Here is a 57,671-nt window from a genome sequence, read left to right as displayed (position 1 = left end):
TACACCATGGGCGCGTATCCGCAGGCCGAGGAGGAGTTCAGAACCGCGGTGCGGTTCGATCCCGGCATGGCGGACGGCTGGCTCGGACTGCACGCGCTGCGCATCGACACCACCACGGCGCTGCTGCGCATGTACCGCCACCGCGAGCGTTTCGGCGAACAGCGCTCCCGCCATCGCCGCACACTCAACTCCTGGTACTGGCTGGGCTGGTGGGTCCAGCCGGTGCTGGAGAGCCCCCGCGATCTGCTGCTCGCGCACGCCTCGCACTGGCTGGACGGCCGCCATGTGCCGGAGCTGGACCGGGCCCTGGCCGGGCTGCCCCCGGTCGACACGGACCCGCAGGTGCGGTTCCTGCACGCCTGCCGTTCCTATCTCGTCAAGGACTGGGACCAGCTCGTCCGCAACACCGAGCAGCTCGTCGACGATCCGATGCTCGGCATCGAGGCCGGACTCTTCGGCGGCATGGCGCGGGTGCGCATGGAGATGTACGGGCAGGCCGAACCGCTCCTCTCGGCCGCCCTGATGCGCTGCCGCAGCGAGCAGCCGCAGCGCAAGGAGCTGCGCTACTGGCTGGCGAGGGCCCACGAGGGGACGGGGCGCAGCGCCGCCGCCCTGCCGCTCTACCGTGCGGTGCACCGCGTCGATCCGGCCTTCATGGACACCTCCGCCCGGCTCGCGGCGATCTCCGAGGGCGACGGGTACGACGAATCGGCGGATCTGGCCTCCGTGTCACTGACCGGGTTCGGCGCGGACGCCACGGGTGCGGAGCCCCAGCCGGAGGCCGACTCCCCGCTCGGCACCGACCTCGTGGAGGGCAGGGAACCGTGGCCGGACGCGGAACCGGTGGCCGCCGCACCACCGCCGGTCGAGGGCGTACGGCGCAGGACCGCGGGAGCGCCGAGGGCGACCGCGTTCCCCGCCGGGCCCAGTGATCCCGTACTGCTGGCCCGCGCGCTGGCGGAACTGGAGCGCATGGTCGGCCTGGAACCGGTCAAGCGCCAGGTCAAGGCCCTGTCGGCGCAGCTGAACATGGCGCGGCTGCGGGCCGAGCAGGGGCTGCCCGTCCAGCCCCCGAAACGCCACTTCGTCTTCTCCGGCCCCTCCGGCACCGGCAAGACCACGGTGGCCCGCATTCTGGGCCGGGTCTTCTACGCGCTCGGGCTGCTCGGCGGCGACCATCTGGTCGAGGCCCAACGGGCCGACCTGGTAGGGGAGTTCCTGGGGCAGACGGCGGTCAAGGCCAATGAGCTGATCGACTCGGCGCTCGGCGGGGTGCTCTTCGTGGACGAGGCGTACAGCCTGTCCAACTCGGGCTACAGCAAGGGCGACGCGTACGGCGACGAGGCGCTCCAGGTTCTCCTGAAGCGGGCCGAGGACAACCGGGACCATCTCGTCGTCATCCTCGCGGGCTATCCGGAGGGCATGGACCGGCTGCTCGCCACCAATCCCGGGCTCTCCTCCCGCTTCACCAGCCGGGTGGACTTCCCGAGCTACCGCCCCCTGGAGCTCACCGCGATCGGCGGGGTGCTGGCCGCCGAGAACGGCGATGTGTGGGACGAGGAGTCGGTGGACGAGCTGCGCAGCATCAGCGGGCATGTCGTCGACCAGGGCTGGATCGACGAGCTGGGCAACGGCCGCTTCCTGCGGACGCTGTACGAGAAGAGCTGCGCGTACCGGGATCTGCGGCTGTCGGGGTACGCGGCCATGCCGACGCGCGACGATCTGGCGACGCTGCGGCTGCCCGATCTGATGCAGGCGTACGGAGAGGTGCTCTCGGGGCGGGGTCCGGCGGACCGGGGGCCGCAGCAGGAGCCGGGGGCCGGCTGACGGCTCGGTCCGGGGCGCCGTGGCCGCCGGCGCCTCCGGGGTTCCGGAGTGCGCGGGGCGCAGCGGGACCGGAAGGGGTCTTCCCCGGTGCGCCGGGCAGTGGGGCCGGAGGCGGTCTTTCCCAGCGCGCCGGACAGCGGGGCCGGGCTGTGTCCTCCCGCACCGGACGGGTCTGATCCGCGCCCGTCCGGTGCGGCGCTCCTGTCAGGTCCGTCCCGCCAGGGTCTTCCGTTCCTGCTGGTGGGCCGGTACGTCCACCGCGCGTCGGGGGACCGAGACTCGGTGGGCCGGGTCGCGGACCTCTCCCACCAGCATCTCCAGGACGTCCTCCATGGCGACCAGGCCGAGCACCCGGCCCGACCCGTCGGCCACCTGGGCCAGATGGGTCGCGGCGCGGCGCATCACGGTCAGGGCGTCGTCGAGCGGCAGCTCGGCGCGCACCGTGGCCATGGGGCGCCAGAGCTGCTGGGGGACGGCGCGGTCGCCGTCCTCCAGATCGAGGACGTCCTTGACGTGCAGGTAGCCCATGAAGGGGCCGCTGCCCTCCGCGCAGACCGGGAAGCGTGAGTATCCGGTCCGCACGGTCAGCTCCTCGATGCGCCGCGGGGTGACGGAGGGATCCACCGTCACCAGCGACGACCGCTCCAGGAGCACATCGGTGACCGGACGGCTGCCCAGTCCGAGGGCGTCCTCCAGCCGCTCCTGGGCCTCCGGCTCCAGCAGTCCGGCCTGCCCGGAGTCCTCCACCAGCCGGTTGAGCTGCTCGCTGGTGAAGACGGCCTCGACCTCGTCCTTCGGCTCGACCCGGAAGACCCGCAGCACCAGCCGGGCACAGGTGCCCAGTGCCGAGGTGACGGGGCGGCAGAGCCGGGCGAAGCCGACCAGTCCGGGGCTGAGCCACAGGGCGGTCTTCTCCGGAGCCGCCATCGCCAGGTTCTTCGGGACCATCTCGCCGATGACGAGGTGGAGGAAGACCACGGAGACGAGGGCCAGGGCGTAGCCGAGCGGATGGATGAGCCCCTCGGGGACCCGCGCCGCGTGGAAGACGGGTTCGAGGAGGTGGGCCACGGTCGGCTCGGCGACGGCGCCCAGGGTGAGTGAGCAGATGGTGATGCCGAACTGGGCGGCGGCCATCATCTGCGGCAGGTTCTCCAGTCCGTACAGGACCTGGCGGGCCCGGCCCGATCCGCTCGCGGCGAGCGGTTCGACCTGGCTGCGGCGTACGGAGACGAGTGCGAACTCGGCGCCGACGAAGAAGCCGTTCGCCAGCACCAGGAGCCCGGCGAACAGCAGCTGGACCAGGCTCATCGCACGGCCTCCAGCAGCCCTCGTGCGGAGGGCGCCGCGGCCGTTCCCGTCCCGGCCGGGTCCGGCGTACGGGTGAAGCGGACCTGTTCGGCGCGGTAGTGGCCGACCTGGCGGACGGAGATCCGCCAGCCGGGGAGCTCGGCGCGGTCCCCGGGGGCGGGGATGCGGCCGAGCAGATCGGCGACCAGTCCGGCCACCGTCTCGTACGGCCCGTCGGGTACCTCCAGGCCTATCCGGCGCAGGGTGAGGACCCGGCAGCTGCCCTCGGCGTCCCAGACCGTGCGGCCGTCCTCGCCGACGGCGGTGGCCAGCTCGGGCCGGTCGTCGCCCTCCGCGTCGTGCTCGTCGCGGACCTCGCCGACGAGCTCCTCGATGATGTCCTCAAGGGTGACGACTCCGGCGGTGCCGCCGTACTCGTCGACGACGACGGCGATCGGCTGCTCGTTGCGCAGCCGCTGGAGGAGCTGTTCGACGGGCAGGCTCTCCGGCACCAGGAGCGGTGGTACGGCGATCCGGCCCGCCTGGGTGCGCAGCCTGTCCTGGGCGGGGACGGCGAGGGCGTCCTTGAGATGGACCATGCCGACGACCTCGTCGATGCGGTCCCGGTAGACGGGAAAGCGGGAGAGGCCGGTGGCGCGGGTGAGGTTGAGGACATCCGCCGCGGTCGCCGACGACTGGAGGGCGCTCACCTTCACGCGGGGCGTCATCACATGCTGGGCGGTCAGGCCCGCCAGTGACAGCGTCCGTACGAAGAGGTCGGCGGTGTCCTGTTCCAGCGTGCCGGCCCGCGCCGAGTGTCTGGCCAGGGAGACCAGTTCGCCCGGGGTACGGGCGGAGGCCAGCTCATCGGTGGGCTCGACGCCCAGCAGCCGCACCAGCCGGTTGGCGACGGTGTTCAGTACGGTGATCACGGGCCGCAGCACGGCGGAGAAGCGGTGCTGGGGTCCGGCGACGAAGCGGGCGACCTGGAGCGGTCTGGAGACCGCCCAGTTCTTCGGTACGAGTTCGCCGATGACCATCTGGACGGCTGCGGCGAGCAGCATGCCGATGACCACGCTGACGCCGGGGGCGGCGCCCTCGGGCAGTCCGGCCGTGGTGAGGGGTCCGGCGAGCAGCTGGGCCAGTGCCGGTTCGGCGAGCATGCCGACGACCAGCGAGGTGATGGTGATGCCGAGCTGGGTGCCGGAGAGCTGGAAGGAGAGTTCTCGCAGGGCTTCGACGACGGTACGGGCCCGCCGGTCGCCCTCGGCGGCCGCGCGTTCGGCGTCCGGCCGCTCCACGGTGACGAGCCCGAATTCGGCTGCCACGAAGAATCCGTTGGCGAGGATGAGAAGGAATGCCGCGCTCAGGAGCAGCAGGGGGGTGGTCATGCCGCCGCCTCCTGGGAAGGGGCGGCGCAGGTACTACCGGACGATCCGTCCATTGCTGGAGGGAGTCACTCCTCGGGTCGCAGGAAAAGCCCCGCGGGCCCCGGAGGGCCCCTCTGGTGCGGGGCGGGGCGCCACAGGGCGCCGCCGCCCTCCAGAGTAATCAAGAAGAGGCCGGACGGGGCAGGGGCTCAGTCGTTCTCCGTCACGGTGTCCGCCCCGGTGCCATGGGTCTCGGCGAGGGCGCGCAGCGCACGGGCGTCGCGGATGGCCTGCTTCTTGGCGATTCCGGGCTGGATACCGAGGGCGGGCAGGCTGGTGCCGTCGCTGAGGTCGAGGAAGACCCAGGGGTCACCGACCCGCAGGTTGACGCGGAGGATCTCCGCCCAGGCCAGCCTGCGGGTACGGGTGAGGTTGACGACGGTGACGCCGGTGTCGTCGGCGACCACCTTGGGCCTGCTGAGCAGGGCCAGGACGCCGAAGAACAGCGCGGCGACGAAGATGAAGCTGGTCCGCTCCCCCGGGTTCAGCTTCTCCAGGGTCAGGGCGATGACGGTGATGACCAGGAACATCGCCAGGCCCACGGCCAGCAGGACCACCCGGGTGAGGGTGGGCCTGAAGGTGACCGGGAGGGCGGGCTGTTCGGGCCGGGGCGCGGAGGCGGACATCAGGGGCTCTTCTTGTCTGTCGGTGTTCTCGGTGCCCCTGCCGTCAGAGACGGCAGGCGTGGATGGCCGTGGTGAGGATGGCGCGGGCACCGAGCTCGTACAGGTCGTCCATGATCCGCTGCGCCTCCTTGGCGGCGACCATGGAGCGGACGGCGACCCAGCCCTCGTGGTGCAGCGGGGAGATGGTCGGCGACTCCAGGCCCGGGGTGAGGGCCACGGCGCGCTCCAGGTGCTCGACGCGGCAGTCGTAGTCCATCATCACGTAGGAGCGGGCGACCAGGACGCCCTGGAGGCGGCGCAGGAACTGCTGCACCTTCGGGTCGTCCGCGGGGGCGCCGGTCCGCCGGATGACCACGGCCTCCGACGTCATGATCGGCTCGCCGATCACTTCGAGTCCGGCGTTGCGCAGGCTGGTTCCGGTCTCCACCACATCGGCGATGACCTGGGCGACCCCGAGCTCGATGGCGGTCTCGACGGCGCCGTCGAGGTGGACGACGGAGGCGTTGACGCCCGCGTCGGCCAGGTGCTTGGCGACGATGCCCTCGTAGGACGTGGCGATCGTCATTCCGTCGAAGTCCTGCGGGCCGTGGGCGGTGCCGGGCCTGGTGGCGTAACGGAAGGTGGAGCGGGCGAAGCCGAGCTGGAGGATCTCCTCGGCGTCGGCTCCGGAGTCCAGCAGCAGGTCACGGCCGGTGACGCCGATGTCGAGCCGGCCGGAGCTGACGTAGATCGCGATGTCGCGGGGCCGCAGGTAGAAGAACTCGACCTCGTTCTCCGGGTCGACGAGAACGAGTTCCTTGGACTCCTTGCGCTGCTGGTATCCGGCCTCATGGAGCATCGCCATCGCAGGCCCGGAGAGTGAACCCTTGTTGGGGACGGCGATGCGCAGCATGGGGTCAGGTCCTTTGGTGCGAAGGGGTGGGCTGTGCGGACGTGCGGAAGCGGCGTTCGGCTCAGAGATGGGCGTAGACGTCGTCGAGGGAGATTCCGCGGGCGACCATCATCACCTGGACGTGGTACAGCAGCTGCGAGATCTCCTCGGCGGCGGCTTCCTTGCCCTCGTACTCGGCGGCCATCCAGACCTCGGCCGCCTCCTCGACGACCTTCTTGCCGATGGCATGCACTCCCTTGTCCACCAGTTCGGCGGTGCGGGAGGTGGAGGGATCGCCGTCGGCGGCCTTGAGCTGCAGCTCGGCGAAGAGCTCTTCGAAGGTTTTGTTCGCCATGATGGTCCTTAGAATACGGGGTCGCCGGCCCTCCCTCAGCGCCAGGGTTCGCTGACGGCACGCAGGGTCGCGGCGGTGGCGACGGCCGCCGTGACCGCTTCGTGGCCCTTGTCCTCGTTGGACCCTTCGAGACCGGCCCGGTCCAGTGCCTGCTCCTCCGTGTCACAGGTCAGGACGCCGAATCCGACCGGGACCCCGGTGTCGACGGTGACCTGGGTGAGGCCGGCGGTGACGCCCTGGGAGACGTACTCGAAGTGGGGGGTTCCGCCGCGGATGATGACGCCGAGGGCCACGATCGCGTCGTAGCCCCGGCCCGCGAGGACCTTGGCGACGACGGGGAGTTCGAAGCTGCCGGGGACCCGGAGCAGGGTCGGCTCGTCGATGCCGAGTTCGCGCAGCGCACGCAGGGCGCCGTCGACGAGTCCGTCCATGATCTTCTCGTGCCACTGCGCGGCGACCACGGCCACCCGCAGGTCACCGCAGTTGCGTACGGACAGTTCGGGTGCGCCCTTGCCGCTCATGTTTCTCCTACTGCTCGTTCCGTGGGGTCACGGGAGGAATGGTGGGACGGGTTGCGGCTACTGGTTGCCGCAGGCCGGCGCGGTGGCACCGTCGAGCCACGGCAGGTCGTGGCCCATACGGTCGCGCTTGGTGCGCAGGTACCGCAGATTGTGCTCGCCGGCCTGTACGGGCATGGGTTCGCGGCCGGTGACGGCGAGTCCGTGGCGGACGACCGCGGCGGTCTTGTCGGGGTTGTTGGTCATCAGCCGGAGACTGGCGACGCCGAGGTCCGCGAGGATCCGGGCGCCCGCCGCGTAGTCACGGGCGTCGGCGGGCAGGCCGAGCTCCAGATTGGCGTCGAGGGTGTCGGACCCGCGCTCCTGGAGTTCGTACGCGCGCAGCTTGGAGAGCAGTCCGATGCCGCGGCCCTCGTGACCGCGCAGATAGACGACGACGCCGCGGCCCCGTTCGGTGATGCGTCGCATGGCGGCGTGCAGCTGAGGGCCGCAGTCGCAGCGCTGGGAGGCGAAGATGTCGCCGGTCAGGCACTCCGAGTGGATCCGTACGAGGACGTCCTCGCCGTCGCCGATGTCGCCGTGGACGAGCGCCACGTGCTCGACGCCGTCGACGGTGGAGCGGTAGCCGTACGCGGTGAACTCACCGAACGCGGTCGGCAGCCGGACCTCGGCCTCGCGGCGGACGGCGGGTTCGGCGCTGCGGCGGTAGGCGATCAGGTCCTCGATGGAGATGATCGTCAGACCGTGCTTACGGGCGAAGGGGACGAGTTCGGGCAGCCGCAGCATCACACCGTCCTCGCCCGCGATCTCCACGATCGCCCCGGCGGGACGCAGCCCGGCCAGCCGGGCGAGGTCGACGGCGGCCTCGGTGTGGCCGTTGCGGACGAGGACACCGCCGCTGCGCGCCCGCAGCGGGAAGACATGTCCGGGGCGGACGAAGTCGCCGGGGCCGGCCACGCCGCCCGCCAGCATGCGCAGCGTGGTGGCGCGGTCCGCGGCGGAGATGCCGGTGCTCACGCCGTGTGCGGACGAGGCGTCGACGGAGACGGTGAAGGCGGTCTTCATCGACTCGGTGTTGTGGTCGACCATCTGCGGCAGTTCGAGCCGTTCCAGCTCGGCGCTCTCCATCGGCGCGCAGATCAGGCCGCGGCATTCGCTCATCATGAACGCGACGATCTCGGGGGTCGCCTTCTCGGCGGCGATGACGAGGTCGCCCTCGTTCTCGCGGTCCTCGTCGTCCACGACGACGACGGGCCGGCCCGCGGCGATGTCGCGAATGGCCTGCTCGACGGGGTCGAGGGCGAGGTCCAGGGCGAGGTGGGCGTGATCCCGGTGCAACCAGGTGGGCTGGGCAGTCATGCCGTGGCTCCTTCCAGAGCGGGTGTCCGCGTACGCAGCCACCAGTCGCGCATGCCCCACAGGACGAGGGCGCCGTATACGACGTAGATGAGACCGGAGAAGGCGAGTCCGCTGTGGAAATTGAGCGGTACGCCGACCAGGTCGACCAGGAGCCAGGCGAACCAGAACTCGACCATGCCGCGCGCCTGGGCGAGCATCGCCACGAGCGTGCCCGCGAAGATGTAGGCGTCCGCCCACGGGCTCCAGGACAGCGACGGGAACGCGGTGAAGAGGCCGCCGACGGCCAGGGTGCCCAGGGCCGCGCCGCCGATCAGGAAGCCGCGCTCGCGCCAGGTGGCGAACCGTACGGCGATACTGCCGTCCTGGGCCTGCCGCCTGCCGCGGGTCCACTGCTGCCAGCCCCAGACGGCGACGGCGATGACCACCAGCTGCTTGCCGACGCTGCCCGCCTGGTGCACGGAGACATTGGCCGCGACCAGGACGACGCCGGAGAGGAGCTGGGCGGGCCAGGTCCAGATGGAGCGCAGCCAGCCGAGGGTGAGCGCCGCCACCCCGATCGTGTTGCCGATCATGTCCGACCAGATGATGTGCTGCCCGAGGACGGTGAACGCCTCCGAGTTCAGCCAGGTGAGCGCGCTCATGTCACCGGCTCCCCGGGGTCCGGCACCACGCCCCGGGCCGCGCCGGGGGAAGCGCCCGGGACCGCGTTGGCGCCCAGCAGCCGCTCGACGTACTTCGCGATCACGTCCACCTCCAGGTTGACCGGGTCGCCCGGCTGCTTGATGCCGAGCGTGGTCAGGGCCAGGGTGGTGGGGATGAGGCTGATGGTGAAGTGGTCGGCCTCCGCGTCGACGACGGTCAGGCTCACCCCGTCGACGGTGATGGACCCCTTCTCCACCACGTAGCGGGTCAGCTCCGCGGGCAGGGAGATCTTCACGATCTCCCAGTTCTCGGAGACCGTGCGCTGGACGATGCGGCCGGTGCCGTCGACATGGCCCTGGACGATGTGTCCGCCGAGTCTGCCGCCGAGTGCCATGGGGCGCTCCAGGTTGACCCGGGAGCCGGTCGTGAGGGCACCGAGGCTGGAGCGGTCGAGCGTCTCCGCCATCACGTCGGCCGTGAACTCGTGGTCGCCGAGGTCCACCACGGTGAGGCAGACACCGTTGACGGCGATGGAGTCGCCGTGTTTGGCGCCTTCGGTGACGACGGGGCCCCGCAGGCGGAATCGGGAGGCGTCGTCGAGCTTCTCGACGGCGGTGACCTCACCCAGTTCTTCGACAATTCCGGTGAACACTCAGTTTCCCTTCCGAGCGGTGACAGGGACGGCGGTGACGCGCAGATCGGGGCCGATACGGGAGGTCTCGGTCACTTCGAGGCGCAACGCCTGGGAGATGGTGGAGATTCCGGCGTCGGCGAGGGCGGACGGGCCCGCGCCGAGCAGAACGGGTGCGAGATAGCCGACGACCTTGTCGACCATGCCCGCGGCGACGAAGGCGCCGGCCAGCGTCGGCCCGCCTTCGAGGAGCAGGGACCGGACGCCGCGCGAGTGCAGGGCGGCGAGCAGGGCCGGCAGATCCAGGCCGGGCCCGGCGGCGGCCCGGGGCAGCCGCAGGACGGCCGCTTCGGGCAGGTGCGCGGCGGGGACGCCGTCCGCGACCGCGATCAGGGTGGGCGCCGTGTCGTCGAGGACGCGGGCACCGGGCCCGACGGCGGTGGCCCCGGTGTCGACGACCACCCGCAGCGGCTGGGTGGCACCCTCGATGCCGCGCGCCGCCAGCTGGGGGTCGTCGATACGGACGGTGCCGGACCCGACGACCACGGCGTCGGCCTCGGCGCGCAGCCGGTGGACGTCGGCGCGGGCCTCGGGCGAGGTGATCCAGCGGCTGGTGGTGTCGGCGGCGGCGATCCGGCCGTCGAGGGTGGCCGCGTACTTCCACAGGACGTACGGGCGGCCGAGCCGCACCGAGGTGAGCCAGGCCGCGTTGCCCGCCGCCGCCTCGTCGGCCAGGAGGCCCCCCGTCACCTGGACCCCGGCCCGGCGCAGGGTCTCCGCGCCGCCGGTGGCCTGCGGGTTCGGGTCGCCGACCGCGTACACGACGCGGCTGATCCCGGCGTCCAGGAGCGCCTGCGCGCAGGGGCCGGTGCGTCCAGTGTGGTTACAGGGTTCGAGGGTGACGTAGGCGGTGCCGCCCCGGGCCCGGCCGCCGGCCGCGCGCAGCGCGTGTATCTCGGCGTGCGGCCCTCCGGCGCGCTGGTGGAAGCCTTCTCCGGCCATCTCTCCGGCGGCGTCGGCGATCACGCATCCGACGACCGGATTGGGGCTGGTGGAGCCGAGTCCGCGGGCTGCGAGCACGATCGCTCGGCGCATGGCGGTGATGTCGGCTGCGGTGGCCACCGGGTCCTCCTGCCTCTTCGGGCACGGACTCCGGGGCCTGTCGATGACGACAGATGAAGCGGAACACCACGGGAACGCCGAAATCCGAGGGCACGGACGCTGCTGTCCCGGTGATCCGGAACAGACGTCCGCCTACGGCGGCGTACCGGTGACGACCCGCCGCGCACTGCCTCCCATCCGGACTTTCACCGTCGGTCCAGGAATCTCACCTGGTCAACCGGCCGCTGGCTGCGGACGGGTCGCGGACTATAACCGCCGGTTCGGAATTGCACCGACCCCGGAGTGCGCTGCTACTGGTACGCAATCAGTCTGCCACGGACCGCCCTCGGCCATGCGGGTGATGTCTGTGCGCTGGCTCACAGGGCAACCTCGAAGAAGTGGGCGCGCCCCCCCGGCCGGTGAACCGCCCGGTCTCCCGCCGCTCTGGCACGCTTGCGTCCATGACGACGATCCTGGTGACCGGCGGTACCGGAACACTCGGCCGGCAGGTCGCCTCGCGGCTGCGCGACTCCGGGGCGGACGTCCGCGTACTGAGCCGCCGCTCCCCCTCGTACGCCGTCGATCTGCGCGACGGCAAGGGGCTGGACGCCGCGGTGGAGGGGGTGGACGCGATCGTGCACTGCGCGACCGCTCCCGGCGGCGGTGACGACAGGGCGGCCGGGCATCTCCTCGCCGCCTCGAAGCGGGCCGGGGTGCCCCATCTGGTCTATATCTCGATCGTCGGTGTGGACCGGGTGCCGCTCGGTTACTACACCGTCAAGCACCGGGTCGAGCGGATGATCGAGGAATCGGGACTCGGCTGGACGGTCCTGCGGACCACCCAGTTCCACGATCTCGTGCTGCGCGTGCTCTCCCCCGCCGCCCGGCTGCCCGTGCTGCCGGTGCCCGCGGGGGTCTCGGTCCAGCCGGTGGACAGCGGTGAGGTCGCGGAGCGGCTGGCCGGGCTGGCGCTCGGCGGCCCGGCCGGACGGGTGCCCGACATGGGCGGCCCCGAGGTCCGGGAGCTGACCGGGCTGGCCGCCGCCTTTCTCCGGGCCACCGGCCGCAGGAGGCGTGTGGTGCCGGTACGGCTGGCGGGCAGGGCGTACTCGGGTTTCCGGAGCGGAGGTCATCTGACACCCGAACGGGCCGTGGGCACGACGACGTTCGAGGAGTTCCTCACCAGGAGGTACCGCCGCCCGGTGTGAGCGGCTCCCACGGCTCCCACAGCGCCCACGGCTCCTTCGGGGCTCAGCCGCCCGGGGCGAACAGCGCGTCCTGGGCCGCCTCGCGCGCCGTGAGCAGCGCGCCGCGCAGCACGGCGGCGCCGCCGAGCGATCCGGCGCGCACCTCGGTGCGCAGGGGGGACATCCCGGCCAGCCGCTCCTCGACCCGGTGGGCGAGACCGGCCCCGCCCGCGTGGCCGACCTCGCCCGCCAGCACCACACAGCCCGGGTCGAGCACCGCGGCCACGGAGGCGCACCCGAGCGCCAGCCGGTCGGCGAGGGCGTCCAGGAACGGGGCGCCCGCCGCTCCCCGGCCGAGGGCGGTCCGGACGGCGGCCGCGGCGGCGGGCTCCGCGTCTCCCCCGGCGGCGGACACGGGCACCTCGATACCGTGGCCGGCGGCCAGTTCGCAGATGGCCGCCGAGCCCACCAGGGTGTGGAAGCCGCCCTCGCAGCTGACGGCCGAGGGAATCCCCGGGGTACCGGGCACCGGCAGGAAGCCGATCTCCCCCGCGCCGCCCGAGGCACCCCGGCGCAGCTTCCCGTCCAGCATCACGGCGGCGCCGATGCCGTGGCCGAGCCAGAGCAGGACGAACGTGTCGCGGTCGCGGGCCGCGCCGACCCGGTGCTCGGCGACGGCGGCCAGATTGGTCTCGTTCTCCACCAGGACGGTGGCGGGCAGCCGCTGCTGGAGCACCCGGACCAGGCCCCGGTGCCAGGCGGGCAGACCACTGGTGTCGCGCAGTTCGCCGGTGACCGGGTCGATCAGCCCCGGTGCGCCGACGCCGACGCTGTGCAGGGGGGCCGTCCCGGCCTCGCGCGCGGTGCGTTCGAGGAGCGCGACGGCCTGCTCGACGGCGGGTTCCGTGCCGGTGTCGCTGCCGATCGGCATGGTGGCCTCGGCGCGGGTGGACCCCAGCAGATCGGCGACGACCACGGCGACGCTCCCGGTGCGCACATCGAGGGCCGCGAGGTGGGCGCGGTTGGCGACGATCCCGTACAGCCGCGCGTTGGGACCGCGGCGGGCGGCTCCGCTCTCGCCGACGACCTGGATCAGCCCGGAGTCCCGCAGGCGCTCGACCAGGTCGGCGACCGTGGGGCGGGACAGGCCGGTCAGCGTCTTGAGCTGTGTCGCCGTCAAGGGGCCGTCCCGCTGGAGCAGTCGCAGGGCGAGCCGGTCGTTGATGGCTCGGGCGGTGCTCGGTGAAGCGGGCATGCCGGGATCCTTCCAGATCACGTCGTACTCATTCCATGCGCGGCCGGCGGGAAGGCGGTCTATTTATCAGGCAGGGTTCCTGATAGTTTACGCCCCGGATCGCGGGCAGAGGCGTCGGAGCAGACCCGGCGGGCCAGAATCTCCAGGGGAGGGCGCGGCGGTATGACAACGGATTCCACAGGTACGGCCTTCGGCACGGATCAGGTCAGGCGGGCCAGATTCGCGATCGCCGCCGTCTTTACCGTGCACGGGTCGGTGACCGGCAGTTTCGCGACCCGGGTGCCCTGGATCCAGGACCATGCCGGGGTCAGCGCCGGTCAGCTCGGTATCGCCCTGGCCTTCCCTGCGATCGGCGCCTCGCTCGCCATGCCGCTGGCCGGCCGCATCAGCCATCGCTTCGGTGCCAGGACCGCCCTGCGCGGGCTGCTGGCGCTGTGGACTCTCGCCCTGGTGCTGCCCGCGCTGGCCCCGAACCTGGTGACGCTCTGCGCGGCGCTGTTCGTCTACGGGGCGACGGCGGGGATGTCCGACGTGGCGATGAACGCGCTGGGCGTCGAGGTGGAGAACCGTCTCGACCGTTCGATCATGTCGGGCCTGCACGGGATGTGGAGCGTGGGCGCGCTGATCGGCTCGGCCGCCGGTACGGTCGCCGCCCATCTGGGCACCGACGCGCGGCTGCATCACACGCTGGCCGCGCTCGCCCTCAGCCTGCTCGGGCTGATCGCCTGTCAGGGGGTCCTGGATCTGCGCAGCGAGCCGGACGAGGAACCTCCGCCGCGCTTCACCCTGCCGCCGAAGTCGGCGCTGATCATCGGCGCGGTCGGGTTCTGCGCGGTGTTCGCCGAGGGCGCCAGCCTGGACTGGTCGGCGGTCTACCTCCGGGACATCATGGGGAGTTCGGCGGGTCTCGCCGCCGCGTCCACCACGGCGTTCGCGCTGACGATGGCGGTGGCGCGGATCGCCGGGGACCGGATCGTCGACCGGTTCGGGGCGGTGCGCACGGTGCGCGTCGGGGGTGCGCTGGCGACCGTCGGAGGACTGCTGGTCGTGCTGTCGCCCGACCCCGCGGTGGCGCTGTGCGGCTTCGGGCTGCTGGGGCTCGGCGTGGCGGTCGTGGTGCCGCTGGCCTTCGCCGCGGCCGGGCGCAGCGGGCCGAACCCGAGCCAGGCCATCGCGGGCGTGGCCACCATCACGTACACCTCGGGGCTCATCGCCCCCTCGGCGATCGGCTCGCTCGCCGAGGCCACGTCACTCGTCGTGTCGTTCGGTCTGGTGACGGTGCTGGCGTTCGGTCTGATCCTGGGGGCCGGGGTGCTGCGGGCGGGCGACCGCAAGGTCACCGGGCCGGACGCGGGGCCGTCCGGGCCGTCCGGGCCCGGCACCGTGCCGGCCAGGAGCGTGGTGGAGCGCGGCGGGAGCTGAACCGGGCGCGCGGGCCCGGTCCTCCCGCCCCGTACGTCGTGCGGGGCGGGAGCTGAACCGGGCCGCCTGCCGTGTCCGGCGGTTTCCGCGCCGGTGACGGGCGGTTCCTCAGCCCGTGCAGGTCGCCTTGATCGCGGAGATCGCGTGGTGCTCGTAGTCGTTGTCCTCGCCCCGGTCGTGCAACTGCACGGAGAGCTTCTGGGCGTCCACGGCGAAGGTGCCCGGCACGTTGTACCAGGTGCCGCGCCGATCCTGCTGGCGGACGTAGTAGGAGCCGACCAGGTTGCTCGTCCTGGGCAGGAACCGGTCGTACACGGTGTAGTAGCTCGGGTCGCCGCCGACCCGCGCGATGTCGGAACTCCCGGGTACGTGGACGGAGATGCTGCACTTCCTGGCGGTGGCGGGCAGGTCGAACAGCCAGGTCGCCGAGCCGCCCGAGTCCTTCGAGGAACTGCCGGACATGGGCATGGAGAGGTACTTCCCGGCGCAGCCGTAGCCGTTGAAGCCACCGCTGTGGGTGGCCCAGCCCTCCTTGCCGTCGCTGTAGTAGCCGGACTTCTGGAAGCGCTGCGTGGGGCACTCCGGTCCGGACACACCGCTGTAGACCACGGCGGGTGCCGACTTGGGCGCCGAAACGGACGAGGGGGCCTTGGTGGGGGTGCCCGAGCCCGTGCCTGTGGGGGCCTTGGCGCCGGAACCGCTCTTCGCCGTACTTCCGGCGCCGCTCTTGCTGTCCTTGGCGCCCTTGGACCCGGCCCCGGCGGAGCCGTCCGCGGGCTTGCGCCCGTCGCCCGTGTCCGCGCGTACGTCACCGACGGGCCCCTTGTCGCCCCGGGCGGGGGCGGCGCCCGGCTTGCCGGCAGCGGCGGCCCGCTTGCCCTCGGGGCTGTCGGGGTCGGTGTCCGGTACGTAGCCGCCCGCCCGCCCGTCCCCCTTCCACGCCGCCGCCGCTTCGCGGTTCTCCGGCTTGGCCTCGTCCTTCTGCGCGCTCGCCACGACGAACGGGGTCGCCAGAAGCAGCGCACCGGCGAAGGCGGCCGCGACCACCATCGGGCGCGACACCCGGCCCGGTCGCTCCGGGGCGCCGCCCTCGCCCGCCGCGTCACCGGCCGGCGGGCTGGAGGACGCCGCGGCCGAGACGGTGGCGGTGGCGGTGGCGGTGGTACCGGCCGGCTCGGCGGCGACCGCCGCTTCGGAAGCCGCCTCCTCGGAGGCCGCCCCCTTGGAAGCCGCCCCTTCGGAGGCCGCCCCCTTGGAAGCCGTCGCTTCGGAAGCCGTCGCCGTGGGTGCGGAAGTCCCGCTCGTGGAAGCCGGTTCCGCGGCGGCCTCGGCGGACGAGGACGTGTTCACCCCGGCCGTCTTCCCTGCGGTGCTCTCCGGGGCACCCGACGAGGCGGCGCCTGCGGCAGCGGTGGAGACGGCCACGGCGGCGGACTTCACGGCCGTCGGTGCCTCCTCCTGGGCGACCGCCGAGGCCTCACCGTCCGGTTGCTCCTCGTGCCCGGAAGCGGTCCTGCCGATGGAGACCCCGGCCGCGTGCACCACCGCGGGGGCTTGGGCCTCGGGCTCGTCGGGCTTCTCCGGCACGGGTTTCGAGGCGGTCGGCGTCCTCGCTCCGCCGTCCTTGCCACCGGTGATGCCGCCGTCGCCGCCCTCCGTCGGCGTGCGCGACGGCGGCGAGGGCGGGGCACCTATGCTTCCCCGGGCTCCGGGCGCCCCAGTGCCTGGGGGCGGTGTGCCCACGGCCTCGTCCCGGTTGCGCGCGGGCTCGCCCTCCTCGGTGGATCGCACCGGCTTCACGGGGGAGCCCTCTTTCCCTGCCATCGACTTTTCTCGTCCTCTCGGTCGCTCCGCGGCGGGATCAGTTCCCGCCCGTACCTCTACATATGACGTGGCGTCACCGTTCGTAACTCTGGTTCTCGCTCTCGGCGGTCAGCCACTCCATGCGTTCGTGGAAACGCTCGCCCTGGCGCTGGAACCAGTGGAACTCGCCCGGCTGGAGATTGCTCACGCCGAACTCCACGTTCAGATGGTGGAACAGCAACTGGATGAGCGGGAACGGCCCCGAGGCCACCGGGCCCCCCAGCTTCATGTCGTCCACACCGTCGATCCCTCGATCCGCGATGTTCGCGGCGACCTTGTCGATCAGCCGGTCGATGAACACCGATCGCTCGGGCACGGCGATGAAGTGATTGCCGTAGCCACCGGTGTGCAGCTGATGGGTCACCGCGGCGCGGACCTGCTCCCTGGTCGGCAGCCCGGTCAGCGGCACATGGGCCACGCCCTCCAGCCTCGCCTTCTCCTTCAGCGTATTGTCCAGGCTCTCCGCGTCGCGGATGAGCGGGCCCAGGACGGGCAGGTCGTTGTGCCGGAGCCGCGGGGTGCTCGCGTCGGTGAGGTCGATCGTTCCGGGGCCCAGGTCCACGTCGGCGTACATCCCTCCATGCGTCTTGAGGATGCTGTACCGCGCGAGGTCGGAGGCGAACGGGTACGCGCCTCCCTTGCTCGCCACACCGAAGGAATCCGCAAGGCGCTGGTCGATGACCGCATCGATCTGCCTCCGCTGCAACCCCCTCGTGGTCCGGATCCGGAACTGGGTGCCCGTGCTCAGTTTCGTGTTGCCGTCCGTCCACAGGTTGGTTTTCCAGCCGGCGCCATGGGCCAGGTCGACCCACGCGAAAATGTTCGTGAGCGCGGCCGGGGGGAGGTCGCCGCCGAGCCAGACGAAATGGAGCTCCTTCGGAATGGGGAGAGGGGCCTCGGCGGCGGCCGAGAGCATGTCCACCTGAGTGCGCAGATTCTCCAGATAGGCCGGCTGCGGTTCCCATGCCTCCAAACGGTCCAGGAGCAGCGCCACCGCGTCGTGGTCCCCCCTGTTCAGCGAGGTGAAGACGTACCTGCGCACCCCGTCCTCGGCATGGGCATCCGCCCCCAGTGCCTCCGGGTCCGCGCCGTCCTCCGTGTAGGTGATGTGCAGTGGCCGGACGAGCTCCTGCGGGGCGGGCGCCTCGTTGACCGGCGCGGGTGTCACGAGTTCCGGCTGCTCGGCCTCCGGACCGGTCTGCGTCAGGTCCTGCGACATGGTCTGCTCCGCGCTGTCCGGCGAGGCGGAGTTGAGGGTCGCGAAGATCAGGTCCGAGAACGTGGCGGTGTTCGGCACCGCTTCCCGCCGCGGAACGGGCACGGTGGCGGAGTCGGTCCCGAGGGACTCCCCGGCCACGATCCACTCACCGCGGCGCCGGGTGCCGGGATCCGCCAGCAGACCCAGCACACCGGTGGCGCCGTCCGGATCGCCGGGCGGTTTCGCGTGGCCGACCTCGGTGTCGGGCGCGTACCAGAGACGTCCGGGTATGGCGTCCGCCGCGTCCTTCGCCACGCTCCCGCCGTCGCCGCTCCGGATCTTCGCCGTCTCGCACGCGACCAGGACGACCGGGGCCGGGGGCTTGGCCGGATCCCTGAGCGTCTCCATGAAACGTGCGAACTGGGCCCCGTCGACGACCAACGGCGATTCGCCCACGACATGGAGTTCGATGCCGCTCTCGGTGCCGTGCGCGTCGAAGAACAGCGGCTCGACCGGCTCCTTCGTACCCTGCGCGGAGGCACCGGCCCGCCAGGGGACCTCGCCGGCCGGGGAGTCGGTGTCGAGGACGGGGTTGCCCTCCCCCGCGGTCCGGAAGTGCGCGAACAGTTCCTCGTCCGAGCGGTACGCGGCGTAGAAGTCCTTGCGGGGCGCCCAGTCCTGGGGGCTGTGTGAGGCGTAGCCCAGCGCCCGGCCGTCGGTGTCACGGATCACCTGAAGACCCTCGTAGACCTGGCCGAAGGTCACCTGGCGTCCGTCCGGACTCGTGAGCAGGGCGTCCGGTGTCAGGTCGCCGGACGTGGGCGTGAACAGCGGTCCGGACGAGGGCGGCAGGAAGGACGAGGACGGCGGGGTGAGGCCGTCGTCGGCCCGGGGCACGGTCCGGGTGTTGGGGAGGAACTGCGGGGACCCGGAGAACGAACCGGTGCCGTCCCCGTCCCCCTGACCACTCCTGAACGTGGCGGTGAGCTTCCTCAGCGTGCCCCGGAAGGTGGCGGAACGCGCGACCGGCTCCGGTGCCGGTGCCGGTTCGTTCGCGTCGGTCAGCGACGCGGTCTCCTGGTTGGAGCTCTCCGAGGTCACCCAGGTCAGATCGATCCAGACGTTCCGGGCCGCGTCCGAGGGCTTGAACCGGTCCGATCCCCTCAGCTGCTTCTTCGCCCCGGCCGGATGCGCCTTCTCCCACTCCCTGTTGTACGTGTTCATCTGTGTGTCGATGAAGCCGGGACCCGAGATGCCGGCCACGTTCCGCGCCTTGATCTCCCCGATCTTCGCCGCCAGCTCCAACGGCGTCAGGGTCTTCATGTTGACCAGACTCTGCAGCAGGTGCTTCATGAACGGGTTCTGCGGATGGGCCGCGATGAACTGATTGCCGTACTGACCGAGCCGGTAGCGCTCCTCGGCCGCCGCGCGGATGAGTTCAGGGGTCAGGACCCGGTTCGGGTCCGGTGTCTCACCGGGGGCCGGCTTGCCGAACACACTGGTCTCGTCCCGCAGACCGGGCCCGAACATGGGCAGATTGTCCCCCGTCGGCATCCGCACGCCGTCCGACGGCAGGGTGAACGCCCCGGGTGCCAGGTCCACATCCAGGTACACACCGCCGTTCTTGTAGAGGAGCGCGTACCGGGCGGCGTCCGAGGCCATCGCGAAGCTCCGGTGCTCCTGGCCCGACTTGTAGAGCCGCCGGGCCTTCGCCAGCACGTCGTCGGAGAGCGGGTTCCGGCTCGTCCACGTCTTCTCGAACAGGGACTTCACCGAAGGGCTGGTCACCGGCCCGAGCTCGGCGAGGCTGTCCAGGAAACGACGGTTGGCGGCCTGGCCGCTGTCGTCCGTCCAGATCCGCATGTGCCAGCCGGACTCCTCGGCCTTGGCCGCCCAGCTCCGGAGATTCCCGCGGGCGGCGGACGTCATCTCGCCGCCCAGCCAGATGAAGTTCAGCTCCTTGGGTATCGACTGCCCCGCGCCCGTACCGCCGCCCAGGCTCAGCCCGACGGATTCGGTGGACGACGACTCGTCGGACAGGGCGTTCGGCAACAGCTCGTCCGCGTCCCGCCGCAGGCCCTGACCGTCCTGGGTCTTCACCCCGCCCCCGGTGGCCTCACCGGTCCGCCCGCTCTCCCGGGTGAGCAGGGCTTCCAGTTCGGTGGGCTCGCTCGCGGTCACCCACTGCCCCCGGCGCCCGGTCGTCCGGTCCTGGAGGAGGGCCAGCACCCCGGTCGCTCCGCCCGCGGCGGCTCCGGCCGGCGGCCCCACATGGCCGACCGCGACATCGGGGGCGTACCAGAGGCGTCCGGGCACCGCGCGTGCCGCGTCCCTCACGACGCTTCCCCCGTCCGTGGAGCGGACGCTCGCGGTGTCGCAGGCCACCAGCACCACGGGAGCCGGAGGCCGGTCGGGGTCCCCCAGCGTCTCCATGAAACGTGCGAACTGGGCGCCGTCGACCTCCAGCGGGAGCCCGCCGTCGATGTGGAGCTTGACGCCGTCCCGGGAACCGTGGGCGTCGAAGAACACCGGCCTGGGTGTCCGCTGTCCGGCCGGCGTGCTCGTGCCGGAGTGCCAGGGCACCGTGCTGGGCGACGCCTGGTCCTCGGCGACGGGGACGAACTTGCCGCCGTCCGCCGCCCGGTAGGCCTTGAAGGACTTCTCGTCCGCGCGGTAGTTCGCGTAGAAGTCCTTGCGCGGAGCCCAGTCGCGGTCGCTGTGCGACGCGTATCCGATGACCTCGCCCCTGGCGTCCCGGATCGTCCGGAGGCTCTGCCGGACCTGCTCGAAGGAGACCTTCCGGCCGTCCTTGCCGACGAGTTCGTCCCTGGGTGTCCCGCTGCTCCGCTCCGTGCGCTCCGTGCGCTCCGTGCGCTCCGTGCGCTCCGAGGACGTGTGGACGCTGTTCGGCAACTCCCCGTCGTTGTCCGGCACCCGTGCCGATGGCGCGGTGGACCTGACCGTGCCCCACGACGCCGAGGACTTGAACTTCCTGAAGGTGTCACCGAGGCGCTTGGTCAGGGTTCCCTGCCGGGACGGCGGGGCCGTCGTCAGGGGGGTTTCCTGGTTCTCGCTCTCCGCGGTCACCCAGCCCAGACCCGACCAGTCCTCCCAGTCGGCCAACCTGACACGGAAACGCGTGGGCGGCGGCCTGAAGGTGAATTCCGGGACCTGCACGAGCCCGAGTGCCTTGGTGTGCACGTCGAACTGCCCGGAGAGAAATACCGGCCCCGTCCTGCCGGCCACGTTCTTCGACTTCATGTCCGCCTCAAGGAGACCTCTGGTGAGGGCGTCCTTGCTGTTGGCGTCCGGCAGATTCTCCAGAACCTGCCTCATGAAACGGCTCTTGGGGTGCGCGACGATGAACTGGTTCCCGAAGCTCCCCCGCTCGTAGGCGAGTTGGGCGGCCTCCTGAATGCGGTTCTCGACGTTTGCGTCGGCCGCGACGGAGAGCGTCTTCCGTACGCTGCTGAAGTCCTGAAGCTCGGGGCCGAACATCGGCAGGGTGTCGTCACCCTTGGCCAGCATCACGCCCTCGTCTCTCAGCGCCACCGTCCCCGGTGCCAGGTCCACATCGAGGTACACCCCACCGTGCTTGTGCAGCAGGGCGTACCTGGCGACGTCGGAGGCCATGGCGAAGCTGCTCAGCTTCCGCGCGGCCTCGTACAGCTTGGGCACGTTGGACGGCAGACTCTTCCCGCCCGAGCTCTTGTTCCCGTCGAACAGGTCCCTGACCTTCCCCCGGCTGACGGTTCCCGATTCCACCAGGTCCTTCAGGAACTCCTTGTTGTTCTTCCAGCCGTCGTCATCGGTCCAGATGCTCAGCTTCCAACGCGCGTCGCGGGCCTTGTCCGCCCACGCCCGGATGTTGACGCGGGCGGCATCGGTCAGTACGCCGCCCAGCCAGATGAAGTTGAGTTCCTTGGGCACCGCGGTGCGCGGGCCCGTTCCGTCGCCCAGGTAGTGGATCGGACCTTCGGCGGCCGCGGACCGGACGGGCACGTTCGCGGTGCTCCCGGACAGGGCAGGCTCCGTGCTCTCCACGATCTCCGAGTCGGCGTTGAGCAGCATGCCGTCCGTCGCGGTGGGCACGGCGGGCCGGTACCGGTCGTCGGCGAGGTGCAGCACCACGCCCGACCGCTCACCGGTTCCCGCGTCCGTCCCCGGTGCGGGCATGAAGGTCAGATGGCTCAGGTCCGACCGGACCACGGTGACCGGTACCCCCAGCACACGGGCCGCGAGCAGTACCGTCAGGTCTCCCGCGGAGTGGTTCCAGCCCGCGTCCTTGCGGTCGCCGATCTGCCCGTCGCCGGAGCGCAGCAGTGTCGTACGGGCCAGCTCCAGGCGCTGTGCGGGAGTCAGCCCGGCGGCCACGGTGTCCGGGAGTCGTCCGCGCGAGTCGAAGTGTTCGTCGGCCTGCGCCGCGTTGAGCTCGATTCCCGCGTCGGCCAGTTCCCGCGCGGTGAACCGTTCCTGAGGATCGATCGCGAGGAACTCGGCGAGTTCGCCGCGGTCCGCCATCAGCCGGTCGGCGAGGCGGGCCCGCAGGTGCTGGACGTCGTCGGCGGAGAGGGCCCGGCCGGCCGCCTGGAGCCCCAGCTCGGCGAGGAGCCCCGGACGGGCACGCTCGACCGCGTCGAGCAGGGACCGGTGGAAGCTCGTGCCGATGTCGAGGTGCGCGGGTCCGGTGGCGGGCGGCTCCATGAGCTGGAGGACACGGCCGTCGGGCGACTTCAGGCTGACCGGCCGCCCCTGGGTGTCCTCGCCCTCGGCGGTGTACGGCGCGGGCGAGGACTTCGCGTCGGCCGGGCGGACGTAGCCCTCGGGTTCGGGTGCGGGGTGCCAGGGGGTGACGACACGGGGCGGGCCGCCTTCGGCCCCCGGCTGCAGGACCTCGCGGGTGGCCGTGGTCACCGACTCGAAGTTCGCCTGCACCAGGCCGAGTTCGCGGTGGTCGGCCGTCAGCTGCGCGACGGCCCGGTCATAGACCGACCGCGCGTTCTTCAGCCCGGCGTCGAGCGCGTCGAGCCGTCGCTCGGCCTCCGCCCGTTCCGTCGACTTGTGGGCCCGCGCCTCCTGGAGCTCGGCGGCCCTCATGGGTGACCGCGCGGCCAGTACGGCCTCCAGCGACGACCGGTAGGCGGCGTCCGCCGTCCGCAGCCGCTGCGCCCAGCCCGCGGCCTTGGTCTGTTCCCGGCGTACGGCGTCGTTGTCCGACAGCGGCCCGGCGTTGTCGAGCCAGGTCTCCGTACGGGCGAGGATGTCCTCCCGCGCGACGAGGGGCGGCAGAGCGTCCTGGCTTTCGGGGGAGGCCTGTGCTTCGAGGGCTTCGGCGGGCGACGGGTATCCGGCGACCGCGGCCGGAGCCTGTTCGGTGGCCTCGGCGGCGACCGGTTCGCTCCAGGCGGGGGGCGGCGGGCCGGCGGGCCGGGTGCCGGTGACCGTGTAGTGGTCGACCGCCTGCCAGGCGGCCTCGGAGGCACCGGCGAGATGCCGCTCGGCGGTCGCGAGGTCACGGCGGTGGTTGACCAGGTCCTGCTGGGCCTCGGCGTGACGGGAGCGGGCCGTGGCGAGGCTCTCCCGCGCCGCGTCCACGTCCGTGCCGGTGGGCGCCGGCGTCTCCAGGAGGCGCAGGAGTTCCGCGCGGAGGGAGGAGACCTCAACTTCGAGTGCGCGCAGGCGCCGCTCGGCCTTCTCCGCCTTCGTGGCGGCCTCGGTGTACTTCTTGGTCTGCTCCTTGACGGTGTCCGCCGCTGCCTCGACCTCGGGCGGCAGCAGTCCGTGCTCGCGGGCGACGTCGAACGACACCCACATCGTCACGCCGTCCTCAACCGTGTGCTCGACGGTGACAGGCGGCCGGCCTCCGGGCCTGAGCGCCGACGGGACGACCGGCAGGTCCGCGATGCGGTGCGACGCCTGCGCCGTCTGGAGTACGCGCAGGGGTGCCTGGATGAGCACGGCGCCGCCCGCGAAGGGCTTGAGCGTGGTCAGCGCGGAGGTCCGGCGGTCGGCGGCACCACCCGCCGTGTCGGAGTCCGTCCAGCCCGGCACAGTGTCGGTGGCCTGCACCAGGGGCTGTGTCTGGAAGGCCGGTCCCCCGGTCATCGCCGGCAGGTGCGCTTCGGTGGTGTCACCCGTGTAGGTGTCGTTGTCCATGGTCCGCCGGCTGCCGCCGAGTCCCGCGCCCGGGTCCACGGCCAGCAGCCTGGCCCGCGACAGGTCGACGTCGGCGGAGATCTTCAGCGTCGCGTCCGTCCCGCCGATCGTCGACGTGGTGTCGTGCAGCGTGACGGTCAGGCTGTCGCGGATCATCTGCGGAAGGTAGGCGCTCAGCACGTCGGTGCTGATGCCTCCCTTGAGGGCTTCACCGGCGGCGGTGCCGGGCCGCGTCAGCACCGTCCTGCGCGGATAGCGGCCGCTGCTGTCCGTGGGCATCGGTGTCGTCGCGTCGGTGGTCGTGCCGCGTCCCTTGACCGCGAGGTCGACGGCGTACGCCGCGGCGTCCCGCAGTACGGGGATGCCGCCGACGGTGGTGACGACGACGCTCTCCGGGCCGGTGGCGAACAGCTTCCTGCCCGCCGTGCCGCGCTCCCGCAGCTCCACGGCCTGCTGCCGGTCCGGGGGGAGCAGTATCGGACGGGTGGCTTCCCGGGGCGGGTGGGCCGCCGACGTTCCGGTCTTCTTCGTTGCGGGCTTCCGGGGTTCCGTCTTCTGCGGTTCCGACTCCCGGGATTCGCTCTTCTGCTGTTCCGTCTTCTGCTGTTCGGTCTTCTGCTGTTCCGTCTTCTGCGGTCGGGCGAGGCTCAGCGGCAGCACCACCTCGGCTTCGCCGACGGAGTACGTCCGGGTCACCACGGTCCCGTCGGGCAGCTCCAGGGTGAAGGTGACGCTGAATGCCGTCCGGCCGGTCACTACTGGTCCCTCGAAGGCCACCTGTGCGCTGACGGCGTCGGAGACCGCGTGTGCCAGGGAGGACGAGCGGGTGGATCCGACCCGGTCGTCGAGGGTGAAGCCGCCGCTGCGGAGACCCGGACGGTCCCAGATCGTGGGCACTTCGGTGAGCCGGTAGCCGGCCTCGAACCCGCGCGCAAGCTTCTCCGTGACGGTCTCCGCCGTGGACGTGGGCCGGGTGATCGTGGGCTTCACATCGTGGCGCAGCGCGCCGGGGGTGAAACCGGTCCGTTGCAGGGTCACCGTGAGGCTGGCGTCCTTGGCGGGCCCGATCTTGTTCCGGGCCAGCCGCAGGGAGGTGCCGCCGTTCTCCATGCCCGTCTGGAGGGCCCGGATGCCGGACGGTGACAGGGTGGTCATCTGCCGCGCCAGGCCGCCGAGCTGGTCGGCCAGCAGGCTCTTGGGCCCGAGCCAGCTCTTGTGCTGGGGCAGGGTGTCCAGCAGGTGGTTCATGAACTCGCCGATCGCCCCGGACATGTCGACGCGTCCGACCGTGAGCGTGGCGTGGGCTGCCGCCCCGACGGCGGTGAAGAGCTGCTGGGGCGGCGGAGCGGTGAGACCGTCGTCGAAGAGACCGGCCCTCCTCGCCTCGTCGAGCGGCATCCACACGAGAAGGCCGTCGGGGATCTCCACGACCCGGCCCTGGGGCGGCCGGCCGCGCATCAGTTCCATGGGTGCCTGGAGCAGGCCGGACGGCTGGGAGCGGGCCGCGAGGTGCCAGGCCACATCGGCGCTGACCAGGACCATCGGTCCGGTGTACTGGACGGTGTGGGCCGGGTTCGCCGAGAAGGTCTCGGCCGCGGTCGCGGTGCTGGTGCGCTGGTACGGCGACGCGGTGAGGCCGTACGTGCCGGAGGTCTGGAACGCATCGGTGTGCTTGGCCCGGAAGGCCAGCAGGGCCGAGACGGTGTGACTGCGGACATGGGCGACCGAGTGTCCCGCTCCGCTGGTGCCCGAGCCGATGTTGGAGAGGGCGAGGTCGCTGGAGTCGACGACGGCGAGGACACGCGTCCCGCGCACCTGGGGCCAGGCGCTGACGGACGCGGTGATGTCGGTGACGGCCGTCCGCCCGAACAGGTCGCTGACGTGCTTGCCCGTCTGCGCCGCGTCGCTGAAGTCCGCTTCGTTGCGACCGGGGGTGAACGCCTCGGCCAGGGCGGTGGAGGCGGGGGTCCCGTCGGTCCCATAGATCCAGGAGTTGCCGGAGACGGAGGCGAGCAGTTCCCTGAGGTGGCGCACCACGAGCTCGGGCGCGGTGACGCTCTGCACGGAGTGCAGGCCGCCGAAGAGGGCGTGGGGCGTCCAGTGGTCCGTGGAGACGGGCTTTCCGGAGGAGAGCAGTTCGGCCAGGGCCGGGTCCATGGCTACGGGCGCGGGGACCGTGACCGTCTCCGGCCGGTTGAGGGGCAGGGCGGAGGGGACGGACAGCGAGGCGGGTACGGCGAGGGTCACACGGCCGGTGACGGGAGCCGGGGCGGTCTGTCCCTCCCCCTGCCCGGTGGTCAGCACATCGACGCTCCCGGCCGCCTGCTTCACGAACCAGCGGGTGCTGAGCAGTTCGCCGGTCAGGGTCCGGGCGATCTGGCGCGGCCGGGTGAAGCTGGTGGCTTCGGCGGTGAAGACCAGGTCGTACGACCACAGGTGCTGCGACCCGGAACTCGTGATGCCGCCGTCCGGGGTCAGCGTCGGGCCGTACGTCATGCCGTAGGCGGTCTGCCTGCCGTACCGGTAGCCGAGGCTCCCGGTGGCGCCGTAGCGCTCGATCCCGGTGAGCCCCACGTCGATGCCGACCGACCAGCCGTGGGTACGGGTGGTCGCGCTGTCCGCGCGACGGGTCGACAGGACGTTGTTGGCCAGACCCAGATCGTGGTGGGTGCCAGCGAACAGACGGTTCGTCGCCTCCGCGCGCACGGTGAGAACCACGTACCGCTTGTGGACGGAGTCGAGCTGCTCCAGCTGGATCCGCAGCCCGGTGCTCGTCAGGCGGTCGAGGGAGCCTTCGAGCACCGTACGGGAGAGGGCCTGGCGCAGCAGATGGGTGTTGCGGGCGGCGTTGTTGTACTTCCGGTCGTTGGCGCTGTTCTCGCCGCCGGTGACGTCGGTGTCCCGGTGGGGCGGCAGCACCAGGTCGGGGTAGGCGCGGTGCAGCCCCATCTGGACGCGGTCGGCCAGCTCGTCCGTCAGGGAGACGTGGGGCGGGACCGTTTCCTGGGTGCGGGTCGCCGCGAGGTCCACGACCGCGTGCAGGCCGAACGTCGCCGGGTTCGACTGCGACAGATACGCGGGGGCGGGGGGCGCCTCGGCACCCTGGAGGGGTGCGGTGCCGTCGTCCCAGCCGGCCAGCCGGCGTGCGTCGGCCCGTGGCAGCTGCACGGTGGCATTGAGGAAGGCGACGCCCTCGTTCAGGTGGTTCGGGTTGGCCCGGACGGTCGCCCCGGACGCGTCGGGCGACACCCAACCGCCGCCCGGCTTGCGCACCTCGATCCGGAAACGGACGTCGTAGAGCCCCGAGTGGCCCCGGCTGTTGAGCGTCCGCACGGACTCGGCCGTGTTGCCGCTGTAGCTGCTCTCCGCGCGCTGGGTCGTCAGGCCGGCCGAGCCCCCGATCTGGAGATTCAGGGTGCCGGCGGGCTGGAGCAGCGCGAACTGAGGACCGGCGGAGATCCCCGCCCCGGCGCCCTGGGTGTTCTTCTTCTCCGTGGTGGCGGTGGAGCGCTGTGCGTCGGCCTTCTTGATCTCGGTCTTGTCGGATGCCCGGAGCAGTGTGGCGTCGACCGGGACCAGCCGGAGCTCGACGGAGCCCAGTGACCGGTTGCCGAGACCGGCGAAGAGCGGGGCACTGACCACCGTCTCGCCGGAGCTCTGCGCGATCATGGTGCGCAGGCTCTCCTCGCTGAACAGATCGGCCAGTTGGTGGCGCAGGAAGCTGCCGGGGGTCGCCTCGGGGTAGTTCGCCAGTGCCCAGTCCAGCAGGCGGGTCTCCGTGGTGACGCTCAGCGGGGCGAGCAGGTGCGGCCGGGCGCCCTGCACGAACGTGAAGGTGGCGGGCAGCCGGTCCGGGATCGCCGGGTCGGTGACGCTGTCCGGGACCCGCCAGGTGACGCCGTCCTGGATGCGGTAGTGCCGCTGGGCGGGAGTGGCCGACCGCTGCTGGTCCGGGGACAGCTCACGGCCCTTCCTGTCCCAGACACGTGAGGACTCGACGACGATGTGCAGGTCGCTCACATGCAGATGGCTGCCGTCCTTGCCGACCGTGGTCACACTGCTCTGGGCGCGGCTCTCGTGGGTGTACGTGTAGCCGGCCTCCATCCGCCGTGCGCTGAGGGACACCGACCCGAAGGCGCCGAAGGTGCCCGCGGAGGGCCCGAGCGGGATCGCCACGCCGAAGGCGCGCGAGGTGCCGAGGGACTTGGTCTCCGTCGCGCCGGGGCGGGTGCGGAGTTCGGTCTCGATCTTGACGGGGGCGTCGGTGGTCTTGGCCTCGGCCTCGGCGGTCTTCGACCCGTCCTTCGTGGAAGCGTCGGTCTTGGAGGCGTCCGTCTTCGACGCGTCGGTCGTGGAAGCGTCGGTCTTGGAAGCGTCCGTCTTCGACGCGTCGGTCGTGGACCCTTCCGCCTGCGGTCGCTCCGTCTTCGAGGTGCTCGAACTGCCCTCGTTCCCCTTCCCGTCCTTCGTGTGCGGTACGGGCTCGGTCACTTCGTCCACGACGGCCAACGGCGAGGGCTCGGCGTGGCGGCGCCAGTTCCCGTAGCTCTCCACCGAGAGGGAGATCTCCCGGTGGCCGCCGTCCACGGTCGGCAGGATGAAGGTCCGGGGGCTGAGCAGCGTATGCGGACTCTGGATGAGCACGCGCTTCAACTCGTCGAGCCCGTCGGGGCGCAGACGCCCTCCCGCCGCGATGGATTCGGCCAGCGCGTCGACACCCCTGACGGTGATCCGTCCGTGCCCGTGCCCCTTCAGCGACTTCGGCAGCATCGCGTTGTCGTCGAACGTGACGAACTCTCCGGACCGCTCCTGCGGGAGCGGATCCACGCCCTCGGTCAGCTGCGGGTCGGCGAAGTGCGCCTTCACCACCTTCACACCCGGGTCCCCGATCCGGCGGTACACCTCGTCCCGGAGGGCCTCATCGGTCGTCAGGTCCGGACGGTCGCGGCGTACCCGGTACATCCGCTGCTCGTACTCGTCCGCCGACAGAGCGCTCAGGGCCTTGTCACGGGCCGTGGGCAGGTGGGCGCCCGACGAGCCCGCGGGTGCGGAGCCGTCACCGCCGGGGCCGCCGGGCGGCTCCTCGTTCTCCTTCACCGGGATGTCGGAGTCCTTCGGGACGGAGGCCACGGAGTCGGCGTCGTCGTCCTCGGACTTGAGGCCGGAGTCGGTTTCCTCGGACTTGAGGTCGGCGTCGTTGTGCGGTTCGGACTCCGACACGGTCCGCGTGTCGGTGAGGGACTGTGTGTCGTCCTCGGTCTGTGTACGCACACGACGGGCATTCGGAGAGGGCAGGTCGTCCCGCTCCAGCGAGTGAACGCTGTCCCCGTCCTTCCCTCCGGACTCCGACGCGTCGTCCAGCTTCCGCGGAGCCTCCATCAGCTGCTCGCCCGGCTGCACCGGAACACGCCTGTCCTGTCCGGGGCCGGCCGGCCGCGGGGTCTTCTCCGAGTTGCCGGCGCCCTCGTCGACGTTCGCCGTCCGGGAGACCGGATTGCGCACAGTGGTCGAGGGGCCGGTGTTCGAGGGGCCGGTGTTCGAGGGGCCCGACAGGCCTGATGTTTCCGACGTGTCCGACGTGTTCGACGTGTCCGTCAGATCCGTGTCCTGGACGTCGGTGCTCTTCTCCGGAACGCCGTCGTCCACCTTGGGCCCACCGGTCTCATTGCCGGTAGCGACCAGGTTCCGCAGGCGTTCCGCCAGCGAACGGGCGTCGTGCGCCGCTTGTTCACGTACCTCTTCGGGCAGCTTGTCGAGCGAGCGGTCGATACGCCGGTCGAGGTCCCGCAGGCGGTCCGGAGCACGCAGTTCCTGTTCCAGGCGGTCCTGTCCCTCACGCCTCAGCTCCGCCGTCTCGGCGTCGTAGCTGTCGAGGACCCGGTCGATGGCCCCGGGGTCGCCCGCCGCCTCGTCCAGCCTGCTCTGCCATGCGGCACGGCGTTCGGTGCTGCGCTCCGCGCCCTCGGGGCCGCCGTCCGCGACGGCCTTCAGCCGCCGGTCACGCTCCAGCTGTGCCATCCGGTCGAGCTGTTCGCGCTCGACGGCCTGCCGCGCCGCGTCGTCCTCGGCGTTCGCGCGACGCTCCTCCCACTGCTGCCGCTCCTCCCGCGACATGCGGGTGTCGTCCGCACCCTCGCTCAGCCGGTCGAGCCGCTCCTCCAGGATCCGGTCGTTCTCCGCCCGGGAATCCTCGGCGGACCGGTCCTGGCCGGGGGTGCCCTCACCGCCGTCACCGCCGTCCCCGTCGTTCGGCGGGGGCACCGGCTCCGCGGACTCCTGCTGGGGGCCGCCCTCACGCAGGGCATCCAGCCTCGCCCGGAAGGAATCCAGTTCAGCATCCCTGCTGAGGGTGACCGTGCGGCGTTCGTACTGCGCGTCGAGGTCGCTTCCCCGGCCCGGCCCCTCGAACCGGCTCTTCCAGGTGGTCAGCTCCGTCTCGGACGCACCGAGCTCCCGCAAGGTCGCCAGCCGTCGCGATGTCTCCAGCTCGGCGTCGTAGTCGGCCTGCACCCTGCGGAGATCCTCGGGGGTCGCCGCCTGCTCCCGGCGGTCCTCCCACTCGCGGAACCGCTCGCGGTCCATCCCCGCTTCTTCCGCGTCGGCCCGCCGGTTGTCGGCCAACTGCTTCTGGAGGGCCTCGGGGCTGCTGTCGGCGCGGGCGCTCAGCTCGGACCCGAGGGTGCCGAGCCGGTTCTCGAAGTCGTCCAGCAGCTGGGTCGTCCGACGGGGATCGTTGGTGAGGGCCGACTGCTCGATGTCGAGGGCGTGGCGCAGCCACTCCGTGCGGCGCATGCCCAGCTGCGCGGCCCGTGCCTCGTATCCGCCGTCCATATGACCGCGGAACTGCTGGAGGCGTTCGCCGAGGCCGTGCTCGGCGACGAGGTCGCCGAGCTCCCGCAGGCCGTCGGCGGCGTCTGCGTGCCGGCCCGACCGGACGTCGTCGCGGATGCGCTCGCTCAGCCGCTGCCGTGTCTCGCTGTCGACGCCGACCCGCCGGGCGTCCGCCAGCAGGGCGTCGGTCTCCCGCTCCACGTCCCTGGTCAGCTTGCGCTGCTCGCCGGGAGTCAGGCCCTCGGGTACGTCGGGCAGCTGGTCCAGCCGGCTCACCGGGTCGTCGGTGAGGCCGCCCAGTTCGTCGAGGCGCGCGATCAGCGAATCGACGTTGCCGTCGTCGTACAGGTCGAAGCCGTCGCGGAAGGGCAGTTCGTCCTGCGACTCCGTACGGAGGGAGTTCGGCGGGTCCTCGGCGGCCGGTCCCTTCCCGTCGCTCCCGGCTCCTTCCGTCTCCGGCCGGTTCCCGGACGGGGTCCCGGTGCCGGGCGGGGTATCGGGAACGTCCGGGAACACGAGGTCCGGCTCGTCCTCCGTGAAGGGCAGGGCGCCGGGTTCGTGCTGCGGGACGTCGGGCAACAGCACCTCGGCCCCGTCCGTGGACGGACCTCCGGGTGTCTGCTGCCGTACCCCGCCGGGGGCGGAGCCGGCGCCCTGGCCCGTGGAAACGGTCGGTACGGGGCGCGGCGGCGGCGCGATGCCGCCCGCGGCGTGGAACGGGAGGGCTCCCTCGCCTCCGATACCCGTCGTCGTCCCGTCGGACTCCGGTCCGACGATGCCTTCCTCCTCCAGGGCCGCGCGGTACTGCTCACGCAGCTCGTCCACGCGCGCCGGGCTGCCGAGGCCGTCCGAGCCGCCCTCCCGCAGCTTCGCCAGCCGTGCGGCCAGGTCGGAGTCGGAGTCGTCGGAGTTCTGCCGGTCCCTGAGCCGGTCCAGGCGCTCCCGGAGTCGATCGAGGTCGTTCGCGGTCCGGTTTCCCGGCCCGGAGTCGTCGTTCCGGCCGGTCGACGACACGCCCGAGCCGTCGTCGGACGTCTGCGTGAGGTCGTTCCGGGGTACGTCGGGCAGGTCCGCCAGAAGCCGCTCCGCCTCCGGAGACAGCACCGTGCCCAGCGGGGTGTCGGGGACGTCCGGGAGGTCGTCCAGGAGCGCGTTCGCGTCCGGGACGTCCTGCATCGGGTTCGCTTGCACCTGGTCCTGGGTGGACAGCGTCTCGGGCACGTCCGGGAGGCTGTTCAGCAGGAGGTCCAGCTCCGTCACGGAGTCCGGCGGTACGGGGGGCTCCGGTGTGAGGGAGCCGGTGGTCGAGTCGCCGGAGTTGTTGGCGGTGTTGCCGTAGTCCGCGGTGTCGCCGTTGTTCGCCGCATTGAACCCGCCCGTGTTGCTCGACCCGTCCGTGTTGTTCGTGAAACTGCCGTCGTTCGTGAAACTGCCGTCGTTCGTGAAACTGCCGTCGTGCGCGGAGTTCGGGCCGTTCGGGCCGTTCGGGCCGTTCGGGCCGTTCGGGCCGTTCGAGTCGTTCGTGAAGTCCACGCCGTTCGTGAAGTCCGCGCCGTTCGAACTGGTGGCGAAGGAAGGGGCGGACGCCCCGGACGCGTCGTACGGTGCGGCGTCCCCGTCGTCGTCGTGCGAGTACAGCGTCCGGCTGTCCGAGAGGTCGTCCACGTCCAGGTAGTACAGGCTGTCGCCGTCCGAGCCGTTGTCGTCGCCGCTCCGCAGCGAGGCGTTGTCCGAACCGAATTCCGAGGCCGAATCCGTGAGCGTGCGGTTGTCGGAGTCGTTGCTCGGACCGGAGCCGTCGCGCACCGTCGCGTTCGACTCCGTGCTCGGCCGCGACGCGCCGGACGGCGGCGTGGGCGAGTCGGACGAGAAGACCGGGGGGCGCGGCGGCGGCGCGGCCGGGGGGCCCGAGACCGCGTGGTGCAGCGACTGGAAGCCGTGGGCCACTCCCCGGCCCATGACACCGCCCGCCGCGCCCGCGGCCGCGGTCCAGCCGCTGACCGTGAACTTGTGCTCGGGCCCGAAGATCAGGTTGTACATGCCCTCGGTGACCACGGCGTGGCCCGATTCACCGGCGATCTCGCCGACGAAGTTCCCGATCCGGAAGCCGATGTTCCCTTCGATGTTCTTGCTGATGGTCTGGACGAAGGAGCCGGGAAGGTCGTGCGAGAGCGCACGCACCCCGTTCTCCCCCAGGTCCTTCACGTACGGCTTGAGCGCGTCGTCCAGCGAATGGGTCAGCCCCTGCCAGTCGGCCTTGCCGCCCCAGTTCTTGACCAGCGCCTCGCCGTAGTCGCGGCCCAGGTTCCGGGCGGTCTCGTTGCCGAGGGAGCCCCCGAGGTTCTTCTCGAAGGCGTTCGCGAAGTCCTTGACGACCTCTCGTCCGACCGCTCCGGCGGCCGCTCCCCTGACGCCGTCCGCCCCCACATGGTTCAGGGACTCGTTGGTCCGGCCCATGATGTTGCCCAGGCGTTCGCCGAGCTTGCGGGCGGACTCCTCCGAGATGGTCTGGCCCGCGGCGCCCGCTCCGGCCCTGCCGCTCGCTCCGGCCGCGCCGTCACCCGCTGCGCCCGCACCCTTGCCCAGCCCCGCGCCCGCGGCGCCCGCGCCCTTGCCCGTACCCGCTCCTGCGGCGCCCGCGCCCTTACCCAGGGCTCCGGCACCCGCGCCACCCGCACCCTTGCCGAGACCGCCCGCACCCGCGCCACCCGCACCCTTGCCGAGACCGCCCGCACCCGCGCCACCGGCACCCTTGCCGAGACCGCCCGCGGCCTTGCCCGCGGCGCCCGCGGCACCGCCCGCGCCCTTGCCGCCCCCGGCCAGCCCGTTGCCCAGCACCTTCCCCGCGTCGTTGCCCAGGATCTTGCCGAGGCCCTTGCCGGTCAGATTGCCGAGCAGCTTGCCGAGCCCGCCGCCCAGCAGCGCGAACGGCCCGCCCAGCGCGCCGCCGATGGCGGCGAACTTCGCCGCGTCCGCGGTGAAGTTCTTGTTCCATTCCGTACGGTCACCGCGGCCGATCTGGGTGAGCTGGAGGATGGAGTCGAGCAGCAGGCCGCCGACGAGACCGGTGATGGTCTGCATGATGATCTGGGCCAGCAGGAACTTGAGGATCAGCAGCGCCATGGAGCGGAACGCGGCGATGGCGGCGGCCGCCCAGATCTCCGACAGCCCCGCGGTCACCGGCATCAGGGCCTGGGCCAGGGCTATCTGAACGACGAGCAGGGCCAGTTGGCCGAAGATCATCCACTTGGTGTACTCGATGTCGGCGGCTGTCTTGTGGGCGTTCTTCGACAGCTTGATGGCGTCCTCGTAGGCCCGGTCGAGGATGCTCTCATTGCCGTTCGTCCGCTCGACGAACTGCCGGGCGTATGCCACGAACCGGGTCGCGGTCTCGCCCTCGAAGTCCTCGTCGACACGGCTGACGACCTGCCGCAGAAGCTCCTCCACCTCACGGAACTTCTCGGCCATCTGGCGATATTCATCACTGACCAGCCGCAGGGTGTCCTCGTTCGCCTGCGGAAAGGGCATGCCGGTCAGAGTCTTGAGGAGGGTCGCCCATCCCCCGGAAACCTCAATCGCCATGGTGTGGTGCCGCGTCTTCGGAGTTCGGCCGGCTCAGCCGGCGGCGATGTGGTTGGCGTCGTCCTCGGCGTCGTTCAGGATGACCGAGGCGTTGTTGCCGCTGATGCCGACCATTTCGAGCAGGTCGGAGAGGCCTTCGAGGCCGTAGGTGAGCCCCTTGCCCGTCGAGTCGACGAACTTGTGGTACTCCTTCGCGTACACGTCGTCCTTGCCGCCCGCCGTCCTGTTCTCCAGGTTGATGTGGTCGTTGAGGACGCCCAGCTCACCGACGATTCTCGAGATGGCGCCGAACTGGGTGAACCGGCGCGGGAGATCGCCCGGAACGCTCAGGGTTCCGTCAGCCATAGAACTCGTCCTCCTCGCCGCGGTTGCCCGCCGGCTTGCGCCCGCCGCCCAGCACCGTCTCCGTGAGCCCCTCCGGCTGCATCGCGCGCAGCGGAGCGAGCAGATCGTCCAGCTCACCACCGCCGAAGAGGCCGCTCGCCAGCTCGTCCTGACTGCCCATCAACGGCCGGACCGTCCCGCTCACCTTGGAGTTCATCTCCGTACGGGCCGCGTTGACGGTGGTCTTCAGCACCTCGGCGAGCTGGGCCCCCGGCATGGTGCGGTAGCCCTCGGTGTGGAACTTGAAGGACAGGATCTCACCGTGGGCGTTGACCGAGGCGGTCACCATACGGTCCTTGGAGGTCGCCGAGGCGGACGCCCTGGCCAGTTCCTCCTGGACCTGCTGGATCTTCTTCGTCTGCTCCGCGAGACCGGCCATGGCCTCCGCGAGCTGTTCCTGGAACGACACCATCAGTACTGCTCCTCCTTGCCTTCCGCCGCCGCTTCCAGCGCGTCGACCGCGCGGGACAGGTCGTCCGCGGACAGCCGCAGAGCGACGGGGCCCGTCGGGTTGAGGTACAGGTCCTGGCCTTCCGGTACGAGCGCGAACGCCTCCGAGACCGGCAGCACCCGGTGGGCGATCGCGCCCGCCCGCTCCAGATGGGCGGGCGAGGTGAACACCGGCACCACCGGATCGCCGTCCGGGGTGCAGACGCTGACCGCGCCACCGCCGGGAGCCGTCAGGACGGCCAGTTCGGCCGTGACCACGGCCAGGGCGACGCCCTCGACCTCGCCGTAACCGGTGGCCGCGAGCTGCATGGCGGCATCCACGTCATCCGTCGGTTCGGGCCAGCCGAGCATGCCCGGAGAGGGCCGGTACTGGTCGTTCCGCTGCCATTCGACGATCTCGCCGGCGGCGTCGGAGCGCCACTGCCCGATCACCGCCCACAGCGGCGGCTCGCCCTCTCCGCTCCACGCGGGGTCCACCGTGCCGAACCAGTGCTCGGGTGCGGTGCGCGCCGCGGCGCGGATGTCGTCGGGCACCGGCGGCATGACGGAGTCCTCGCCCCCGGGAGGTATCCCTGCCGCCTCTGCGCCTGTGGAACTCATCGTCCGATCACGCCCGTTCCGGCGTCGGGCTCGGTGCCCCACACCTCTTCGTCCTCCGACAGCCATACGTTGCGCTGCCGGTCACCGCCGTTGGCCCCGCCGCCCGGGGCGCCACCACCGCCACCCATGCCCATGGGCGGCATGAAGGGCATGCCGCTCCCCGACCCGCCCCCGGCGCCGCCCCGTCCGAGGGCGCCGGGCGACTGGGTGGGAAGGCTGCCCTGCCCCGGCGGGGCGGCCGGCGCCGCGGGCAGCCCCATGGCCGCGCGGGCCCGGTTGCTGAGACCGGACACCACGGACGAGGGCTCGCGGATCGCGTTGCCGTTGCTGTCGACCATCTTGCGGAGGGTCTCGGAGGCGCCCTTCGAACCACCGAAGAGGTCGCCGCTCGACGTGGACGGACGGCGCTGGCCGTTGAACAGCTCGTCGAGCGTCTTGGGGTTGCGGGTCTTCAGGTTGTTGCTGCTCTCGGTGATGTGCTTGCCCTGCGGGTCGCTGATGGTGCCGTCGGCGTTGATCCGGGACCCCGGCGGAACGCTGAGCTTCCCGCCGTACATGTTGGTCAGGGGCTTGCCGTCCGCGCCGATCAGGTTTCCCTGCGCGTCCACCTTGGTGCCCTTGGGAACGATGACGTTGCCCTCGGCGTCGATCCCGAATCCACGCGGCGGGTTCCCCCCTGAGGTGGAGCCGTTCGGAAGCGTCGGCGGCTTCGGGCCGGCGGGCGAGATGATCTTCCCGCCGGGGCCGATGGTGGACCCGGGCGGCACGATCAGGGGCCTGCCGTCCGCACCGAGGACCGGCTTGCCGGCGGAGTCGGTGACGGCTCCGGTCTTGGGGTCGATGCGCGAGCCGGCCGGCAGCCCGCCGCTTCCCAGGGGGTTGCTCGTGCCGGAGGTGCTGCCGTTGGGTCCGGTGATCGGATTCGGACCGAGACCGAGGCCGTTCGTGCCCGGACCCTTGGACGAGGACTCGCTCCCGTTCGGCCCCGTCACCGGTGGCGGGCCACCGAGGCCCAGATCCCCGCCACCGCCCCCGCCGCCTCCGTCACCGCCCGCGCCGCCGCCGAACATCTCCTTGAACTTGTTGAGGAAGTCGTCGGCACCGCCTGTGCCACCGTCACCTCCGGCACCGGTGCCGCCGTAGAAGTCCTTCTGTTCCTCGGGCGTCAGCGAGATGGTGAACGTCGGCTTCACCACGGAGTTCGCGTCGGAAAGCTTCCCGCTCGCCTTGTCGTAGGCCGTCGCCAGGTCGAGCATCGTCTGTGCGGACGCGTCATCCAGCCCGGCCTTCACACCGGCGAGCCAGTTCAGCTTGGCTTCGCCTTCCACACTCTCGTAATCCAGACCGTCGAACCTGTCCCGGTACGCCGTGGTGAAGGTCTTGGCTGCCAACGCCCGAAGGAATTCGGCGTAGAGGTGGGTGAAGGGCATGGAGATGGGACCTGCTTCGCGGGGCGTCTGCCCTGCGACCACCGGCACTGTCTCCCGCTTTTCGAACCAATCCCAGGCATTCTTCGCCAGAACATCTATGGTCGTCTTCAGCTTGGAACTCACGGCTTCCAGGTCGCTCTTGATGACGCCGCTCATGTAGTAGGACTGTGTCTCCAGGAGAGAACGCTTGACCGCCAGGAGCACGGCTTCGAAGAGCGCCGCGGACTTCCCTTCGAGTTCCTCCGAGCCGTTCCCCACGCTCTCGGCCCACTTATTGAACTCGACGGCCCACCCGCCGGTCCACAGATCCATGTTGTTGAACACGTCGGCCGCTTTTTTGGACATCAGCGGATTGGTGTCCTTGTTGGTACCCGCCCAGACGGAGCCGAAGATGGCCCCGGCGGCACCCGTGAAATCACTCAACGGCCCCGGGTCGTTGCCGAATTCCTTCCAGTCATATCTGAATCCGAAAACGAGGTACGGCTTTTCCGTCCTGGAGGCGAAGTAGTATGCCTTATACCCGTCGAACCCCCATTCCTCGCCGCCGCTCCTCGTAGCGGTATCGGACCAGGCTCCGTTCACCGCTGAGGCAATCCACCGCTTGGACCCCGGTCCCGCCACAAGATTCCGGTCCGGAAGCTTGGTGGTGCCGTCGTGAAACATGGCGAGGATGTCCTCCCACTTGGCCGGCATCCCGGGGGGCACCGTGACCATGGTTTCACTTTCCCTTCGGGGTCAGGATCTCGGAGAACTCGTCGGCAAGGGCACCACCGATGCTCGTCGAGTCGTCCTCGGCGTCCTTGTGCTTGGCCTCGACGTCCCGCAGGCTGGCCGAGAAGTTGTTCAGGAGCGTGATGGCCGTCTCGTACCGGGTTCGCATGCTCGCGCGATACGTCTCCAGCTGCCCTTCCAGCGCCTTCGCCTGTGTGCACTTCTCGGGGATCCCGATGGCGAGCGGGATCTTCGATCCCAGGCTCACATAGTCCGGCTTGACCGTGAGGTCGCGGCGGAACCGGGGGATCTCCTGGTTGGCGTACCTGAGATAGACACCGTCGGTCGACTGGAAGATGTCGCCCGGATTCTCGTCACCAGCCATGCTCACACCTCACAAGTCGATTCGGTCGGTCGGGTCAGCTGCCCTGGAGGTTGTTCAGTCCGCGGCCTCCGTCGAGGTCGCCGTCGATCTGCCGGGCGTGCATCCGCTGGAGAGTGGTCCGGGCGACCCCGTACTGCTCGTCGAGCTGCAGCTTGATCCGGCCCAGCTCCGCCTGGAATTCCTCCCAGGAGGTACGGGTCTGGCCGCTCAGGGTGTCGCGCAGCGCGCCGAAGTTCTTCTCCATCCAGGCGAGCGCTTCCTTCATCTCCTGCTGGGCCGAGTCCATGTTCTTGATGGCATCCAGGACCCCTTGGTGGCTGATTTTGACGGTCATGGCGAAACTCCTCGTGAGACGGTTAAGCGAGCGGGGAAGAAAAGGCGGGGAGAGAGCCGGGGAAGGTCACCCGGGGTTGATCGTGCCGGCGATACCGGCGGCGTAGCCCTTCGCCTCGTGCTCGGCGTCCGTGAGGAGCCGGTTGGCCATCGCGGTGCCCTCGCGGAAGAACTGGGTGCGCTCCATGACCCGGCTGTGCGCCCTGAGCCACTCGTCGATGCCCGCCGCGTGGGTCTCGGAGGAACCGGCCTGGTAGGCGGCCCGGACCTGGCCCTGGATGGTCCTGACCTTGCGGCCCGCCTCGTCCATGTCGCGAAGATGCTGGTCCAGCGTCTTCAGCGTCTCCAGCATCGCTGTTTCATCGTTGGACAGGCCGTCGGCCGAGTTGACGTTGAAGCCGGAGACATCAGACATGGGGGTCCTCCTGGACACTGCGGGAACACGGCGGCACCACGGGCGCACGACAGGCCGACCAGACCGGGAATCAGGACCTCCGGTAGTCGACGGATCATCAGGTTAATACGCCGTACGGGATCTTGGAACGAATGTTCTTCGACAATCTGAATGTTCATCTGCGATACGCGTGTGAGCTGCGGGAATGCCGGGCCGAGCGCGTGCTCCCCGACCTCCCTATCCTCAAAGAAACCTCAATTCCCTTAAGGGCAAGGGGAATCGGCTATCGAGATGTCGTGTTCATCGGCGCTTCCACGAGTCCCTGTGTCAGCAGGGCCGTGTTGTCCAGCGCGGGCCCCGACGCGAGCAGTCCGAGGACACCGGACGGGACGGGTACGGACTGACCGGCCCGGTACCCGAGCCGCTCAAGTCCCTTCTCGCCCCCGGGGACCGGGTACTTGGCACCCGACTCGGTGACCAGGTAGTACGCCGTACCGGTGCCCGCCGAGGAGAGTGCCGTGACGAGGGCGCCGCCTTCCGGACGTACCGCGAACAGGTCGGCCGCTCCGGAACCCGCCGTGATTCCCGGCTGGTTGGACACCGTCCGGCCGCCCACCGCGTCCGCACGGGGCAGGACGACCGAGACCGTCGGCCTGCCGTCCGCGCTGCCGACCACGGCGCAGACGCCCTCGCCCGCGCCGACCGGGCCGGGCTCGGGCAGCCCCGTCGGGACCGTGCCGCCCCCGGCTCCCACGAGCCGGGACGCCTTCGGGTCCTCGTTGCGCGCCAGGTCGTCCGGGCCGATCTTCCGCAGCACGACGGCTTCTCCGGCGTAGGCGGTCCGCTGGGTGCGCGGATCGCCCTTCAGCAGCGCCTCCTCCAGCGCGGTGACCTCGGTCAGGCCCCGCTCCGTCAGCAGGTAGTGGCCGCCGGAGCCTTCGAAGAGCTGCCCGATCCGCGTCGGGCGGCCGGCCAGCGGGGGGCCCGCCTTCCCGCGTCCGGCCACGTCCGGCACCGCCAGGTCCGGGCCGGCCGGCAGGGCGTTGAGGAACGCGTCGGGCACCGGGTAGGCCCCGTCGGGGTCGTAACCCAGCGCCTGGACCGCGTAGTTCGCGGTGTTCAGCCGCATCCGGGTGCCGTGCCAGAGGAGGTACGTGGTGCCGCCCGGGACGGTACGGACCAGGGTGGCCCCGGCCGAGGTGACGGGCCGGCCCTTGGCGCTCAGGCCGACGGCCAGGGTGAGGAGCGGCTCCGAGGCGGCGTCGGGCCGGGTGGCGCACACCGACCAGGCCTCGCGGCTGAGCGCGCCCGCCTGCGGCAGCGGGTCCGGCGCGCCGACGATGCCCAGGGTGGCGCCGCGCGGGGCGTCCTCGATGGAGGCGGGCTTGACGCTCACCACCTTCATCCGGTCACCCGCCAGCAGCCTGGCCGAGGTCTCGTTGAGTACCGGATGGAGGACTCCGTCGAGCGTGAGGTAGCGGGCGCCCGAACGCTCGTCGAGCACCAGCGTTCCGGTGGCCTTCCACGCGTGGGAGCCGCCGGGCACCACCAGCCCGTACACCGCGACGATGAGCGCGGCCAGGGCCGCGACCACCAGGCCGATGACGAAGCCCTTGGTGGTCCGCCGGTGCGCGGACTCGGGGGCGTCCGGGTCGCCCCGGAGCATTCCCAGTGACAGCCGGCTCATGACGAACATGTGCGCGTGGACCTGGTCCCGCCTGGACTGCATTCCTTGCCTTTCCGACCGGGCATCGGCCCGGCACGCGATGGCCCGGGGTACGGGGCTTTCGGCCGCCGGCCCCCGGGATCCGCCGGCTGTCCGGCGGCGGACGCCGGAGAGCCGGCTCAGCTGTTGAGGCCCCGCAGGTACTGGTAGAGACCGGCGACGAGCAGGGCCAGCGGGACGAGGACGATGGCGAAGAGAAGGTGGAGCAGGTCGACCGCGCGCCCCCAGTAGGGCACCAGGCGGCGGCCGGGGAGCGTCCAGCCCGTGATGGCGAGCACGGCCGCGACCGCCAGCAGACCGGCGAGGAGCAGCGGCCGGGAGCCGTCGCCGGTCCGCAGGACCAGCTGCACCGTCAGCAGTACGGAACCGTAGGCGGCGGGGAGCACCACGGCGAGACGCTGCCAGGCGCCGCCGATCGCCCGTGCGTGCGTGAACATCAGCGCGCACAGGACCGCGGCCAGGGTGAGCGGTGCCCAGGACTTCTCGGACGCCAGCACTGTGAGGCAGCCCGCGGCCACCAGTCCGGTGGCGCCGTAGAGGCCCGTGAGGTAGCTGTCGGCGACGGCGCCGCGGGCGGCGATCCGCTCGTCCGGGGTGGGCTCGATGCCCTCCTGCAGCTGGCCCGCGTTGGTGGGCAGCAGCGGCACCTTCAGTCCGGACAGGCGGAACGCCAGGGACGGCAGGAAGTGGCCCAGCAGGACGACCGCCAGGATCAGCGGGGCGGCCGTGCCGGTGGCCGGGACGCCGAAGAGCATCACGGCTCCCCCGGCGGCTCCGAGGACCGCGGCCAGGGCGGCGGCCAGGAACAGCGGGGCGCACGCGCCCACGGCGGCCAGGGCGAGCACGGCGGCGCCGGCGGCCGCGGAGCAGCCCGCGAGCAGCCGGGCGCCCAGTTCCGCGTCGGACTCCGTCCCTTGGGGAACCAGGGCTCCGGCCAGGGCGAGGAAGGGGACGGCCGCGGCGCCGAGCGCGCCGCCCGCGCCGACGTCGCCGACCGCCCGTGAGGCGGCCGCCGCGCCGGCCAGCAGGAGGATCGCGGTCCCCGCCGAGCAGACCGCCCTGAGCCCCGTGGAACCGGGCAGCAGCAGGAGCAGGAGGCCGGTGGCGAGGGTGCTCAGGGCGAGCGCGGTCATGAGGTGGTGGGACCACACCGGCCGCCAGGAGTCGGGGCGTTCGCGCAGCCGGCTGGAGAGCCCGTCGACGAGGTCGTCGTAGTGGATCTCGGGGAGGGCGTCCCCGCGCAGCCGCAGATGTACCGTTTCGCCGTCGCGCAGGCCCAGGTCGCCGAGGGTGTTCTCGTCGTCGAGGGGCTCCTGGCCGAGGCGCTGGAGCACCCATCCGCCCGCCTGCGCGCCACGTTCGTAGAGGTCGGTGCCTCCGTGGTCGACGATGGTCGGCATCAGATCGGCGAGCACGATGTCGGACGGTACGGCGAGTTCGACGGAGCGGTCGGGCGTCAGCACCGTGAGGCGGCACAAGGGTGCCGCGGAGATGTCGGTCAAGCGCGTTTCATCGCCTTCCAGGACAGTGGTCGACGCGGTCAGATTGATCACATTAACTTGTGCGTGCAGTCTGTACGTTGTGGGGTGCCGCCAGGATCGGCGGCCCCGCCCCCGCCCACCACCCGGCCTGCGTTCCCGCACCGTCGGCCGTTCCGCAGGCGTTTGACGTCCCGTCACTCCCAGGACACGTCACGGCAACCGCCGGCACCCCTCAGGAAGGCGATTCCCTTTGAGCGTGGTCCTCTTCAAGAGGCCTCCCCGGCGTCTTGGCCCCGAGATGCCCCATGGCGAACTGAGCCTCCAGGAGCCGCCCACGGTGCCGGAGACGCAGAGCGCGATGGGCAACATGATCACGTACATGCCGATGGCGCTCAGCTCGCTCGGCATGGTGCTCATCTTCCTGCGCCCCGGCAGTGGCGGCGGTCCCATGATGTACGTCGCCATCGGCCTGATGGCCCTGTCGGCCGTCGGCATGCTGGTCTCGCAGATCGTCCGGGCCTCCGGGGACCGCAAGCGGGCGCTGCTCGGTGAGCGGCGCGACTACATGCGCTACCTGTCGATCAGCCGCAGGCGCATCCGCAAGGTGATCACCCAGCAGCGGGAGGCGCAGGCGTGGTCGCATCCGGACCCGGCGTCCCTGTGGAGCCTGGTGCCCACGGCGAGGCTGTGGGAACGGCGGGCGGCGCACGCGGACTTCGCCGAGGTGCGGATCGCGGTGGGCGAGCAGCAGCTGGCGACGAAGCTGACACCGCTGAGCACCAAGCCGGTCGAGGATCTGGAGCCGCTGTCCGCGCACGCCCTGCGGCGCTTCATCAAGGCGTACGGCACGGTGTCCGACCAGCCGGTCGCGCTCTATCTGCGGACCTATGCCCGCGTCCTGCTCCAGTCCGGGGAGGAGGACGCGCACGCGATGGTGCGGGCCCTGCTGGCCCAGCTGAGTGTGTTCCACGCGCCGCAGGACCTGCGGATCGTGGTGCTGGCGGACCATGACCGCCGGGACGCCTGGGAGTGGGTGAAGTGGCTGCCGCACGCCCAGCATCCGACGGACGTCGACGGCGGGGGGCCGGTGCGCCTGGTCACCGATTCCGTGCTGGGGCTCGAATCGCTGCTCGGTGAGGAACTGACCGGACGGCCCGCCTTCGAGACGGACGCCGTCCCGAGCGCCGAGGAGCCCTACTGCGTCGTGGTGCTGGACAGCGCCCGGACGCCCGCCGACTCCCGGCTGGCCACCGACGGTTACCGCAACACCGTGACGCTGGACGTGTCCGGCTCCCTGCCCTGGCGTCAGTCCCGCCACACGCTGCGGCTGCGGATCGCCGGGCAGCGGCTCGAACTGGTCAGCACCGACCGGTCGGGGAAGGAGACCACCTCGGCGCTCGGCAGGCCCGATGCGCTGGGTCCCCGGCGGGCCAGGGCGCTGGCCACGCTGCTGTCCCCGTACCGCATGGGCATCACCACGGACAACGGTGAGGCACTCACCTCGGACGTGCAGCTGACGACCCTGCTCGGCCTCCCCGACCTGCACACGGTCGATCTGGACGCCGTGCGCGAGGAGCGCAGCGAGCGTGCCAGGCTGCGGGTGCCGCTGGGGCTCGCCGGGGACGGCACCCCGGTGGAACTGGACATCAAGGAGGCGGCGCAGGGCGGGATGGGCCCGCACGGCGTGCTGATCGGCGCGACGGGTTCCGGCAAGTCGGAGCTGCTGCGGACCCTGGTGCTGGCGCTGGCGCTCACCCACTCCTCGGAGAAGCTGAACTTCGTCCTGGTCGACTTCAAGGGCGGCGCGACCTTCCTGGGCCTGGACGGTCTGCCGCACACCTCGGCCGTCATCACCAACCTCGCCGACGAGTCCTCCCTGGTGGACCGCATGCAGGACGCCCTGCACGGTGAGCTGATGCGCCGCCAGGAGCTGCTGCGCAGCGCCGGGAACTACACGTCCGCGTACGAGTACGAGACGGCGCGGGCGGCGGGCGCCGGACTGGAGCCGCTGCCGACGCTGTTCGTGGTGGTCGACGAGTTCAGTGAACTCCTCTCCGCACACCGTGACTTCATGGACCTGTTCGTGATGGTGGGACGGCTGGGCCGCAGCCTGGGCGTGCATCTGCTGCTCGCCTCGCAGCGGCTGGACGAGGGCCGGATGACCCAGCTGGAGTCGCATCTGTCGTACCGGATCGCGCTGCGCACGTTCTCCTCGATGGAGAGCCGCGGCGTCCTGGGTGTGCCGGACGCCTATCAGCTGCCCTCCGTACCCGGCAGCGCGATCCTGAAGAAGGACACCGGGACCCTGGTCCGGTTCAAGGCCGCGTACGTCTCCGGGCCCTATCAGGGCGTCCGCAGGGTCGGCGCGTCGGCCGTCGCCGGGCAGGTGGTCCCCTACCGCACGGAGTGGACCGCGCCCCGGCTCCCCGCGCCCGACCCGGACCCGCAGCCGGTGGCGGCGGAGGAGAGCGAGGAGTCCCTGCTCGCGCTGGCCGTGTCCCGGATGCGGGAGGGCGGCCGGCCCGCGCACCGGGTCTGGCTGCCGCCGCTGGACAGCCCGCTGTCGCTGGACGTCCTGCTGATGGGCGTGGAGCCGCATGCCGAGCGGGGTCTCACCACCATCGATCCCGATCTGCACGGCGGGCTGACGGTGCCGGTGGGCATCATCGACCGGCCCTTCGACCAGAGCCGCGAGCCCCTGGTGGCCGAGCTGTCCGGCGCGGGCGGGCACGTGGGCATCGCGGGCGGCCCGCAGAGCGGCAAGTCCACACTCGTACGCGATCTGATCATGTCGCTCGCCCTCACGCACACTCCGCGCGAAGTCCAGTTCTACTGCCTGGACTTCGGCGGGGGGTCACTCGGTTCGCTCCGCGACCTGCCCCATGTGGGCGGGGTGACGGGCCGGCTGGACCTGGAGCGGGTGCAGCGCACACTGGCCGAGGTGCACGGGCTGGTGGCCCGGCGCGAGAAGCAGTTCGCCGAGCTGGGCATCGACTCGATGGCGATGCTGCGCGCCCGCCGGGCCGCCGGGGAGATGCCCGACGAGCCGTACGGCGATGTGTTCCTCGTCGTCGACGGCTGGGGAACCATCCGCCAGGACTTCATGGACATCATGGACACCTTCACGGCACTGGCGGCACGGGGCCTCAACTACGGTGTGCACCTCATCGTGGCAGCGGGCCGCTGGTCGGAGATCCCCACCGCGCTGCGGGACCAGCTCGGCACGCGCTTCGAGCTGCGCCTCGGCGACAGCATGGACTCCATGATCAACATGCGGTCCGCCGCGACCATCCCCAAGTCGCCCGGCCGCGGCATGACCGAATCCAAGCACCACTTCCTCACCGCTCTGCCCCGGCTGGACGGCGGCGACAGCGCCGCGGACCTGGGGGCGGGCGTGGCCGACGCGGTGGCCCAGGTGGCCGAGCACTGGCACGGGCCGTCCGCACCCGCGGTCCGTACCCTGCCGTCGGTGCTGGAACCCACCGAACTGCCCGACGCCGAGGTCGGCGCGGACGGCGATCTGCGCCTGCCGCTGGGCCTGGAGGGCAATCAGCTCGACGTCATGTGGCACGACTTCGCCCAGACCGCGCACTTGGTGGTGGTCGGCGACGCGGAGACCGGGAAGACCAACCTGCTGCGCTCGGTCTGCAAGGCGGTCACCGACCGCTACACCCCCGCCGAGGCCCGGGTGCTGCTGGTCGACTACCGGCGCGGGCTGCTGGAGAGCGTCCCCGAGTCGCACCGGCTGGGCTATGCCGTGTCCGTCGACATCCTGAAGCAGGCGGTGGACGGCGTCGCACGCGCCATGAAGGAGCGCCTGCCCGGCGCGGACATCTCGCCCGCCCAGCTGAAGCGGCGGGACTGGTGGAAGGGCCCGCAGGTCTTCCTGGTCGTGGACGACTACGACATGGTGTCCGGCGGCAATATGAGCAACCACTTCGGGCCGCTGCTCGACTACCTCGCGCAGGGCGCGGAGCTCGGGCTGCACCTGATCGTGGCACGCAGCGCCAACGGTGCGGCGCGGGCGATGAACGATCCGCTGCTGCGCCGGCTGCTGGAGGTCAACACGCCTGCCGCGCTGCTCTCCTGCCCGCCCTCGGAGGGATATCTGTTCAACGACACCAAGCCGAGGCAGCTGCCGCCGGGCCGGGCGCAGCTGATCACCCGCAGGGGTGTGGTGCAGGTGCAGACCCCGCTGCTGCCGGACCCGGAGGGCGAGGGCTGATCCGTCCGGCCGGACGGGGGCGCACGGCCCCCCGGGCGCCGCACGCGCGGCGGTGCTGGGAGGCTGTCCCGGTCGGGATGCCGCCGGGCATCCCCCGGTCCGGGGAGGTCCTGTCATGGGTACCGGTGGAAGGCCGTCGGAGCACCGCCCCGGTTCACCGGCGCGGCACGCGCCCCCGTTCGACCCGGAGTTGCGTGCCGCGCTGGAGGCCGGTGGAGCGGGGGCGCGGGAGCCGCTGACGCCGGAGGGCCTGGCGGCGGTACAGGCGCGGGACGCCGCCGCCCGCCCCAGGCCCACCCTCCGCGCGCTGAGGGCCGGCGGCCGGTTCGCGGTGGAGGAGCTGCGGACGCCCGCGGACGGGGACGGGCGGGCGGTCAGGCTCGTCAGCGCGCGGCCCGCCGGGGCCACCGGCCCCCTGTCGCTGCTGTACTACATGCACGGCGGCGGCATGATCATGGGCAACGCCTGGTCCGTACTGCCCCGGCTGCTCCGGGAGTGGGCCCTGCCGCTGGGGCTCGCCGTCATCTCCGTCGAGTACCGGCTGGCGCCCGGGGCGCCGTACCTGGGTCCCGTGGAGGACTGCTACGCCGGACTCGTCCTGGCGGCCGGCCACGCGGCGGCACTGGGCCTGGACGCGGACCGCGTCATCCTCGGCGGCAAGAGCGCGGGCGGCGGACTCGCCGCGGCGCTCGCCCTGCTGACCCGCGACCGAGGCGGGCCCGTCCCGGCCGGTCAGCTGCTGATGAGCCCGATGCTCGACGACCGGGGCACCACGTTCTCCAGCCACCAGATGGCCGGGCTCGACACCTGGGACCGGACCTCCAACGCGACCGCGTGGCAGGCGGTGCTCGGCGACCGGTACGGCACCGCCGGACTGTCGCCCTACGCCGCGCCCGCCCGCGCAACGGACCTGTCGGGGCTGCCCCCGGCCTATGTCGACACCGGGTCGGCCGAGACCTTCAGGGACGAGGCCGTGGCCTACGCCGACGCGATCTGGCGGGCCGGCGGCGAGGCCGAACTGCATGTGTGGCCCGGTGCCTTCCACGGTTTCGACACCCTCGCGCCGCGGGCGGTCCTCAGCCGGGACGCCCACGATGCCCGTTCCCGCTGGCTGCGGCGGATCGTCGGACGATGAGGCCGGGCGGACGGGTCACCGGAGGACGGACCCGGCCCGCGGGACGATCCGGCCCAGGCGGCGGGCCGGACGCCGGGGCCGCTGTCCGCCCGGTGGTACCGGCCGGGGCTCAGTGCGCTTCCGTGACCGGACCCGCCGCCCGGCCCGCCCGCCAGCCCCTGCGGCGCCCGCGGGGCAGGACGAACCCCAGGAACGCGACCAGCAGCGTCACCCCGGTCGCCCCGCCGGCCACGGCCAGCGCCCGGTTGCGCGCCTGCGGCGGGCCGAGCGGCGGGACGGCCCGCGCGGAGGCCTTCTCCGTTCCGGCCGGGGACTGCGCGTGTTCCTCGGGGAGTACGGCGGAGAGCGCCCGCACCGGGTCGACGACCCCCAGCCCGATACCGGGGTCCGGCGCGTCGCCCACGGCCCCGTACGCGGTGGACTCCAGCCGGTGCGCGAGCTGTTCGGCGGTCAGCCGGGGGTGGTAGGAGAGGACCAGGGCCGCCGTACCGGCCACGAACGCACCGGCCACCGCGTCGCCGCTGCCGGTGAACTGGCCGCGGCCGCCCGGTCCCGGCCCCATCACCGAGACGCCGGGGGCGCTCAGCCTGGGCTGCGTACGCCGCCCCTTCTGCGTGCCCGGCGCTTCCGGCTCGCCGCCCGGCCCGACCGAGGAAACGGCCAGCACCCCGGGCAGCGCCGCCGGGTAGGCGGGCCCGTCCACCGCCTGCGACGCCGCCGCGCCGCGCTCCCACTCCCGGGCGGACGCGGGCGCCACCACCAGCGCACCGGCCTTCTGCGCGGCGAGGACGGCGTCCTTCAGCTGCTTCGGCGCGGAGGGGACGCTCAGCGCCACCTGGATGATCCGCGCCCCGGAATCGGTGGCCGCCCTGATGCCCTTGGCCAGCGCCTCGGGCGTGGTCGCACCGTATTTGTCGGTGGCCCGCACCGCGATCACCTCGGCCTCCGGGGCCACCCCGGCCGCCCTGAGGCCCTGTTGCCGCGCGCCCGCCACGATCCCGGCGAGGAACGTGCCGTATCCCACGCAGTCGTCCCGCACGGTGCCGCCCGCCATCACATCCGGGCCGCCGGTGACCCGGCCGTCCAGCGCCGGGACCCGCCGCAGGTCCGCTCCGGTGCCGACGAGAGCGACCTCGACCCCCGCTCCCCGGCTGAGTTCCCAGGCCCTGTCGATCCCCAGGAAGCTCTGCGCCCAGGGGACTTGGGCGGATTTCTTGGCGGAGCGCGGAGTGCACGGGCGGCCGTCGGCGACGGTGGCGGGCATTCCCGGCAGCGAGGGGCTGTCCGCGTCCCCCGCCGCCCCGGCGGGGGACGCGGCGGCGGGTATCAGGAGCAGGGCGGCCAGTGCTGCCGGTCCGAGTGCGCGGGACACCGAGGACCTCGAAGATCGCATGCGCCGATGGTAACGACGCTCCCCGCACCACCGGTACCTGCCCCGGAACCCGCCCGGGACCGATGTCACGGCGGCCCCGGAATCGCCGACCACCATGGCGGGCGACCTGCGGCAACAGGCATGATGGGCACAGCAGTTTCCCATGCCCTACATGCCGCGCGTCTCCGCCCCGTACCTACGGCGCAGGGGTCCGGGAGGTCAGATAAGTGTCACGCCAGATGCTCACCGTCGCCGCCGACGGGACGGGCGACCACCGCACCGTCGGGGAGGCCGTCGCACGCGCCCGTGCCGGAGCGGTCGTCAGAATCGCTCCGGGGCGGTACGAGGAGAGCCTGACGGTCGCGGCCGCGATCACCCTGACCGCCGCCGAGGGCGAGGGGACGGTGGAGCTGGCGCCCCGGCGCGGGACGGCGCTGACCCTCACCGGGGACGCGGTGATGGTCAGGGATCTCGTGCTGCGCGGGCACGACGACGAACTTCCCGTGGTCGACGCACCGCGCGGCCAGCTCGCGATGGACCGGTGCGACATCCACGGTTCGGCCTGGTCGGCGCTCTTCGCCCGGGACGGCGGGTCGCTGGCGCTGCGTCAGTGCCGGATCAGCAACCCGGTGGGCGCCGGTGTGGTGTCCACCTCCTCCGCCGAGAGCTTCCTGGAGAACTGCGTCGTCGAACACCTCGGCACCTCCGCCGTGGTGGCCGGTGAGCAGGGCCGGATCACCGCCCGCTTCAGCCGGCTCAGGGACACCAAGGGCAACGGTGTCCTCACCAACGGGCAGGCGCATGTCCTCCTGGAGGAGTGCGCGATATCGGCGACCGGAAAGCCGGGGGTCGCCGTCGAGGAGGAGAGCTCGGTCAGGATGGTGCGCGGCACGGTCCGCAAGGCCGCCGTCGGGGTGTTCGTGAACAGCGCCGGGCCGGTCGTCCTGGAGGACGTCTCCGTCAGCGATGTCACCGGGCACGGATTCGTCCTGGGCGGCGGCAGCTCCCCGACGCTGACCCGGTGCGCTACCGAACGGACCGGCGGTCACGGCCTGTTGGTGACCGAGCGCAGCCGTGGCGCGTTCGAGGCATGTGTGTTCGCCACCGCCGGGGAACCCGCGGTGCGGGTCACCGGCTTCTCCTCCCCGGTGCTGACGGACACGGTCGTCCACGACGCCAAGGGCACCGGGGTGCTGCTCGACGAGGACTCGGCCGCCGAGTTCGACCGCCTGGAGGTGCGGGACAGCGGCGGGTCCGGAATCGTGATCCGCAGCGGCGCCAACCCGCTGCTGCTGCGGGCGACGGTCACCGGCGCCGGCACCCACGGTGTGGAGGTCGTCAAGGACGGCAGGGGGCGGCTGGAGGAGAGCGTCGTCGAGCGGTCGGGCGACTCTGCCGTCCATGTCTCGGGCCACGGCAACCTGTTCGTCGGCAAGGGCCGGCTGCGTGCCTCCGCCGGGGCCGGGATCCACATCGGGGCGCTCGGCACGCTCACCCTGCGGGACACCGGGATCGAGGAGTCCGGCGGCGCGGGCGTCCACCTCGCGCCCGAGGGCGAACTGGCCGCCGTGCGTGCCGTGGTGACGGGGTCCGCCGAGTGCGGCGTACTGCTGTCCGCGGGTGCGCGGGCCTCGCTCAACGGCTGCGAGGTGACCGGTTCGGGCGCCGACGGCATACGGGTGGAGGGCGCCGACGCCATAGCGCTGACCGGCTGCACCGTCCGCGGCAACCGGGGCAGCGGAGTGCGCCAGACGGTGCCCGGCGACCGGCTCACCGTCGAGGGGCTGACCAGTACGGAGAACGGCGCCCCGGACGCCTGGGGCACCGCGCGGGACGCGGAGGCGGCGGGTGACGGCCGGCTGCCCGGCGGAGCGGCCCCGGCGGCGGCCGAAGCCCGGTCCGGTACGGGCCCCGTGGCCGAACTGGAGTCGCTGATCGGCCTCGACGAGGTCAAGCAGCAGGTGCTGACGCTGATCAACCTCAACCGGATGGCGCAGCGCAGGGCGAGCATCGGCATGCCCGCCCCGCCGATGAGCCGCCACCTGGTCTTCGCGGGCCCGCCCGGCACCGGCAAGACGACGGTGGCACGGCTCTACGGCTCCATCCTCGCCTCGCTCGGCGTGCTGCGCTCCGGGCATCTGGTGGAGGTCTCGCGTGCGGACCTGGTGGCGCAGATCATCGGCGGCACCGCCATCAAGACCACCGAGACCTTCAACAAGGCGCTCGGCGGGGTGCTGTTCGTCGACGAGGCGTACACCCTGCTCTCCGACGGGGGCGGCAGCGGCGCCGACTTCGGGCGCGAGGCGATCGACACCCTGGTGAAGCTGATGGAGGACCACCGCGAGGACGTGGTGGTGGTGGCGGCCGGCTATCCGAAGGAGATGACGGACTTCCTGGCGTCCAACCCGGGTCTCGCCTCCCGGTTCACCCGCAGCGTCGAGTTCAGCGACTACACCTCGGACGAGCTGGTCACGATCGTGGAGCGGATGTGCACCGGCCACCGCTACGAGCTGGATCCGGCGGCGCGCTCGGCACTGCTCACCCGCTTCGAGCGGATTCCCCGCGACGCGGGCTTCGGCAACGGCCGTACCGCCCGCAAGGTCTTCGAGGAGATGGTGGACCGGCAGGCGTCCCGGCTGGCCGCCCTGCCGGAGGCCGGCGAGCGGGAACTGGCCGTGCTGACCGCGCAGGACGTGGGCGTTCCGGCGGGCGGCGCGCCGCAGGACGGGCCGGACGAGGATCCGCTGCTGCGGCTGGACGCGCTGGTGGGCCTGGCGGCCGTCAAGCGCGAGGTCGCCGATCTGGTCAATCTGCTCGCCACCGCGCGGCGCAGGAAGGAGGCCGGTCTGCCCGCGCCCCGGATCAGCAACCATCTGGTCTTCGCGGGCCCGCCCGGCACCGGCAAGACGACGGTGGCACGGCTCTACGGTGAACTGCTGGCCTCGCTCGGTGTGCTGCCGCGCGGCCAGCTCGTCGAGGTCTCGCGTGCGGACCTGGTGGGCCGCTATGTCGGACACACCGCGCAGCTGACCCGGGAGATGTTCGAACGGGCCCTGGGCGGCGTCCTGTTCATCGACGAGGCGTACACCCTGACACCCCGCTCGGGCTCCGGTTCCCCGGACTTCGGCCAGGAGGCGGTGGAGACGCTGCTGAAGCTGATGGAGGACCACCGCGACGAGGTGGTGGTGATCGTGGCGGGGTACACCACGGAGATGAACCGGTTCCTGGGCTCCAATCCGGGTCTCGACTCACGCTTCCCGCGCCGGATCGAGTTCCCCGACTACTCCTCGGACGAACTGGTCACGATCGTCCGTATGCACGCGGCCGACAACGGCTACGAGTGCGCGCCCGGCACGGCCGGGGCGCTGCGGACCCACTTCGACGCCATCCCCAGGAGTGCGGCGTTCGGCAACGCGCGGCTGGCCCGGCAGACGCTGGAGCAGATGATGACCCATCACGCGGGACGGCTGAGCGGCGTGGCGGTACCTAGCCTGGACGATCTGCGGCTGCTGCTCCCCGAGGACCTTTCCCCGCACTGAGAGGCACGGTGCGGGGTCGGGCGACGTGCGGCCGGTCAGGCGGACGGCCGGGCGGTCAGGCGACGTGCAGGCGGGCCTCGTCGGCGCCGCGGGCCTCGGCCACCGTGGCCGCCTCGTTCTCCAGCGCCTTGCGGGTGGCTGCCGTCAGCCGCGCGAAGGGGGTGACGGTCAGGTCGACCCGGCGGCCGGCGGCCCTGGCGCGCCAGGTCCCGGCGGGCTCCGAGCCGACCAGGAGCACCCCGGGTGCGCTGATCGCGCGCCAGATCTCCTTCTCGTGGGTTTTCTCCGGGGCGAGGAGCCGGCGGTCACGGGCCTGGAGGAACGGGTCGCCGGGCGGGAGCAGCCGGACGAAGTGCGGGCGCTCGGCCGACAGCAGGGCGTCGAGCCGCTCGGCGGGCAGCCACGCCGGCTTCCCCTCGACCGTCACCTCGGCCAGGTCCCCGGGCCACACCGCCCTGACCACGGCCGGTTTGACGCCGAGGAACTTCGCGGCGTCGGCGGGGGTGGCCGGTCCCAGGAAGCGCAGATAGGCCCGGACCAGGGCGCCGGTCCCGTCGGCCGCCTCCGGCATCGGATAGCCCGGCTCCAGCGGGGAGAGCGTGGTGGTGCCCTGCCGGCCGACGCCGATGGCGCCCGGCAGTCCGGCCTGCTGGAACAGGAGCCCGGAGATGTGGCGCGCCCCGCAGGGGTCGCACCAGAACGTCAGTGCGGGCGGCACCATCGCGCTCACCGCGCGGCTCACCTCGCCCTTGGCCATCGGCCCGGTCACCACGGCACGCAGCGCGCCGGCGGTGGCGCGGAACGCCTCCAGGCCGAGCTTCGCGCCTTCCTTGATCACGGTGGTGCTGATCCGCGCCGTCGCGTCGGCGTCGTCGAGGGGCCACAGCGCGGTGGCGAGCGCCGGAAGGTCCGTCCGGCGGTGCAGATGCGGCGCGCCCCGGAAGGTCCACACCAGCTCCAGGCCGTCGGCGGACGCGCCGCGGGCGGCGAGCGCGAGCCGGGCGGAGCCGCTCGGGGTGTCCTGCGCCCCCAGCTCCAGCACCGCCGGTTCCGTGGCGGAACGGTCGAGCCCGTGCGCCGCGGCCCGGTAGTCCAGGACCCGCTCCCGTGACACGTTGTTCCGGTCCGCTCCGCTCACGGCGGGCCTCCGTTCCCCACTTGGTGTGTCTGTTTCCCACGGTACGTCCGCAATCGGCCGCTCTCACGGAGCGCGTGCCCATCGGACCGTGTCCGCCGTGCCCCCGAACCTACCCGCGGGCCGGTCCCGGCGGACGTCTGCCGCGCCTCCCCCGTACCGGGCCCCCGTACCGCAGGCCCTACCATGGCTCCGATCATTTCCGCAGGTGAACCCCGGATGTCCGCACAGGGACCGGCGCACCGCACAGACCCACAGGGAGCGAACATGAGTCTCGGCGTGCGCTGGAGCTTGCACGGCGACGGGAAGCACCTCGGGCCGGGCGAGGTCGTGAGACCGGACGAGCGCCTCACCTGGGGGCGCACCGCGGGCCTGGGGGCGCAGCATGTGGTCTCCATGATCGGAGCCTGCTTCGTCGCCCCGATCCTGATGGGCCTCGACGCCAACCTCGCCGTCATGGCCTCCGGTGTGGCCACCATCCTGTTCCTGCTCATCACCCGCGGCCGTATCCCGAGCTACCTCGGCAGCAGCCTGTCGTTCATCGGGGTCGCCGCGGTCATCAAGACGCAGGGCGGCGACGCGGCGACGCTCACCGGCGCGCTGCTGGTCGTCGGCGCGGTCCTGTTCCTGTGCGGGGCCCTCGTCCGTGCGGTCGGCGCCCGTGTCATCCACGCCGTGCTGCCGCCGGTGGTGACGGGCGCGGTGGTCATGCTCATCGGGTTCAACCTGGCCCCCGTGACCGCGGGCACCTACTGGCCCCAGGACCAGTGGACCGCGCTGCTCACCATGCTGTTCACCGGTTTCGCGCTCGTCGTGCTGCGCGGCTTCTGGTCCCGTATCGCGATCTTCCTGGGGCTGGCCTTCGGGTACGGGGTCTCCTGGATCCTCGACCGCGTCTTCGGCAGGATCCACTCGCCCGCGGGCGGTACCGAGGCGGTCGACCACTGGCGTCTGGACCTCTCGGGGGTCGCCGAGGCCGACTGGATCGGGCTGCCCAGCTTCCACGCGCCGAGCTTCTCCCTCTCGGCGGTGCTGGTCGCCCTGCCCGTCGTCATCGCGCTCATCGCCGAGAACGCCGGGCATGTCAAGGCCGTCGGCGAGATGACCGGCGATCCGCTGGACGACAAGCTCGGTACGGCGATCATGGCCGACGGCGCGGCCACGGTGATGTCGACCTCGGTCGGCGGTCCGGCCACGACCACGTACGCGGAGAACATCGGGGTCATGGCCGCCACCCGCGTCTACTCGACCGCCGCCTACTGGTGCGCCGCCGGCTTCGCGATCCTGTTCGGTCTCTGCCCCAAGTTCGGCGCCGTCGTGGCCGCCATCCCGGGTGGTGTCCTCGGCGGTATCACCGTCATCCTCTACGGCATGATCGGTCTGCTGGGCGCCCAGATCTGGGTCCGGGCCCGCGTCGACCTCTCCAATCCGCTGCATCTGGTGCCGGTGGCCGCGGGACTCATCGTCGGGATCGGCAATGTCAGCCTGAGCCTCACCGACAACTTCGAACTCAGCGGTATCGCGCTGGGGACGCTGATCGTCGTCGTCGGCTACCACGCCCTGCGGTTCCTGGCCCCCTCGCACATGAAGAACGAGCCGCCGCTCGCCGAACCGGCCGAACCGGGATACGACCGGGGCCGGCCCGAGGCGTCCTGACCCGGCCGGGCGCCGGGCTCAGAAGCAGTCGCCGTACCAGTGGACCGCCCCCGGGGCCGTGACCGTGGCCCGTACCGCCTCGGGGGCGGCGAGCAGCGGCCGGGCCATTCCCACGTGCTCGTCCACGGTCCTGGGCTCCGTCAGGAGGGCCGGCCATCCGGTGCGTCCGGGGGTGCCGGGCAGCCGGACCCGGGCGCGGGTGAGTCCCGCCGCGCGGGCCCGGACGGCGACCGCGCCGAGCAGGCCGTCCAGGCAGCCGGGGGCTCCCGCGAACTCCCGTACCTCCGCGTACTCGCCCGCGTACTGCGCCACGAGCCAGCCCACGGGCTCGCCCGTCACCGGGTCCTCGGCCACCAGCGCGCGCTCCGGCGGGCCGTACCAGGCGGGGACGCGGACCGCCCAGTCCTCGGGGGCGCGCAGCGAGCTGAGGGGCCGGGCGGCGCCGGCCGCGCCGTGCAGGCCCGCCACCGCGGCGCCGTCCGCCGCGGTGGCCTCCCGGATCCGGTGGGTGCCGGTGGGCGGCGCCGGGGTGATCGTCCCCTCGGTGCAGGTGCTGCGGAACTCCTGCCAGCCCGAACTCCGGTACACCCCGGGCGTGCCGGTGAACAGCAGGGACCAGGCGCATTCCTCGGCCAGCATCGTCCGCTCGGCCTCCGCGAGCAGCCGCCGCACCAGTCCCTGACCCCGGGCCTCGGGCCGGGTGGCGACGCTGCCGATGCCGCCGACCCGCTGCGGGGTGCCGTGCGCGTCCCGGATCAGCCGCGGTACGTAGACGACGACCGCGTCGATGGAGCCGTCGGGCCGGGACTGCGCGACGAAGGTGTGCCGGTGGCGGTCCGGATCCAGGGCGTACAGCGCGGCGATCTGCGGGGCGTCGAAACAGGTGTCCCACAGGGCGCGAAGCGCGGGTTCGTCGGCGGGGGCGGCGGTCCGCAGGAGCGTGCTCACAGGATCAGGTTCCCGTCGGTGCGCGCCGGGCCGCCGTTCTCCGGCACGGCGGTGCGCCGGGTGCCGCGCTCCACGCAGGCGGTGTGCAGGGCGGAGGCGAGGGCCGCCGGAGCGAGGTGGAGGGTGCCGCCGGTGAAGCGGCTGCCGGTCGCCGCGTAGTGGTTGGTCCCGTCCGCGATGCGGACGTGGGCCGTCGCGGCGTCGGTGGTGGTGCTGTTGAGGGCCGAGAGGTCCCAGGTGACGGTGCCCGTTCCGGCGGCGCGGCCGAGGAAGGCCTTGGCCTTGTTGGTGCCGGTGAACCGGGCGCCGGAGGTGACGGTGACGCTCTGGTCGCGTACGGCGCTGGCTTCGAAGCCGGTGCCCTCGTAGCGTCCGCCGTCGATCCGCAGGTCGGCGGAGCCCACGGAGAGCGGGGCGGCGTCGTCGGCGCCGGTGACCGTGCAGTCGGTGAAGTGGACGGGGCCGGCGCCCCTGAGGACCGCGCCATCGACGCCCTTGAACGTGCAGCGTACGAAGTGGACGGGGGCGGTGACCGGGGTCTGGACGAGGACGGCGCCCGCGGGCGGCTCGAAGGAGCAGTCGCTGATGACGGTGGGCCGGGTGGAGCGGGCGGAGCGCTGGGCGACGGCGAACGTCTTCGCGGTGCAGCCGCGCACCTGGGCGCCGTCCGCGTTGACCGTGAGGGTGCCGGCCTGGTCGAACGTCGGGCGGGCGATCACCGTGATGTCCTCAAGGGTGAGATCGGTGATCTTGGTGTTGGCGGTGAACCAGGAGCAGACGTGTCTGCGTACGGTGATCCGCTTGGCCGATATGCCCCACTGGGCACCGGAGTTGGCGATGTCCATCAGACCGGAGTTGCCGTCGAAGAGCAGGTCGTGCTCGTACTGGCCATGGGTGGTGAACGGGTTGCCGCCCGCGTCGTCGCCGTCGCCGTGGCAGTTGACGACGGTGCAGTAGGCGGAGGCGGTGAGGTCGTTGAGGTGGCGGACGTTGCTCGTGGTGCAGTCGGACACCCGTCCGTACAGGCAGTAGATCTGCTGGGTGAGATAGCCCGCGCCGCCGTACTCGACGGTCGGCGGGTTCTTCAGGGAGCACTGTTCGGTACGGAACCGGGTGCACCAGCGGCGCATGATGACCGGCCAGAAGCTTCCGGTGGCGTGGATGCCGGAGACATCGCAGCCGACGGCGTATTCGTAGCTGACGGGGTGCGAGCCGGTGTACTCGTCCTTGCCCGCCCCCTCGAAGACGAGGTTGCGGACGTGGCTGTCGAGGACCGGCTCGACGCGGCGCCAGGTCAGCTTGCGCCCGGCGGCCAGTTCCCAGCCGTTGAGGTAGCCGATCCGGATGTGGGTGGCATCGATGATCTCGGTGATCTCGACCAGCTTCTGGAGCTCGCGCTCGTCCGCGCCGCCGCCCTCGACCGGGGCGACCTGCACGGTCCACCACTGGCCGACCGCGAAGGCCTTGGAGTCCGGCACCGGGAAGGTGTCGGTGAGCTCGATGACCTCGGCCGCGAGCCTGTGCTCGACCGTGGTGTCGGTGGGGGTGCCGCGGAAGGAGAGGACGGCTCCGAAGGGGTTGTCGTGGGTGTTCTTCTCGATGCCTTTGGTGTGGATGGTGTGGCCG

The 57,671-nt window shown here is 71.9% G+C and carries 33 protein-coding genes and 1 riboswitch (1 of these 34 running past the window's edge); of the genes, 7 read left to right on the top strand and 26 right to left on the bottom strand.

The genetic code is table 11. The features are described from left to right. Positions 1-1,827, top strand: the 3' portion of a protein-coding gene (locus tag ACIGJO_RS31095; protein WP_399963963.1) for an AAA family ATPase. The gene continues 114 nt to the left of window position 1, outside the view; the window shows 1,827 of its 1,941 coding nt (coding positions 115-1,941); its start codon lies beyond the left edge, outside the window; it ends in the stop codon at positions 1,825-1,827. A 204-nt stretch (positions 1,828-2,031) separates the two neighbouring features. On the opposite strand, the gene ACIGJO_RS31090 is transcribed toward ACIGJO_RS31095, so the two are convergent. From ACIGJO_RS31090 to ribD, 10 genes are all read right to left on the bottom strand, one after another. Continuing rightward, positions 2,032-3,135, bottom strand: coding sequence for a hemolysin family protein (locus tag ACIGJO_RS31090; protein WP_399963870.1), 1,104 nt, complete (start codon positions 3,133-3,135; stop codon positions 2,032-2,034). Then, entirely contained in the window at positions 3,132-4,505 is a 1,374-nt protein-coding gene (locus ACIGJO_RS31085) for a hemolysin family protein (protein WP_399963868.1), read from the bottom strand. The genes ACIGJO_RS31090 and ACIGJO_RS31085 overlap by 4 nt, the downstream gene beginning before the upstream one ends. A gap of 188 nt (positions 4,506-4,693) precedes the next feature. Further along, a complete protein-coding gene (locus ACIGJO_RS31080) occupies positions 4,694-5,170 on the bottom strand; it encodes a PH domain-containing protein (protein WP_399963866.1) in 477 nt (158 codons plus the stop codon). A gap of 43 nt (positions 5,171-5,213) precedes the next feature. Continuing rightward, positions 5,214-6,062, bottom strand: a complete 849-nt coding sequence (gene hisG / locus ACIGJO_RS31075) for an ATP phosphoribosyltransferase (RefSeq protein WP_266929143.1) — start codon at positions 6,060-6,062, stop codon at positions 5,214-5,216. A gap of 61 nt (positions 6,063-6,123) precedes the next feature. Continuing rightward, on the bottom strand, positions 6,124-6,396 hold the full coding sequence (locus tag ACIGJO_RS31070) for a phosphoribosyl-ATP diphosphatase (RefSeq protein WP_031097852.1): 273 nt from the start codon (positions 6,394-6,396) through the stop codon (positions 6,124-6,126). Between the two features lie 35 nt (positions 6,397-6,431). Beyond that, positions 6,432-6,917 carry a 6,7-dimethyl-8-ribityllumazine synthase gene (ribH, locus tag ACIGJO_RS31065; protein ID WP_399963862.1) on the bottom strand — a complete coding sequence of 162 codons (486 nt, stop codon included), beginning with the start codon at positions 6,915-6,917 and terminating at the stop codon, positions 6,432-6,434. Positions 6,918-6,974: 57 nt separating this feature from the next. Further along, positions 6,975-8,273, bottom strand: a complete 1,299-nt coding sequence (locus tag ACIGJO_RS31060) for a bifunctional 3,4-dihydroxy-2-butanone-4-phosphate synthase/GTP cyclohydrolase II (RefSeq protein ID WP_399963860.1) — start codon at positions 8,271-8,273, stop codon at positions 6,975-6,977. Beyond that, positions 8,270-8,914: a nicotinamide riboside transporter PnuC gene (locus ACIGJO_RS31055; protein WP_399963858.1), complete on the bottom strand. Its 645-nt coding sequence runs from the start codon at positions 8,912-8,914 to the stop codon at positions 8,270-8,272. Before ACIGJO_RS31055 ends, ACIGJO_RS31060 begins: the two co-directional genes overlap by 4 nt. After that, entirely contained in the window at positions 8,911-9,567 is a 657-nt protein-coding gene (locus tag ACIGJO_RS31050) for a riboflavin synthase (RefSeq protein ID WP_399963856.1), read from the bottom strand. Before ACIGJO_RS31050 ends, ACIGJO_RS31055 begins: the two co-directional genes overlap by 4 nt. After that, a complete protein-coding gene (gene ribD / locus ACIGJO_RS31045; protein ID WP_399963854.1) occupies positions 9,568-10,668 on the bottom strand; it encodes a bifunctional diaminohydroxyphosphoribosylaminopyrimidine deaminase/5-amino-6-(5-phosphoribosylamino)uracil reductase RibD in 1,101 nt (366 codons plus the stop codon). A 159-nt stretch (positions 10,669-10,827) separates the two neighbouring features. Continuing rightward, a riboswitch (FMN riboswitch) is annotated at positions 10,828-10,958 on the bottom strand. Between the two features lie 150 nt (positions 10,959-11,108). On the opposite strand from ribD, the gene ACIGJO_RS31040 reads away from it, so the two are divergent. Continuing rightward, positions 11,109-11,855 carry an SDR family oxidoreductase gene (locus tag ACIGJO_RS31040; protein WP_399963852.1) on the top strand — a complete coding sequence of 249 codons (747 nt, stop codon included), beginning with the start codon at positions 11,109-11,111 and terminating at the stop codon, positions 11,853-11,855. A gap of 43 nt (positions 11,856-11,898) precedes the next feature. On the opposite strand, the gene ACIGJO_RS31035 is transcribed toward ACIGJO_RS31040, so the two are convergent. Then, positions 11,899-13,089, bottom strand: a complete 1,191-nt coding sequence (locus tag ACIGJO_RS31035; RefSeq protein WP_399963849.1) for an ROK family transcriptional regulator — start codon at positions 13,087-13,089, stop codon at positions 11,899-11,901. A 162-nt stretch (positions 13,090-13,251) separates the two neighbouring features. Between ACIGJO_RS31035 and ACIGJO_RS31030 the strand changes: the two genes are divergently transcribed. Continuing rightward, on the top strand, positions 13,252-14,511 hold the full coding sequence (locus tag ACIGJO_RS31030) for an MFS transporter (protein WP_399963847.1): 1,260 nt from the start codon (positions 13,252-13,254) through the stop codon (positions 14,509-14,511). 108 nt (positions 14,512-14,619) lie between these two features. Here the strand turns inward: ACIGJO_RS31030 and ACIGJO_RS31025 are convergent, their stop codons facing one another. From ACIGJO_RS31025 to eccD, 11 genes are all read right to left on the bottom strand, one after another. Continuing rightward, positions 14,620-16,311, bottom strand: a complete 1,692-nt coding sequence (locus tag ACIGJO_RS31025; protein ID WP_399963845.1) for a hypothetical protein — start codon at positions 16,309-16,311, stop codon at positions 14,620-14,622. A 97-nt stretch (positions 16,312-16,408) separates the two neighbouring features. Then, positions 16,409-34,087, bottom strand: a complete 17,679-nt coding sequence (locus ACIGJO_RS31020) for a glycosyltransferase (protein WP_399963843.1) — start codon at positions 34,085-34,087, stop codon at positions 16,409-16,411. A gap of 87 nt (positions 34,088-34,174) precedes the next feature. Beyond that, positions 34,175-34,486, bottom strand: a complete 312-nt coding sequence (locus ACIGJO_RS31015; RefSeq protein ID WP_266364630.1) for a hypothetical protein — start codon at positions 34,484-34,486, stop codon at positions 34,175-34,177. Next, positions 34,479-34,937, bottom strand: a complete 459-nt coding sequence (locus ACIGJO_RS31010; protein ID WP_399963841.1) for a YbaB/EbfC family nucleoid-associated protein — start codon at positions 34,935-34,937, stop codon at positions 34,479-34,481. Before ACIGJO_RS31010 ends, ACIGJO_RS31015 begins: the two co-directional genes overlap by 8 nt. Next, positions 34,937-35,518: a type VII secretion system-associated protein gene (locus tag ACIGJO_RS31005; RefSeq protein ID WP_399963838.1), complete on the bottom strand. Its 582-nt coding sequence runs from the start codon at positions 35,516-35,518 to the stop codon at positions 34,937-34,939. Before ACIGJO_RS31005 ends, ACIGJO_RS31010 begins: the two co-directional genes overlap by 1 nt. 53 nt (positions 35,519-35,571) lie before the next feature. Continuing rightward, a complete protein-coding gene (locus tag ACIGJO_RS31000) occupies positions 35,572-37,719 on the bottom strand; it encodes a hypothetical protein (RefSeq protein ID WP_399963836.1) in 2,148 nt (715 codons plus the stop codon). 4 nt (positions 37,720-37,723) lie between these two features. After that, positions 37,724-38,101, bottom strand: coding sequence for a hypothetical protein (locus tag ACIGJO_RS30995; protein WP_399963834.1), 378 nt, complete (start codon positions 38,099-38,101; stop codon positions 37,724-37,726). 34 nt (positions 38,102-38,135) lie between these two features. Then, positions 38,136-38,435 (bottom strand): hypothetical protein, encoded by a 300-nt coding sequence (locus tag ACIGJO_RS30990; protein WP_399963832.1) that lies wholly within the window; start codon positions 38,433-38,435, stop codon positions 38,136-38,138. A gap of 66 nt (positions 38,436-38,501) precedes the next feature. Continuing rightward, positions 38,502-38,849 carry a hypothetical protein gene (locus ACIGJO_RS30985; protein WP_399963830.1) on the bottom strand — a complete coding sequence of 116 codons (348 nt, stop codon included), beginning with the start codon at positions 38,847-38,849 and terminating at the stop codon, positions 38,502-38,504. Between the two features lie 262 nt (positions 38,850-39,111). Then, positions 39,112-40,557: a type VII secretion protein EccB gene (gene eccB / locus ACIGJO_RS30980; protein ID WP_399963828.1), complete on the bottom strand. Its 1,446-nt coding sequence runs from the start codon at positions 40,555-40,557 to the stop codon at positions 39,112-39,114. 116 nt (positions 40,558-40,673) lie between these two features. Then, positions 40,674-42,056: a type VII secretion integral membrane protein EccD gene (gene eccD, locus ACIGJO_RS30975; RefSeq protein WP_399963825.1), complete on the bottom strand. Its 1,383-nt coding sequence runs from the start codon at positions 42,054-42,056 to the stop codon at positions 40,674-40,676. 277 nt (positions 42,057-42,333) lie between these two features. Here eccD and eccCa point away from each other — a divergent pair, with 277 nt between their 5' ends. Then, entirely contained in the window at positions 42,334-46,260 is a 3,927-nt protein-coding gene (gene eccCa, locus ACIGJO_RS30970) for a type VII secretion protein EccCa (protein WP_399963961.1), read from the top strand. Between the two features lie 115 nt (positions 46,261-46,375). Next, on the top strand, positions 46,376-47,395 hold the full coding sequence (locus ACIGJO_RS30965) for an alpha/beta hydrolase (protein ID WP_399963823.1): 1,020 nt from the start codon (positions 46,376-46,378) through the stop codon (positions 47,393-47,395). Positions 47,396-47,504: 109 nt separating this feature from the next. On the opposite strand, the gene ACIGJO_RS30960 is transcribed toward ACIGJO_RS30965, so the two are convergent. Continuing rightward, the gene (locus ACIGJO_RS30960) at positions 47,505-48,788 is read right to left on the bottom strand and encodes a S8 family serine peptidase (RefSeq protein ID WP_399963821.1); all 1,284 of its coding nucleotides are present in this window, start codon (positions 48,786-48,788) and stop codon (positions 47,505-47,507) included. Positions 48,789-49,006: 218 nt separating this feature from the next. Between ACIGJO_RS30960 and ACIGJO_RS30955 the strand changes: the two genes are divergently transcribed. After that, a complete protein-coding gene (locus ACIGJO_RS30955) occupies positions 49,007-52,306 on the top strand; it encodes a right-handed parallel beta-helix repeat-containing protein (protein ID WP_399963959.1) in 3,300 nt (1,099 codons plus the stop codon). Positions 52,307-52,361: 55 nt separating this feature from the next. On the opposite strand, the gene ACIGJO_RS30950 is transcribed toward ACIGJO_RS30955, so the two are convergent. Beyond that, positions 52,362-53,444, bottom strand: coding sequence for a DNA glycosylase AlkZ-like family protein (locus tag ACIGJO_RS30950; RefSeq protein WP_399963819.1), 1,083 nt, complete (start codon positions 53,442-53,444; stop codon positions 52,362-52,364). Positions 53,445-53,708: 264 nt separating this feature from the next. On the opposite strand from ACIGJO_RS30950, the gene ACIGJO_RS30945 reads away from it, so the two are divergent. Continuing rightward, a complete protein-coding gene (locus tag ACIGJO_RS30945; RefSeq protein WP_399963817.1) occupies positions 53,709-55,097 on the top strand; it encodes a uracil-xanthine permease family protein in 1,389 nt (462 codons plus the stop codon). Positions 55,098-55,115: 18 nt separating this feature from the next. On the opposite strand, the gene ACIGJO_RS30940 is transcribed toward ACIGJO_RS30945, so the two are convergent. Together ACIGJO_RS30940 and ACIGJO_RS30935 are read right to left on the bottom strand one after the other, a co-directional pair. After that, the gene (locus ACIGJO_RS30940; protein ID WP_399963815.1) at positions 55,116-56,045 is read right to left on the bottom strand and encodes a GNAT family N-acetyltransferase; all 930 of its coding nucleotides are present in this window, start codon (positions 56,043-56,045) and stop codon (positions 55,116-55,118) included. Beyond that, positions 56,042-57,671, bottom strand: a 1,630-nt coding sequence (locus ACIGJO_RS30935) for a peptidase C14 (protein WP_399963813.1), incomplete at its 5' end; no start/stop codon positions are given. The genes ACIGJO_RS30940 and ACIGJO_RS30935, both read right to left, overlap by 4 nt.

Source organism: Streptomyces sp. NPDC079020 (genome assembly GCF_044542225.1).
Taxonomy (GTDB): domain Bacteria; phylum Actinomycetota; class Actinomycetes; order Streptomycetales; family Streptomycetaceae; genus Streptomyces.
This window is presented reverse-complemented; position numbering and strand designations above follow the sequence as displayed.

Coding starts and splice junctions, on each gene's coding strand:
- ACIGJO_RS31090 (WP_399963870.1), bottom strand. CDS start 3,135: ATGAGCCTGGTCCAGCTGCTGTTCGCCGGGCTCCTGGTGCTGGCGAAC.
- ACIGJO_RS31085 (WP_399963868.1), bottom strand. CDS start 4,505: ATGACCACCCCCCTGCTGCTCCTGAGCGCGGCATTCCTTCTCATCCTC.
- ACIGJO_RS31080 (WP_399963866.1), bottom strand. CDS start 5,170: ATGTCCGCCTCCGCGCCCCGGCCCGAACAGCCCGCCCTCCCGGTCACC.
- hisG (WP_266929143.1), bottom strand. CDS start 6,062: ATGCTGCGCATCGCCGTCCCCAACAAGGGTTCACTCTCCGGGCCTGCG.
- ACIGJO_RS31070 (WP_031097852.1), bottom strand. CDS start 6,396: ATGGCGAACAAAACCTTCGAAGAGCTCTTCGCCGAGCTGCAGCTCAAG.
- ribH (WP_399963862.1), bottom strand. CDS start 6,917: ATGAGCGGCAAGGGCGCACCCGAACTGTCCGTACGCAACTGCGGTGAC.
- ACIGJO_RS31060 (WP_399963860.1), bottom strand. CDS start 8,273: ATGACTGCCCAGCCCACCTGGTTGCACCGGGATCACGCCCACCTCGCC.
- ACIGJO_RS31055 (WP_399963858.1), bottom strand. CDS start 8,914: ATGAGCGCGCTCACCTGGCTGAACTCGGAGGCGTTCACCGTCCTCGGG.
- ACIGJO_RS31040 (WP_399963852.1), top strand. CDS start 11,109: ATGACGACGATCCTGGTGACCGGCGGTACCGGAACACTCGGCCGGCAG.
- ACIGJO_RS31035 (WP_399963849.1), bottom strand. CDS start 13,089: ATGCCCGCTTCACCGAGCACCGCCCGAGCCATCAACGACCGGCTCGCC.
- ACIGJO_RS31030 (WP_399963847.1), top strand. CDS start 13,252: ATGACAACGGATTCCACAGGTACGGCCTTCGGCACGGATCAGGTCAGG.
- ACIGJO_RS31020 (WP_399963843.1), bottom strand. CDS start 34,087: ATGCCCTTTCCGCAGGCGAACGAGGACACCCTGCGGCTGGTCAGTGAT.
- ACIGJO_RS31015 (WP_266364630.1), bottom strand. CDS start 34,486: ATGGCTGACGGAACCCTGAGCGTTCCGGGCGATCTCCCGCGCCGGTTC.
- ACIGJO_RS31010 (WP_399963841.1), bottom strand. CDS start 34,937: ATGGTGTCGTTCCAGGAACAGCTCGCGGAGGCCATGGCCGGTCTCGCG.
- ACIGJO_RS31005 (WP_399963838.1), bottom strand. CDS start 35,518: ATGCCGCCGGTGCCCGACGACATCCGCGCCGCGGCGCGCACCGCACCC.
- ACIGJO_RS31000 (WP_399963836.1), bottom strand. CDS start 37,719: ATGGTCACGGTGCCCCCCGGGATGCCGGCCAAGTGGGAGGACATCCTC.
- ACIGJO_RS30995 (WP_399963834.1), bottom strand. CDS start 38,101: ATGGCTGGTGACGAGAATCCGGGCGACATCTTCCAGTCGACCGACGGT.
- ACIGJO_RS30990 (WP_399963832.1), bottom strand. CDS start 38,435: ATGACCGTCAAAATCAGCCACCAAGGGGTCCTGGATGCCATCAAGAAC.
- ACIGJO_RS30985 (WP_399963830.1), bottom strand. CDS start 38,849: ATGTCTGATGTCTCCGGCTTCAACGTCAACTCGGCCGACGGCCTGTCC.
- eccB (WP_399963828.1), bottom strand. CDS start 40,557: ATGCAGTCCAGGCGGGACCAGGTCCACGCGCACATGTTCGTCATGAGC.
- eccCa (WP_399963961.1), top strand. CDS start 42,334: ATGCCCCATGGCGAACTGAGCCTCCAGGAGCCGCCCACGGTGCCGGAG.
- ACIGJO_RS30965 (WP_399963823.1), top strand. CDS start 46,376: ATGGGTACCGGTGGAAGGCCGTCGGAGCACCGCCCCGGTTCACCGGCG.
- ACIGJO_RS30960 (WP_399963821.1), bottom strand. CDS start 48,788: ATGCGATCTTCGAGGTCCTCGGTGTCCCGCGCACTCGGACCGGCAGCA.
- ACIGJO_RS30955 (WP_399963959.1), top strand. CDS start 49,007: ATGCTCACCGTCGCCGCCGACGGGACGGGCGACCACCGCACCGTCGGG.
- ACIGJO_RS30945 (WP_399963817.1), top strand. CDS start 53,709: ATGAGTCTCGGCGTGCGCTGGAGCTTGCACGGCGACGGGAAGCACCTC.